The organism is Pseudomonas sp. GW823-FHT06B06 (assembly GCF_058795195.1).
Map to the genome: position 1 here is coordinate 111265 of NZ_JBXAHO010000008.1, position 57368 is coordinate 168632.

Sequence of the window (57368 nt, forward strand, 5' to 3'; positions counted from 1 at the left end):
TGCGTGCAGTAGCACCGAAACTGGCTGCACTGAAAGAGCAACATGGCGATGACCGGCAGAAAATGTCGCAAGCCATGATGGAGCTGTACAAGAAAGAGAAGATCAATCCGCTGGGTGGTTGCTTGCCAATCCTCGTGCAGATGCCGGTATTCCTTTCGCTGTACTGGGTTCTGCTGGAAAGCGTTGAAATGCGCCAGGCGCCGTTCATGCTGTGGATTACCGACCTGTCGATCAAGGATCCGTTCTTCATTCTGCCGATCATCATGGGTGCAACCATGTTCATCCAGCAGCAGTTGAACCCGACTCCACCGGATCCGATGCAGGCCAAGGTGATGAAGCTGATGCCAATCATCTTCACCTTCTTCTTCCTGTGGTTCCCGGCCGGTCTGGTACTGTACTGGGTAGTGAACAACTGCCTGTCGATCGCCCAACAGTGGTACATCACTCGTAAGATCGAAGCAGCTGCCAAAGCGACTGCCTGACTTACACTGTGGGTAACCACTCAAAACGCCCCCTAGTGGGGCGTTTTGCTATCTGTCACTTTTGTCTGGATACCGGTTTATGAGCGCTCCTCGTGAAACCATTGCCGCCGTCGCCACCGCTCAAGGTCGGGGTGGTGTAGGCATCGTTCGTATTTCCGGGCCGTTGGCCAGCGTTGCGGCCGTGGCCTTTAGCGGTCGTGTACTCAAACCGCGATTCGCTCACTATGGACCGTTTCTTGGTGAAAACGACGAAGTGCTCGATCAGGGCATCGCGTTGTATTTTCCAGGACCGAACTCTTTCACTGGCGAAGATGTATTGGAGTTACAGGGGCACGGAGGCCCGGTTGTCCTGGATATGCTGCTTCAACGCTGTCTTGAACTCGGCTGTCGTCTGGCCCGACCGGGAGAATTCAGCGAACGTGCGTTCCTGAACGATAAGCTCGACTTGGCCCAGGCCGAAGCCATCGCCGACCTGATCGAAGCCAGTTCTGCACAGGCGGCTCGCAACGCATTGCGCTCCCTGCAAGGCGCCTTTTCGGCTCGTGTGCATAACCTCACGGAACAACTCATCGGGTTGCGTATTTATGTCGAAGCGGCGATCGATTTTCCGGAAGAGGAAATCGACTTCCTGGCCGACGGCCACGTACTGGGCATGCTCGACAAAGTGCGCGATGAGTTATCCACCGTGATGCGGGAGGCCGGACAGGGCGCCTTGCTGCGCGACGGCATGACCGTGGTCATCGCCGGTCGTCCGAATGCGGGTAAGTCCAGCCTGCTCAATGCGCTGGCCGGCCGTGAAGCGGCCATCGTCACCGAGATCGCCGGCACCACGCGGGACGTCCTTCGCGAACATATCCACATCGATGGCATGCCGCTGCACGTGGTGGATACTGCCGGGTTGCGCGATACCGATGACCATGTGGAAAAAATTGGGGTGGAGCGGGCATTGAAAGCCATCGGCGAGGCCGATCGGGTGCTGCTCGTTGTCGATGCAACCGCGCCGGAAGCGCTCGATCCTTTCGCACTATGGCCTGAGTTCCTTGAAACCCGCCCCGATCCGGCGAAAGTAACGTTGATCCGCAACAAAGCCGACCTTACAGGCGAGGCCATGGCCCTGGAAGTCAGCGATGACGGACACGTCACCATTAGCCTCAGCGCCAAGTCTGCAGGTGTTGGCCTGGAGTTGCTGCGCGACCACCTGAAGGCTTGCATGGGCTACGAACAGACCTCGGAAAGCAGTTTCAGTGCTCGCAGGCGCCACCTGGAAGCATTGCGTCATGCCAGTGCATCCCTTGAGCACGGCCGCGCGCAATTGACCCTGGCGGGTGCCGGCGAATTACTTGCCGAGGATTTGCGCCAGGCTCAGCAGTCGCTGGGAGAAATCACCGGTGCATTCAGCTCCGATGACCTGTTGGGACGAATTTTTTCCAGCTTCTGCATCGGTAAATAGTCTTTCTGTTATCTACAGGCAGGCCGTCCTGGCCTGTCTGCCCCCTCCATTTTCAAAACCATCCCCTCCAGTGCCGAGCAGATTTTTCTGCTTGAGCGGTTTTTCCTTGCCCGAATTTCCTTCGATCGACGCTTTTCTGTGGATTAAGCCCTGTTAATAACCGCGGCTAAGGGCAGTTGATAACAGGGCCTCAAAACTGAAGATAACCGCCCCTGTGGATAAGCGCCACATTCATCCACAGGCTTTAACCGGTTATCCAAGGGCCTCATTGGCACATGACCACAGGGTTTTGAAACTCTGTACACAACGTATTTATTGGGCTGTAGAAATCTATCCACAGAAAGGTCGGTCAGTAGAAATAAACATAAAAACAAAGATTTAATAAATTTCTCTCTTTTTAATTTCTATAACCGCCACTTTTCCACAGCTGGTTAAATTTTGTGCAAAGGGTTCTTTAGGAAGGGCGAAGTCCCTATACTTGTCGACCAGGTCCGAAAACCTGAGCTCAAACTATTCCTGAATTACCTACTTAAGCAGGCACGAGGTGCGTGGTGGATTTCCCTTCCCGTTTTGAAGTGATCGTCATCGGCGGCGGTCATGCCGGTACCGAGGCAGCACTGGCCTCAGCACGTATGGGGGTCAAGACCCTATTGCTGACGCATAACGTGGAAACCCTCGGTGCCATGAGTTGCAACCCGGCCATTGGCGGGATAGGCAAAAGCCATCTGGTCAAGGAAATCGACGCCCTCGGCGGTGCGATGGCCATTGCTACCGATAAGGGCGGCATCCAGTTTCGCGTGTTGAATAGCCGCAAAGGCCCAGCCGTACGTGCAACCCGCGCTCAGGCGGATCGGGTTCTGTACAAGGCGGCCGTACGCGAAATCCTGGAAAACCAGCCGAACCTGTGGATATTTCAACAGGCAGCTGATGACTTGATCGTCGAGCAAGAACAAGTCCGTGGTGTTGTCACCCAAATGGGCCTGCGTTTCCTCGCCGATTCGGTCGTCTTGACCACAGGTACCTTCCTTGGCGGACTTATCCACATCGGTTTGCAGAATTTCTCCGGCGGTCGCGCTGGTGATCCGCCATCGATTGCGCTAGCTCAGCGTCTTCGAGAATTGCCACTGCGTGTTGGTCGCCTGAAAACCGGAACACCGCCGCGTATCGACGCACGGTCCGTGGATTTTTCCGTGATGACCGAGCAAGCAGGCGATACGCCGATTCCGGTGATGTCGTTCATGGGGTCCAAAGAGCAGCATCCGCGACAGGTCAGTTGCTGGATTACCCACACCAATGCACGCACTCACGAAATCATTGCCGCGAACCTCGACCGTTCGCCGATGTATTCCGCTGCTGGTGAGATCGAAGGTATCGGCCCGCGTTATTGCCCGTCGATCGAAGACAAGATCCATCGGTTTGCTGACAAGCAGAGCCATCAGGTCTTCATCGAACCGGAAGGCTTGACGACAAACGAGCTGTACCCAAACGGAATTTCCACTTCCTTGCCGTTCGATGTGCAATTGCAGATCGTGCAATCGATCCGCGGCATGGAAAACGCACACATCGTGCGTCCGGGCTACGCGATCGAATACGACTATTTCGACCCGCGTGACCTGAAGTACAGCCTGGAAACCAAAGTCATCGGTGGTCTGTTTTTTGCCGGGCAAATCAATGGCACCACCGGTTACGAAGAAGCCGGCGCCCAGGGTTTGCTGGCCGGGACCAACGCCGCACTGCGTGCCCAAGGAAAAGATGCCTGGTGCCCGCGTCGGGACGAAGCCTACATCGGCGTATTGGTCGACGACCTGATTACGCTCGGGACCCAGGAGCCGTACCGGATGTTTACCTCCCGTGCCGAATATCGCCTGATCCTGCGTGAAGACAACGCTGACCTGCGCTTGACCGAAAAAGGCCGCGAATTGGGTCTTGTCGATGACGCGCGTTGGGCGGCGTTCTGCAAAAAACGCGAAAGCATCGAGCTGGAAGAGCAGCGTCTGAAAAGCACCTGGGTACGGCCGGGCACCGAACAGGGCGATGCGATTGCCGAAAAATTCGGTACGCCACTGACCCATGAATACAACTTGCTCAATCTGCTGAGCCGTCCGGAAATCGACTACGCTGGTCTGATCGCCGTGACCGGTGAGGGCGCAGAAGATCCACAGGTTGCCGAGCAGGTCGAAATCAAGACCAAGTACGCGGGTTACATCGACCGCCAGCAGGATGAAATCGCGCGTTTGCGGGCCAGCGAAGACACCAAACTGCCTGTGGATATCGATTACACGAACATTTCCGGTCTGTCCAAAGAGATCCAGAGCAAGCTCGGCGCGACCCGTCCAGAGACATTGGGTCAGGCGTCACGCATCCCGGGCGTGACACCAGCAGCCATTTCCCTGTTGATGATTCATCTGAAAAAACGCGGCGCGGGCCGTCAGTTGGAGCAAAGCGCTTGAGTTCGTTGGTCACCCCGCAACACGCAGAAGAGTTATCCACAGGCGCTCGTCAGCTCGGTGTCGCCCTGACCGAAACCCAGCATGCACAGCTGCTGGGTTATCTGGCCCTGTTGATAAAATGGAACAAGGCCTACAACCTCACCGCGGTCCGCGATCCTGACGAAATGGTGTCCCGTCATTTGCTCGATAGTCTGAGCGTGATGTCGTTCGTCGAAAACGGTCGCTGGCTCGACGTTGGAAGCGGTGGCGGTATGCCGGGCATTCCCCTGGCCATCCTCTTTCCCGAGTCACAAGTGACCTGCCTGGACAGCAACGGCAAGAAAACCCGCTTCCTGACCCAGGTCAAACTCGAGCTGAAACTGGATAACCTGCAAGTTATCCACAGTCGCGTCGAAGCGTTCCAGCCTGCACAACCCTTCAACGGGATCATCTCCCGGGCCTTCAGCAGCATGGAAAACTTCAGCAACTGGACGCGCCACCTCGGTGACACCGATACACGCTGGCTGGCAATGAAGGGCGTTCATCCCGCCGATGAGCTGGTAGCATTGCCGACAGACTTCCACCTCGATAGCGAACACGCCCTGGCCGTTCCTGGTTGCCAAGGCCAACGCCATCTGCTGATACTGCGCCGCACGGCATGATTGGGAACACAAGCAAGAATGGCTAAGGTATTCGCGATAGCGAACCAAAAGGGTGGTGTGGGCAAGACCACCACCTGTATCAACCTCGCAGCATCCCTGGTCGCAACCAAGCGTCGGGTATTGCTGATCGATCTCGATCCACAGGGCAACGCCACCATGGGTAGCGGTGTGGATAAACACGGCCTGGAAAACTCGGTCTATGACCTGTTGATCGGGGAATGCGACCTGGCCCAGGCCATGCATTTCTCCGAGCACGGCGGTTACCAGCTGTTGCCGGCCAACCGGGACCTGACCGCGGCCGAAGTGGTTCTGCTGGAAATGCAGATGAAGGAGAGCCGCCTGCGCAGTGCGTTGGCGCCGATCCGCGAAAACTACGATTACATTTTGATCGACTGCCCGCCGTCACTCTCGATGCTGACCTTGAACGCACTGGTAGCCGCCGACGGGGTGATTATCCCCATGCAGTGTGAGTATTTCGCACTTGAAGGCTTGAGCGACCTTGTGGATAACATCAAGCGCATCGCCGAGCTGCTCAATCCGAACCTCAAGGTTGAAGGCCTGTTGCGTACGATGTACGACCCGCGCCTGAGCCTGATGAACGATGTATCGGCCCAGCTCAAGGAACACTTCGGCGATCAGCTGTACGACACGGTCATTCCGCGCAACATTCGCCTGGCGGAAGCGCCGAGCTACGGCATGCCGGCCCTGGCGTACGACAAATCATCGCGCGGTGCCGTGGCCTATTTGGCCCTGGCGGGCGAAATGGTCCGTCGCCAACGCAAAAACTCACGCATCGCCGCTGCTCAGGCAACTTAAGGAATCCCCATGGCCGTCAAGAAACGAGGTCTCGGACGTGGACTGGATGCACTGCTGAGTGGTCCGAGTGTCAGCGCGCTGGAAGAACAGGCGGTGCAGGCCGATCAGCGAGAGCTGCAGCACCTGCCGCTGGATCTGCTGCAGCGCGGCAAGTACCAGCCGCGTCGCGATATGGATCCCCAGGCGCTCGAAGAGCTGGCGCAATCGATCAAGGCACAAGGCGTGATGCAGCCGATCGTTGTGCGGCCGATCGGTAGTGGTCGCTACGAAATCATTGCCGGGGAACGCCGCTGGCGTGCCAGCCAGCAAGCTGGCCAGGAAACCATCCCGGCGATGGTGCGTGATGTACCGGATGAAACCGCGATCGCCATTGCGCTGATCGAGAACATCCAGCGCGAAGATCTCAATCCGATCGAAGAAGCGGTGGCCTTGCAGCGCCTGCAGACCGAATTCCAGCTGACCCAGCAACAAGTCGCCGAAGCCGTGGGCAAGTCCCGGGTAACCGTGGCCAACCTGCTACGCTTGATTTCGCTGCCGGAAGTCATCAAGACCATGCTGTCCCACGGTGACCTGGAAATGGGTCATGCGCGTGCATTGCTCGGTTTGCCGGATAATCAGCAGGTTGAAGGGGCGCGACATGTTGTCGCACGCGGACTGACCGTGCGCCAGACTGAAGCACTGGTTCGCCAGTGGTTGAGTGGCAAACCGGAGCCCGTGGAACCCTCGAAACCGGACCCGGATATTGCTCGCCTGGAACAGCGCCTGGCCGAGCGCCTAGGCTCTGCGGTGCAGATCCGCCACGGGAAGAAGGGTAAAGGACAACTGGTTATCGGCTACAACTCTTTGGATGAACTTCAGGGTGTGCTCGCACACATTCGCTGAAACAATTCCTTATGTAGCGCGCAGTCGGAAATCACTACCTGACAGTTGAATAGGGGCAGAACCGCCCCTATACTCTGCGCGCATTTTGTCGGCACAAATTATGCCAAGTTATTGAATTCTGGCAGCCGACCATTGGAGAGCAATAGTGATGGAAACCCGCACGCCAAACCGCTTGCCCTTCCATCGCCTGGCAGTTTTTCCGGTGTTAATGGCTCAATTTGTCGTTTTGCTGATTGCTGCTTTGGCGCTCTGGCAATGGCATGGAGTCGTTGCCGGGTACTCGGGACTTTGCGGAGGCCTGATAGCCTTGCTGCCCAATGTTTATTTTGCTCACAGGGCATTTCGGTTTTCCGGCGCCCGAGCAGCCCAGTCCATCGTCCGGTCTTTTTATGCCGGCGAGGCAGGCAAACTGATTTTGACGGCAGTGCTGTTTGCACTGGTGTTCGCAGGTGTGAAGCCACTGGCACCGATTGCAGTATTCGGTGTCTTCGTGCTGACTCAGTCAGTCAGCTGGTTCGCTCCCCTGCTGATGAGAACAAGACTTTCGAGACCTTAGGGCGTTTGAGGCAACCATGGCAGAAACAACCGCTTCGGGCTATATCCAGCACCACTTGCAGAACCTGACCTTCGGTCAGCACCCTACCGGCGGCTGGGGCTTTGCCCACACCGCAGCAGAAGCCAAGGAAATGGGCTTCTGGGCTTTCCACGTCGATACCCTCGGCTGGTCGGTCGCATTGGGTCTGATCTTCGTTCTTCTTTTCCGCATGGCGGCAAAGAAAGCGACTTCCGGGCAACCAGGTGCTTTGCAGAACTTCGTTGAAGTATTGGTCGAATTCGTCGATGGCAGCGTGAAAGACAGCTTCCATGGCCGTAGCCCGGTGATTGCACCGCTGGCACTGACCATCTTCGTCTGGGTGTTCCTGATGAACGCCGTCGACCTGGTACCGGTCGACTGGATTCCTCAGCTGGCCATCCTGATCTCCGGCGACTCCCACATCCCGTTCCGCGCCGTGTCGACGACCGACCCGAACGCGACCCTGGGCATGGCGTTCTCGGTTTTCGCACTGATCATTTTCTATAGCATCAAGGTCAAGGGCCTCGGCGGTTTCATCGGCGAGCTGACCCTGCACCCGTTCGGCAGCAAGAACATCTTCGTTCAGGCCCTGCTGATCCCGGTGAACTTCCTGCTGGAATTCGTGACCCTGATCGCCAAGCCGATCTCCCTGGCCCTGCGTCTGTTCGGCAACATGTATGCCGGCGAACTGGTGTTCATTCTGATCGCTGTGATGTTCGGCAGCGGCCTGCTCTGGCTTAGTGGCCTGGGCGTTGTTCTGCAGTGGGCGTGGGCTGTGTTCCACATCCTGATCATTACCCTGCAGGCGTTCATCTTCATGATGCTGACCATTGTTTACCTGTCGATGGCGCACGAAGAAAACCATTAAGACCAGTCTCGACTAGTCTGATGTCCCTCCTGGTCAAACGGGAGGGTGCTCCTCACGGGGCATCTGAAACGATTTGTTTTACCGCTTTAAATTAAAAAAACCTAAACCATACGACGTAAAAGTCGGGAGGAAAGATGGAAACTGTAGTTGGTCTAACCGCTATCGCTGTTGCACTGTTGATCGGCCTGGGCGCACTGGGTACCGCAATTGGTTTCGGCCTGTTGGGTGGCAAGTTCCTGGAAGGCGCAGCGCGTCAGCCAGAAATGGTTCCAATGCTGCAAGTTAAAATGTTCATCGTTGCCGGTCTGCTCGACGCCGTAACCATGATCGGTGTTGGTATCGCTCTGTTCTTCACCTTTGCGAACCCGTTCGTTGGTCAAATCGCTGGCTGATTACTCGGATCTTCCGGGTAATTTGGTGTGATGGACAACGTAACTGCGAGGTGTTGGCGTGAACATTAATGCGACCCTGATTGGCCAGTCCGTTGCGTTCCTGATTTTTGTACTGTTCTGCATGAAGTTCGTATGGCCTCCGGTCATTGCGGCATTGCACGAACGTCAAAAGAAGATCGCTGATGGTCTGGACGCTGCCAGCCGTGCAGCTCGCGACCTGGAGTTGGCCCAAGAGAAAGCGGGTCAGCAACTGCGCGAAGCGAAAGCTCAGGCAGCTGAAATCATCGAGCAAGCCAAGAAACGCGGTAATCAGATTGTTGAAGAGGCTGTTGAAAAAGCCCGTATCGACGCTGACCGTGTGAAGGTTCAGGCTCAGGCCGAGATCGAACAGGAACTGAACAGTGTCAAAGACGCGCTGCGTGCCCAAGTGGGCTTGCTGGCAGTCGGCGGCGCCGAGAAGATCCTGGGTGCCACAATCGATCAAAACGCGCACGCAGAGCTGGTTAACCAACTGGCTGCTGAAATCTAAGCGAGGGCGATCATGGCAGAACTGACCACGTTGGCCCGACCTTACGCTAAGGCGGCCTTCGAGCACGCTCAGGCCCACCAGCAACTGGCCAATTGGTCAGCCATGCTCGGCCTGGCAGCAGCGGTATCGCAAGACGATACCCTGCAGCGCGTGCTCAAGGCCCCGCGACTGACGAGCGCAGAAAAGGCCGCCACGTTCATTGACGTGTGCGGCGACAAGTTCGATGCCAAGGCACAGAATTTCATCAACGTCGTTGCCGAAAACGACCGTCTCCCGCTGTTGCCGGAGATTTCCGCTCTGTTCGACCTGTACAAGGCCGAGCAAGAGAAGTCGGTAGACGTTGAAGTGACCAGTGCATTTGCATTGAACCAAGAACAGCAAGACAAACTCGCCAAGGTTCTCAGTGCACGACTCAACCGGGAAGTGCGCCTGCAAGTTGCGGAGGATGCCGCCCTGATAGGTGGTGTCGTAATCCGCGCCGGCGACCTGGTTATCGATGGCTCGATTCGCGGCAAAATCGCGAAACTTGCCGAAGCATTGAAATCTTGAGTTTGAAGGGGCAGCAGAGCAATGCAGCAACTCAATCCTTCCGAAATAAGTGAAATTATCAAGGGCCGCATCGACAAGCTCGATGTGACCTCCCAAGCCCGTAACGAAGGCACTGTCGTCAGCGTATCTGACGGCATCGTGCGGATTCACGGTCTGGCCGACGTCATGTACGGCGAGATGATCGAGTTTCCGGGCGGCGTCTACGGTATGGCCCTCAACCTGGAGCAAGACTCCGTAGGTGCCGTTGTTTTGGGCGCATACCAGTCTCTGGCTGAAGGCATGAGCGCCAAGTGCACCGGCCGCATCCTCGAAGTTCCAGTTGGTAAGGAACTGCTGGGTCGCGTAGTCGACGCACTGGGTAACCCTGTTGACGGCAAAGGTCCACTGGGCAACACCGAGACCGACGCGGTCGAGAAAGTTGCTCCAGGCGTGATCTGGCGTAAGTCGGTAGACCAGCCTGTACAGACTGGCTACAAGGCTGTCGATGCCATGATCCCTGTCGGCCGTGGCCAGCGTGAGCTGATCATCGGTGACCGTCAGATCGGTAAAACCGCTCTGGCGATCGACGCGATCATCAACCAGAAGAACAGCGGCATTTTCTGCGTATACGTAGCCATTGGTCAGAAGCAATCGACCATCGCCAACGTGGTTCGCAAGCTGGAAGAAAACGGCGCCCTGGCCAACACGATCATCGTGGCTGCCAGTGCTTCGGAATCTCCTGCGCTGCAATTCCTGGCACCGTACTCCGGTTGCACCATGGGTGAATTCTTCCGCGACCGCGGTGAAGACGCGCTGATCGTTTATGACGATCTGTCCAAGCAAGCAGTGGCTTACCGCCAGATTTCCCTGCTGCTGCGCCGTCCACCAGGCCGTGAAGCTTACCCAGGCGACGTGTTCTATCTCCACTCCCGTCTGCTGGAGCGCGCATCCCGCGTTTCGGAAGAGTACGTAGAGAAGTTCACCAACGGCGCAGTGACCGGCAAAACCGGTTCCCTGACCGCACTGCCGATCATCGAAACCCAGGCTGGCGACGTTTCCGCGTTCGTTCCGACCAACGTGATTTCCATCACCGACGGTCAGATCTTCCTGGAATCGGCCATGTTCAACTCGGGCATCCGTCCTGCAGTGAACGCCGGTGTTTCGGTATCCCGTGTGGGTGGTGCCGCTCAGACCAAGATCATCAAGAAGCTGTCCGGTGGTATCCGTACCGCTCTGGCTCAGTACCGTGAACTGGCGGCATTCGCCCAGTTCGCTTCTGACCTGGACGAAGCGACCCGTAAGCAACTTGAGCATGGTCAGCGCGTTACCGAGCTGATGAAGCAGAAGCAATACGCCCCAATGTCGATCGCTGACATGGCGTTGTCGCTGTATGCCGCTGAGCGTGGGTTCCTGACTGACGTCGAAATCGCCAAGGTCGGCAGCTTTGAACAAGCGCTGATTGCTTACTTCAACCGCGATCACGCCGAATTGATGGCGAAGATCAACGTGAAGGGTGACTTCAATGACGATATCGACGCTGGCATGAAAGCCGGTATCGAGAAGTTCAAGGCCACCCAAACCTGGTAAGCCGCAGCGGGAGCCGCAAGGCTCCCGCTTGCTAACCTGATAGGTGTTACATGGCAGGCGCAAAAGAGATTCGCAGTAAGATTGCGAGCATCAAAAGCACGCAAAAAATTACCAGCGCCATGGAAAAAGTGGCGGTCAGCAAAATGCGCAAGGCACAAATGCGCATGGCTGCTAGCCGTCCTTATGCGGAGCGCATCCGCCAGGTTATTGGGCATCTGGCCAACGCCAACCCGGAATACCGCCACCCGTTCATGATCGACCGCGAAATCAAGCGTGTTGGTTATGTCGTAGTGAGCAGTGACCGTGGTCTGTGCGGTGGCTTGAACACCAACCTGTTCAAGGCCCTGGTCAAGGACATGGCGGTAAACCGCGAGAAAGGCGTCGAGATTGATCTGTGTGTAGTGGGTAGCAAGGGTGCGGCCTTTTTCCGCAACTTCGGCGGCAACGTCGTAGCAGCTATCAGCCACCTGGGTGAAGAGCCGTCGATCAACGACTTGATCGGTAGCGTCAAAGTGATGCTGGATGCCTACCTGGACGGCCGTATTGACCGCCTGTCCGTGGTTTCCAACAAGTTCATCAACACCATGACGCAACAGCCTACCGTGGAGCAATTGATTCCACTGGTGGCAACCCCGGATCAGGACCTCAAGCACCACTGGGACTATCTCTACGAACCGGATGCCAAAGAGCTGCTTGACGGCTTGATGGTCCGCTACGTTGAGTCGCAAGTCTACCAGGCGGTGGTCGAGAACAACGCGGCTGAACAAGCTGCGCGGATGATCGCGATGAAGAACGCTACCGACAACGCCGGTGATTTGATCAGCGATTTGCAGCTGGTCTACAACAAGGCGCGTCAGGCTGCGATCACCCAAGAGATCTCGGAAATCGTCGGCGGCGCTGCCGCGGTTTAACGGTTCAAATATTCAGAGGATCCAGCTATGAGTAGCGGACGTATCGTTCAAATCATCGGCGCCGTTATCGACGTGGAATTTCCACGCGACAGCGTACCGAGCATCTACAACGCGCTGAAAGTAGTGAGCGCGGCTGAAACCACCCTGGAAGTTCAGCAGCAGCTGGGCGACGGCGTGGTTCGTACCATTGCGATGGGTTCCACCGAGGGCTTGAAGCGCGGTCTGGAAGTGACCGACTCTGGCGCAGCCATCTCCGTACCGGTCGGTAAAGCGACCCTGGGCCGGATCATGGACGTACTGGGCAACCCGATCGACGAAGCTGGCCCAATCGCCACCGACGAGCGTTGGGGTATCCACCGTGCAGCGCCTTCGTTCGCTGAACAAGCAGGCGGCAACGACCTGCTGGAAACCGGCATCAAGGTTATCGACCTGGTTTGCCCGTTCGCCAAGGGTGGTAAAGTTGGTCTGTTCGGTGGTGCCGGTGTAGGCAAAACCGTAAACATGATGGAACTGATCCGTAACATCGCCATCGAGCACAGCGGTTATTCCGTGTTCGCCGGTGTGGGTGAGCGTACTCGTGAGGGTAACGACTTCTACCACGAGATGAAGGACTCCAACGTTCTGGACAAAGTGGCACTGGTTTACGGTCAGATGAACGAGCCGCCGGGTAACCGTCTGCGCGTAGCACTGACCGGCCTGACCATGGCCGAGAAGTTCCGTGACGAAGGTAACGACGTTCTGCTGTTCGTCGACAACATCTATCGTTACACCCTGGCCGGTACTGAAGTATCCGCACTGCTGGGCCGTATGCCTTCGGCAGTAGGTTACCAGCCGACCCTGGCTGAAGAGATGGGCGTTCTGCAAGAACGTATCACTTCGACCAAGGAAGGTTCGATCACTTCGATCCAAGCGGTATACGTACCTGCGGACGACTTGACCGACCCGTCGCCAGCGACCACCTTCGCCCACTTGGACGCCACCGTCGTTCTGTCCCGTGACATCGCTTCCCTGGGTATCTACCCAGCGGTAGACCCACTGGACTCGACTTCGCGCCAGCTGGACCCGAACGTTATCGGCCAGGACCACTACGACACCGCTCGCGGCGTCCAGTACGTTCTGCAGCGTTACAAAGAACTGAAGGACATCATTGCGATCCTGGGTATGGACGAGCTGTCGGAAGCCGACAAGCAGTTGGTAAACCGTGCTCGTAAGATCCAGCGTTTCTTGTCGCAGCCGTTCTTCGTGGCTGAAGTCTTCACCGGTGCATCGGGTAAATACGTTTCCCTGAAAGACACCATTGCTGGCTTCAAAGGCATCCTCAACGGTGACTACGACCACCTGCCAGAACAAGCGTTCTACATGGTTGGCGGCATCGAAGAAGCGATCGAGAAAGCCAAGAAACTGTAATCCCGGCGCCCGGAAACGGGCGCTAATTTAGGTTGAGGCAATCAGATGGCTATGACAGTCCATTGCGATATCGTCAGCGCGGAAGGGGAAATCTTTTCCGGTCTGGTCGAGATGGTGATTGCGCACGGTGCACTGGGTGATCTTGGTATCGCCCTGGGTCACGCGCCGCTGATCACTAATCTGAAGCCAGGTCCGATCCGCCTGGTCAAGCAGGGCGGGGAAGAGGAGGTGTACTACATCTCCGGTGGTTTCCTCGAGGTTCAGCCGAACATGGTCAAGGTTCTTGCCGACACCGTGCAACGTGCTGCCGACCTGGACGAAGCTTCCGCTCAGGAAGCCGTCAAGGCTGCCGAAAAGGCCTTGCATGAGCGGGGCGCGGAGTTCGATTACGGTTCCGCTGCCGCACGTCTGGCCGAGGCCGCAGCCCAGCTGCGTACCGTCCAGCAGATCCGCAAGAAGTTCGGCCACTAAGGCAGCGCTTGTTGTGTGATTGATTAAAAAGGGTAGCCTCGGCTACCCTTTTTTATTTTCCCGATATTCATCACGTTGGTCGCAGCCGCTGACCACCCAGGATTGGTAGCCAGTCATGTCTCTTGAAATCGTTATCCTCGCTGCTGGGCAGGGCACCCGCATGCGTTCGGCCCTGCCAAAGGTCTTGCACCCGATTGCCGGCAATTCCATGCTCGGCCATGTTATCCACAGCGCCCGACAACTTGATCCACAGCGCATTCACGTGGTGATTGGCCATGGTGCCGATGTGGTACGCGAGCGCTTGGCCGCTGACGATCTGAACTTCGTCCTCCAGGACAAACAATTGGGTACCGGTCATGCCGTGGCCCAGGCCGTTCCTTTCATCAAGTCCGACACCGTGCTGGTGCTTTACGGTGATGTGCCCTTGATTGAAATCGAAACCCTGCAGCGTTTGCTCAAGCTGGTAATGCCTGGGCAGATGGGCCTGCTTACCGTCGAACTGGATGACGCAACCGGTTACGGCCGCATCGTTCGCGGCAATGATGGAAAGGTCTCTGCCATCGTCGAGCACAAGGACGCCAACGAAGCCCAGCGCGCCATCAAGGAAGGCAATACCGGGATCCTCGCGGTTCCGGCCGATCGCCTGGCCGACTGGACGGGTCGCCTGTCGAACAACAACGCGCAGGGCGAGTACTACTTGACCGACGTGATTGAAATGGCAGTCCGCGACGGTCTGGTGGTGGCCACCGAACAGCCCCACGACGCCATGGAAGTGCAGGGCGCCAACGACCGCAAGCAGCTTTCCGATCTTGAGCGTCATTATCAGCTGCGCGCCGGCCGTCGCTTGATGGCTCAAGGCGTGACCCTGCGCGACCCGGCCCGTTTCGATGTCCGGGGTGATATCAGTGTGGGTCGCGACGTGCTGATCGATATCAATGTGATCCTCGAAGGTAACGTCGTCATTGAAGACGACGTGGTCATTGGCCCGAACTGCGTGATCAAGGACAGCACCTTGCGTAAAGGCGTCGTGATCAAGGCCAACAGCCATATCGAAGGGGCGATTCTCGGTGAAGGCAGCGATGCCGGTCCGTTCGCGCGTTTGCGTCCAGGCACTGTGCTCGAAGCGCGGGCGCATGTGGGTAACTTTGTCGAGTTGAAAAATGCTCACCTGGGCGAAGGTGCCAAGGCTGGCCATTTGACCTACCTTGGCGATGCCGAAGTGGGCGCACGCACCAACATCGGTGCGGGCACCATTACCTGTAACTACGATGGCGCCAACAAGTGGAAAACGGTGCTGGGCGAAGACGTGTTCATCGGTTCCAACAACTCGTTGGTGGCACCTGTGGATATCTTGTCTGGTGCGACTACGGCTGCCGGTTCGACTATTACCTCTACTGTGGATAAAGCGCAGTTGGCAGTAGCCCGTGCTCGCCAGAAGAACATCGACGGTTGGAAGCGACCAGAGAAGCTCAAGAAGAGCTAAGTTATCCACACCTCGGTGTTTTTTGGAAGTTATTCACAGCAAAATGGCTGTTAATAATATTAACCGGCTGGCCTCGCTTACTTCAGGGGGCTTGCTGTTAATTATTTTATCCACAGAGTCTTTTGATCGATCCGCGCTTGACGAAATTTCCTCGATAGGTTTTGATTGCTTCCGTTATCTTTCGAATCGAAACTTATCAAGTCATGTCGAAGCGCAACACACCTCAACGGCGCCACAACATCCTGGCCTTGCTCAACGAGCAGGGCGAAGTCAGTGTGGATGAATTGGCAAAGCGCTTCGAAACCTCTGAAGTTACGATTCGCAAGGATCTGGCCGCACTTGAAAGCAACGGTCTGCTGCTACGTCGTTATGGCGGCGCCATCACCTTGCCTCAGGAATTAGTGGCCGACCTGAGTCAACCGGTCTCCAGGTACAAGCAGGCCATTGCCCGCGCAGCTGTTGCACGGATTCGCGAACACGCACGCATCATCATCGACAGCGGCAGCACCACCGCATCGATGATTCCGGAACTGGGGCAGCAACCGGGCCTCGTGGTGATGACCAACTCCCTTCACGTCGCCAATGCCTTGAGCGAACTCGAGCATGAGCCGGTGCTGTTGATGACCGGCGGCACCTGGGACCCGCATTCCGAGTCCTTTCAGGGGCAGGTCGCCGAGCAGGTACTACGCTCCTACGACTTCGATCAATTGTTCATCGGCGCCGATGGTATTGATCTGGTCCGCGGTACAACCACCTTCAACGAACTGCTGGGACTTAGCCGAGTGATGGCCGAAGTCGCCCGTGAAGTGGTCGTGATGGTGGAGGCCGACAAGATCGGCCGCAAGATTCCCAACCTGGAACTGCCCTGGAGCAGCATCCATACCCTCATTACCGATGATCGCCTGTCGCTCGAAGCGCGGGATCAGATTCAAGCCCGCGGTATCACTTTGATTTGCGCGGCTGTCAGTCAGGAGAAATAACATGTGTGGAATTGTCGGCGCAGTTGCAGAACGTAACATCACCGCCATCCTGGTCGAGGGCCTCAAGCGCCTGGAATACCGTGGGTATGACAGCGCCGGCGTGGCGGTGTACACCAACGATCAGAAGCTCGAGCGCGCGCGTCGCCCGGGCAAGGTCAGCGAACTCGAGCAGGCCTTGGCCGAAGAAGCACTGGTTGGTCGTCTGGGTATTGCCCACACTCGCTGGGCTACTCACGGTGCACCGTGCGAACGCAACGCGCATCCGCACTTCTCTGGCGATCTGGCCGTGGTGCACAACGGCATTATCGAAAACCATGAAGCCCTGCGTGAACAACTCAAGTCTCTGGGTTACGTTTTCACTTCAGACACTGACACCGAAGTCATCGCCCACCTGCTGAACCACAAACTCAAGGACCTTCCTGACCTGGCCGAGGCCCTCAAGGCAACAGTAAAGGAACTGCACGGTGCTTATGGCCTGGCAGTCATCAGCGCGAAGCAACCTGATCGCCTGGTGGCAGCCCGCAGTGGCAGCCCGCTGGTGATCGGCCTGGGCCTGGGTGAGAACTTCCTGGCGTCCGACCAATTGGCACTGCGTCAGGTGACTGACCGTTTCATGTACCTGGAAGAGGGTGATATCGCCGAAATTCGCCGCGACAGCGTGCAGATCTGGGATGTCAGCGGCAAGGCTGTCGAGCGTGAAACCGTGCAGTATCGAGATGGCGCCGAAGCGGCTGAAAAAGGTGAGTTCCGCCATTTCATGCTCAAGGAAATCCACGAGCAACCGTCCGTGGTGCAGCGCACCCTGGAAGGTCGTTTGAGCCCGAACGGCGTGCTGGTACAGGCTTTCGGTCCACAGGCCGCTGAACTGTTCGCCAAAGTGCGCAATGTGCAGATCGTTGCCTGCGGCACCAGCTATCACGCCGGCATGGTTGCGCGTTACTGGCTCGAAGAACTGGCCGGCATCCCCTGCCAAGTCGAAGTTGCCAGCGAGTTCCGCTACCGTAAAGTCGTGGTGCAACCCGACACCCTGTTCGTGACCATCTCTCAGTCCGGCGAAACCGCCGACACCCTGGCTGCGTTGCGCAATGCCAAGGAACTGGGTTTCCTCGCCAGCCTGGCGATCTGCAACGTCGGCATCAGCTCTCTGGTGCGTGAATCCGACCTGACCCTGCTGACCCAGGCAGGCCGCGAAATCGGCGTGGCGTCTACCAAAGCCTTCACTACGCAATTGGTGGGTCTGCTGTTACTGACCCTGTCCCTGGGCCAGGTTCACGGATCGTTGGCCAAAGGCGTTGAAGCGACACTGGTCGAAGAACTGCGTCGCTTGCCAACCCGCCTGGGTGAAGCGCTGGCGATGGACAGCACCGTGGAGAAAATTGCTGAACTGTTCGCCGAGAAGAACCACACCCTGTTCCTGGGGCGTGGCGCACAGTTCCCGGTCGCGATGGAAGGGGCCCTCAAGCTCAAGGAAATTTCCTACATCCACGCCGAAGCCTACCCGGCTGGCGAGCTGAAGCACGGCCCGCTGGCGCTTGTGGATAACGACATGCCAGTGGTGACCGTAGCGCCAAACAACGAGCTGCTGGAGAAACTGAAGTCCAACCTCCAGGAAGTCCGCGCCCGGGGTGGCCAACTGATCGTTTTCGCAGATGAGAAGGCTGGCATGACCAATGGTGAAGGCACGCACGTTGTGCACATGCCGCACATCCACGACATCCTGTCGCCAATCCTCTACACCATCCCGCTGCAGTTGCTGTCGTACTACGTGGCTGTGCTCAAAGGCACTGACGTCGATCAACCACGCAACCTGGCGAAATCGGTGACTGTGGAATAAGTTATCCACAGCTGATCGAACCTTAAAAAATCGCAGCCACTTGGTTGCGATTTTTTTTATCTGAATCGAGGACTCACCCATGGACCGCTTCCAGGAAATGCAGGTCTTCGCCGCCGTCGCCCAGGACCAGGGCTTTTCCGCAGCAGCGCGGCGTTTGGGTTTGTCCGCCGCCAGCGTTACCCGGGCGGTGGCGGCGTTGGAGAAGCGCATTGGCACGCAGTTGCTCACGCGCACTACGCGCAGTGTTTATTTGAGCGAGGCGGGGCAGCGATATCTGGAAGACTGTCGAAGAATTCTGGCTGAAGTGCAGGAAGCTGAGGATTCCGCGGCAGGCAGTCACGTCCAGCCCCGTGGGCATCTGACGATTACGGCGCCAGTTTTGTTCGGTGAGTTGTTCATCACTCCGCTGATGGTGAGTTTTCTCACGCAGTTTCCTGACGTGACGATCAATGCGCTGCTGGTGGATCGGGTGGTGAGTATCGTCGAGGAAGGGGTCGATGTGGCCATCCGCATCGGTGAGTTGCCTGACAGCAACCAGCATGCGATTCGGGTGGGCGAAGTGCGGCGAGTGATCTGTGCATCGCCGCAATTTCTGGGTATCCATGGTCGGCCAAAACATCCACAAGAACTGGCTCAGGCGCCGATTATTGCGACGTCCGCGATTGGACAGTTGAAGCACTGGCCCTTTCTCGAGCGAGGCGAGCCACTGAGTGTCCGGGTAGAACCGCGTCTGACAGTAACGGCGAATCAAGCAGCGATCACCGCGGCCGGGCTTGGACTGGGTTTTACCCGGGTTCTGTCCTATCAGTCGGCGAGCAAAGTGGCGGCAGGTGAGCTTGAAATTGTACTCGCGGATTTCGAAATGCCGCCTTTGCCCATCCATGTGCTTTATCAAGGCGGGCACAAGGCTGCGACGCGCGTTCGTAGTTTTGTCGACTTTACGGTGAAGGCACTCCGCGAGCATCTCGCTTTGCGGGACTGATGCTTTATTTCTCTGGGTGAAATAATTGATTGCGTTTGCTGGGTATTCTGTTGTTTTCGTGACTGGTAGAAGATGGCTGCCATCGGTGCTGATCTCTCCCCTGACAGCGCCACTGCCCAGCGGAGTCGACCATGCAAGCCATCAAACTCTACAACTTTCCACGTTCCGGCCACGCGCATCGTGTGGAACTGATGCTTTCGCTGCTGCAACTGCCGACCGAGCTGGTCCTCGTCGACCTGGCAAAGGGCGAGCATAAAAAGCCGGAGTTCCTGGCCATCAACGCTTTTGGCCAAGTGCCGGTGCTCGACGATCAAGGTGTGGTACTGGCGGATTCCAATGCGATTCTGGTCTACCTGGCGAAAAAATACGGTAAAGGTCGCTGGCTGCCAGACGATCCGGTCGGTGCCGCCAAAGTGCAGCGCTGGTTGTCGGTTGCTGCCGGGCCAATCGCCTTCGGGCCCGCCCGGGCACGGCTGATCACGGTATTTGGTGCACCGTACAATCCTGATGAAGTGATTCCTTACGCTCATAGCGTGCTCAAGGTGATCGATCAGGAACTGGCCAACACAGCTTTCCTGACCGGCAGCGAACCGACCATCGCCGATGTGTCTGCCTACAGTTACATCGCCCATGCACCGGAAGGCAACGTCTCGCTAGACGACTACGCCAACATCCGCGGCTGGTTGGCGAGGGTCGAAGCTTTGCCCGGTTTTATCGGCATGCCGCGCACTGTCGCCGGCCTGCAAAAAACTGCCTGATATTTTCGCCCGACTTCTGTCGGGCCCTTCACGCTGTGCCGATGGCGCAGGGGAGAAGCCGCAATGGATAATTCACCGTGGCATGCTGGCGAGAAAGAGTTGCAGGCTCATATCGGTGTCAGTGAAAGAATGGACGTACTCGGGCGCCGGGTGATTCGCGACCAGATGCCAGATCAACATCGCACCTTCTATCAGCAACTTCCGTTCATGTTGTACGGCGCGGTTGATGCTGATGGTCGTCCCTGGGCCAGTGTGCTTGAAGGTCAACCGGGTTTCTCACATTCCCCCGATCCAGGTTTATTGCAATTTAGCAGCTTGCCGGCTGCTGATGATCCTGCGCAACTGGGCGCGGGTTCGGCGATCGGTCTGTTGGGCATTGAACTGCACACCAGGCGTCGCAATCGCATTAATGGCCATATTGGCGCAATGACCACCAGCGGGTTTGCTGTGACGGTGGATCAGTCCTATGGTAATTGCCCGCAGTACATCCAATTGAGGCAGTTCCGCTCGGTGCCCCTGGCGGATCCGGCAACACGTCCCGCGCAGCAATTCAATGAATTGGATGACGCGGCCAAAGCCATGATTGCTGAGGCGGACACCTTTTTCGTCGCCAGTTACGTCGATGTCGATGGCGTACGGTCGGTGGATGTTTCACACCGTGGTGGACAGTCTGGTTTTGTCCGGGTGGAAGGGAACTGCCTGACCATCCCGGACTTTGCCGGCAACCTGTTTTTCAATACCTTGGGTAATCTGCGGGTCAATCCAAAAGCCGGTTTGCTGTTCATTGATTTCAATTCCGGTGATCTGCTACAGCTAAGTGGGCGCACCGAAATCATCCTTGAAGGCCCGCAGGTAGAGGCATTTCAAGGTGCTGAACGTTTGTGGATGTTCCACGTGGAACACGTTGTTCGTCGTCCCGCTGCCCTCGGTTTGCGCTGGCGCTTTGACGGTGTTTCGCCGACCAGTTTGCTCACGGGGACATGGGAGCAGGCCAAGGCGCGCTTGCAAGCCAAGACCTTGGGTGATCAATGGCGGCCGCTGCGGGTGGTGCGGATCGAAGCGGAAAGCCAACACATCCGTTCGATATATATGGAGCCAGCCGACGACGTCGGGTTGCCGTTGTTTCAAGCCGGGCAACATCTACCGCTGCGCTTCAACATTGATGGTGAAACCCATATCCGCACCTACAGCCTGTCGAGTGCGCCATCGGATGACTTTTTCCGTATCAGTGTGAAACGTGACGGTCGGGTGTCTTCGCACCTGCATGACCAGGTTCGCGTCGGTGACTTGTTGGAGGCAAGGGCACCCCAGGGGCATTTCACCGTTGCGCCCCATGAACGGCGGCCGCTGGTGTTATTGGCCGCTGGTGTGGGTATTACGCCACTGCTGTCGATGCTGCGTGAGGTGGTTTATCAAGGCTTGCGCACTCGACACATCCGGCCGACCTGGTTCTTCCAGAGTTCGCGCACCCTGGCCGATCAGCCATTTCGTCCCGAGGTGGATCGCTTGCTCGATCATGCCGGTGACGCGATCAGGGTGGTGCGTCTGCTCAGTCAACCGGAGCCGGAGGCACGGGAGGGCGAGGACTTCGATGTGACTGGGCGAATCGATGTCGCTCGGCTCTCGGAACTGCTCGAAGTCGAGGACTACGATCAGCTGGATTTTGTGCTTTGCGGCCCCGGCAGTTTTACCCAGGCGTTGTACGACGCCTTGCGCGAACTGGATATTCGCGATGCGCGGATTCACGCTGAAACCTTCGGTCCATCGACGTTGCGTCGTCGGCCTGACCCCGATGCCATCGTCATTGAGCAACCGCCAGCGGCTACCACCTCGGTGCCGGTGGTGTTCCAGCGCTCAGCCAAGGAAGCTCGCTGGCAACCGGATGGCGGCAGTCTGTTGGAGCTGGCGGAAAGTCGCGGATTGCACCCGGAATTCAGTTGCCGCGGCGGCTCCTGCGGCACCTGTAAGACACGGCTGATCAGCGGCCAGGTCAATTATCCACAGCTGCCAGCGGAGATACCGGATGAAGGTCAGGTGCTGATTTGTTGCGCAGTTCCGGCTCAAGGCACGCAGCCTTTGGTCCTGGATCTTTAACGGGTCAACTCGCGGGAGCCATTGCCCGACGGTCGTTGGCTGGGTAGGGTAGGTAGTACGAAAAAGGGCCGAAAAAAGGCCCTTTGTGCATTTCAGGGACAGGCGTTTTTTCATGGGTTTTCTCACTCGCGTGATCGTCTCGCTGACGGCGCTCGCGCTGCTTGGTGGTTGCGAGCAGCACGACGCACCGCCACTCGATCAGCAACTCTATGTGTGGCAACGCCAATGGACCCCGGCGCATGACGCTGCATTGCGGGAGAGTCGCGCCGACTTTTCCACCTTGCGGGTGCTGGCATTACAGGCCTTCCCTCAGGCGGGCTGGAGTCGCGCGCGGATTGATCCGGCGCTGCTCAAGCGCGATGGTCGGCGGCTGATTGCGGTGATTCGCCTTGATGGCCAGCTACAGTCGCTGGATCAGGATGAGGTCATGGAGCAGATCCAGCGCCTGATTAGCGATTGGCAGGGCAAGGGGCTGACACTCGCCGGGGTGGAAATCGACCACGATGCGGGCAACGCTCGGTTACCCGCCTATCGCGCGTTTCTGGCGCACCTGCGTTCTGCAATGCCAGCGCCCATGGCCTTAAGTATCACTGCATTGCCGGCATGGCTCGACAGTCCAGAGTTACCAGTGTTGTTATCCACCGTCGATAGCAGCGTGTTACAGGTTCATGCCGTGAGCGATCCCCGGCGCGGATTGTTCGATTCAGATCTCGCTAGCCAATGGGCAATGGCCTGGAGTCGTATCACCTCGAAACCCTTTTTCCTGGCCTTGCCGGCCTATGGCGTCGCGTTGTTGCCGAGTGTCGGTGGCGCTCCCATCGTGGAAAGCGAAGTAGCCATTGAGCGTAACGGCAAGCGCCGGGAGTTGTTGGCTGATCCACTGCAATTGAGCAAGCTTGCTGCGCGGTTGCGCGCAGACCCGCCGGCTCATATGGCCGGTTTGATCTGGTTTCGGCTGCCTTTGGCCAACGACCGTCGAGCCTGGAGCCTGGCGACCTTGCGCGCCGTGTCGCGTGGAGATGTCCTTGAGAGTCATCTGGCACTGAATCTTTCGGAGCACGAAGGCCTCTATGACATTGGTATCAGCAATGAGGGCAACCTCGACAATGCCTGGCCCGAGCGCGTGACGCTGGCGGTACAGGGTTGTGAGGGGGCCGATGCGCTGGCCGGTTATACGTTGCAACAAGAACCGAACCTGCTTACCTTCACCCGCCTGCGCGACGGCCGGATAGCGGCTGGCGGACAGCGCGCCATCGGTTGGGCACGCTGCGCAATCATTGATCAAGGAGCTTCGAATGTTCACCCGTAACTGGCCTCGTCACTTGCTTTGTCTGAGCCTTGGCCTGCCGTTGGCAGCCATGGCATGCGGGCCGGATTTCCCCATGCGGTTGCTGGACAATCGAGGTCAATCCCTTGCGGAATTACCGGAGGGCAATTTCAGTTTCGAGGTGAGCCGCCTCGGTCATGCGATTGCCGGTCTCAAGCCTGTTACGGCAGCCACCCTTGTCCCTGGCGCAGCCTATGGAGAAGCCTCCGCTCATGTTGAACAGCGGGATCAAGCCGAGCAGGTTGGTTTGACCCATGAACAGCAGGCACAGGTGAAACAGTTGCGTGGGCTCGCCGATGCCCGGCAGGTTGAAGTACAGGGTACGAACCTTCCCGCCGAGCTCAAGTTGTATCTGGCGGGCGCGGTAGCGTTCAATGCCGGCGATCAAACGCTGGCCGCCGAATACTTCCGCAAGGTGCTGGCGCTGCCCGCCGATCAACGGGCATTGCGCAGTACCTGGGCTGCCTACTCGCTGGGGCGGGCGTTGTTCGCCATGAGTTCGCAGGCCGACGCCGCCCCCAACCTGCTGGAACAATCGCGCAAGGCCTACGAACAAACCCGCCAACTGAGCATCGACGGCTTCAGTGATCCACTGGAACTGGGCGTCGCCAGTCTCGGTGAAGAGGCTCGCGTGGCCCGGGCGGCAGGTGACTGGAACGGGGCGATCGAACTTTATGCGACGCAGAACCTTCAGGGTTCGGCAGTGGGTTACACCTCGTTGAAGCTGTTGATGGCTGAACTGGCTTCGATGCCCGAGGATCAGTTGGCCGGGTTGCTCAAGGGCAAGCCTGTGCAGCAGCTGGTGACCGCCGCCTTGATCAGCCGACTGGGTTGGTCATTCGGTGATCAACCACCTAACGAGCAAAAACTGATCAAGCTGTTGCAGAGCAGTACGCGCGGCAGCCTCGACAATGCGGACCGCCTGGCCGCGTTGAATTATCAACAGGGCGATTTCAACAGCGCCAAGGCCTTTCTCGAGCGCGCTGGCGACGGCGGCCTGGCCTGGTGGCTTCGGGCCAAACTGGCGGTGCGCGATGGCGATAAAGCGGCGGCGGCTGCAGCGTATGCGAAGGCCGCCAAGGCTTTCCCGCAGAATGAATCTTGGGGTGATCGGAGAACGCCGGATTACGATTTCGAAACGCTGCAACCCAAATGCCGGGTCGAAGGCGAAAGCGCGATCCTGGCCCTGCAACGCGGGGATTATCTGCAGGCGTTCGACCAGTTGTACCGCAGCCAAGGCATCTATTGGTTGGACGCGGCCACTGTTGCCGAGCGTGTACTGACGTTGGATGAGCTCAAGCAGTACGTCGATACTCAGGTACCGGCACCGCCACCACTCAGCCAGCACGATGTGGACAACTACGTGCCTCTGCCGGTGGCGGCGAGCCTGCGCAATCTGCTTGGGCGGCGTTTGTTGCGCGAAGGACACTACGAGCAAGCGCCGGCTTATTTCGATAACGATGGCTTGCGCCACAAAGCCAGGCTGTACGGCCAGCAACGTATGGCGGCGGATTCGGCATGGTGGCCGACGCGACGCGCCGCGGCTCTGTTCAATGCCGCCTGGACCGCACGTGAATGGGGGATGGATATTCTCGGTTATGAAATGGCGCCGGACTACGCCACGTTCGGGGGCAACTTCAGCCTTGAGAGTGCTGAACTCAAGGTCGGGCCGCTAGTAGCCGAGGACGAAGTGAAGCGTCAGCGAGCCAGCGCCGCCCAACCCGATCAGCGCTACCACTATCGCTTCGTGGCGACGGCACTGGCCAGCCGTGCAGCCGACAATCTGCCGCACACCAGCCAGGCGTTCGCCGCTGTGCTGTGTGAAGCGGCCGGCTGGAACAGCAGCCTTGAAGAACAAAGTGCGCTCTACCAGCGATATGTCAAAGAGGGACCATTCGTGGAGTGGGCAGCGGATTTTGGCCATCAATGCCCGTATCCCGACTTTGAAAGTGCAGACAAGCGCTATGTCACACAGGCCACCGATGCTGCCCGCTCGGCCCTGCGACCGTACAAGACAGCTCTGCAGATGGGAGGCGTGTTGTTGGTCATGGCGGTGGCGCTGGTGCAGGTCAAGCGCCGTCGCCGCAAAGTGCAATAAGGTTCAAGCCTGTTGAACAAAGGTCAGTCGCACGGCGAAACCGATCAACAGGCTGCCGAACAGCCATTGTTGAACGCGCTGAAAGCTGGGGCTGCGTTGCAGCCAACGACCCAGCGCGGCTCCGGTCAACGCATAGGCGCTATCGAACAGCAAACCGATACCGACCAACACCAGGCCCAGGACCGCAAACTGCGCGAGTACCGGTCCATTGAGTGGATCGATGAACTGCGGCAGCAATACCGAGCAAAACAGCAGCGCCTTGGGGTTAAGCAGATTGGTCAGTAGACCGCGGCGAATCGCTTCGCCCCAGCGTGTTTTTTCGTCTGTTGTACCTGGGCCGTTCAGGGATGGCAGCATCGTCGTCCGCAGGCATTGAATACCGATCCACAGCAGATAAGCAGCCCCGACCAGGCGCACTGCGTCGAATGTCCAGGGAGCCGCCTTGAACAATGCCGCCAATCCCAACGCCGCCAGCACTACATGACAACCGCGGGCGATCGCCAGGCCGACGGCCGTGGCCAACGCTGCGCCTTTGCCCTGGCGGGCACCGGTTTGCAGCAGCAGGATCATATCGGGGCCGGGTAACAGATAGACCACCGCCAGCGCCATGAAAAATAGCCCGAGTCCCGCCATGTCGTACCCCTGTCCGTAGTCGATTCAGTGGTGCCAGTCTAGAGCCAGGGAGTAGGGCATGTGCTTGCGTAGTTTGCTTCTAAAGGTGGCTGTTTTGGCATAACCTGCCAACAAATAACGGTTCAACCAGCGGGATATGCCAAACGATGAAACTGGATGCCTACGACCGCAAGATTCTTGCCGCTCTGCAACGGGATGGTCGGCTGAGTAATGTGCAGTTAGCTGAAGAAATCGGTCTGTCCGCCTCGCCATGTTTGCGCCGGGTACGGATGCTTGAAGAGGCCGGAGTGATTCGTGGTTATCAGGCCAATCTGGATCGCGATGAAGTTGGACTAGGGCTGACCGTGTTCGTCGGAGTAAAAGTCGAGCGCCATAACGATGAACAGGCTGAATCTTTTCGCTTGGCCGTGACAGCATTGCCGGAGGTGATTTCGGCGTTTCTGGTATCTGGAGAATCGGACTTTCTGTTGCAAGTGGTGGTACCGGATCTACGCGCCTACGACCGGTTTCTCACGGGGTGTTTGTTGAAGCTGCCAGGGGTGAGCGATATCCGCAGCAACTTTGCGATCCACACGGTGAAGACACCGGGAGCGTTGCCGCTGGGGCATTTGCCGCTGTAGACCGAGGAGACTTTTTCACGAGCAGGCTCGCTCCCACATACGAATGCATTCCAATGTGGGAGCGAGCCTGCTCGCGAAGCGAAGGCCCAGCCATCAAAAATCTGGAGGCCTACATCTGCGTCGCCATCCCCTCCACATTCATCGCGGCCTGGCGCAAGGCTTCGGATCGGGTCGGGTGAGGATGGCAGGTCAGGGCAATGTCTTCGGCGGATGCGCTGAACTCCATGGCCACGCAATATTCGCCAATCATTTCACTGACGCTTGGCCCTACGAGATGCACACCGAGGATTTCGTCGGTACGCTCATCGGCCAGCACTTTGGCGAATCCTTCGGTTTCATGATTGATCTTCGCCCGGCTGTTGGCGGTAAACGGAAATTTGCCGACCTTGAATGCGCGACCTTCGGCCTTCAACTGTTCTTCGGTCTTGCCGACGCTGGCCAGCTCCGGCTTGGTGTAGATCACGTTGGGGATCAGGTCGTAATTGACCTCACCAGCCTTGCCGACGATCTGTTCGACGCAGGCCATGGCTTCGTCTTCAGCCTTGTGGGCAAGCATCGGTCCGGAGGTGACGTCGCCAATCACCCAGACGCCCGCCGCTTCGGTACGGTGCCCCTTGTTGGCGAGCATGCCGCGTTTATCGGTGGCGAGGCCGACGTTCTCCAACCCCAGACCTTGGGTATAAGGCCGACGTCCGATCGCCACCAGCACGTAATCGGCCTCCAGCGACTCGGCTGCTCCACCTGCGGCAGGTTCGACGCTGAGCTGCACGCCGGTTGCGGTCGTCGTGGCGCTGGTCACTTTTGAACTCAATTTGAAACTGATGCCCTGTTTGCTCAGTGAGCGTTGCAGGGTTTTTCCTGCTTCGCCATCCACACCCGGACAAATCCGGTCCAGGTACTCGACCACGGTCACTTGAGCCCCCAAGCGCCGCCAGACGGAACCAAGCTCCAGCCCAATCACCCCGGCGCCGATCACCACCAGATGCTTCGGCACTTCTGTGAGTGACAGTGCGCCGGTGGAATCGAGGATGCGTTGGTTATCGATGTCCACCCCAGGCAGGGGAGTGGGTTCGGAACCGGTGGCGATGATGATGTCTTTGCCAACCAGTTCGGTCTTGCCGCCGACGTTATCCGTCACGGTGACTTTGCCCGGCCCGTCGATGTGGCCCCAACCCTTGATCCAGTCGACCTTGTTTTTGCGGAAGAGAAATTCGATGCCCTTGGTCAGCCCGGTCACGCTTTCATCTTTCTGTTTCATCATCTGGGCAAGGTTGAGCGTGGGTTTGACCTCGATCCCAAGGTTGGCGAATTCCGCTCCCATGGCTGCATCGTACAGCTCCGAGGCGTGCAGCAATGCCTTGGACGGCATGCAACCGACGTTCAGGCAGGTACCGCCGAGCGTAGCGCGTCCTTCTACGCACGCCGCCTTCAATCCCAGTTGGCCTGCTCGAATCGCTGCGTTATAGCCACCGGGGCCACCACCGAGTATCACGACGTCATAGGTGCTCATGGAAGTACTCCTGGATTGAAAGCGGACGGGGAGGGGTAAAAGTAGTCTTTGAATAAAATTACGAGCGTAATATGTGCGCTCCGATGCTTTTCGGTCAAGGGTTCAGCTTCGCGACAGGTTGAGCATCTTTAGATAGGGCGATTGAGCACGAAAATTTCACCAGTACTGTTATATCGTTACGAAATGCCCCGCGGGGCAATTCTAAATACTGGAGTGGTATGCAAGTCGATCTCGAAGAGGGTGGTGATGGAGCGCAGGTAGCCGGGCTGCCGCGTTTTCAGCAGGCAGTTTTTCAGGGGCGACGATTGCGCCTGCTCGCCATCGGTCTCGGCGCGCTCGCGGCAATGGGCCTGGTGCTGGGTTTTTTTGTCGGGATGTTTGCTCCGCAATCCCTTTGGCCTGCGCTGTTGTTCAATCAGAGCGCCGCATTGCTGGTGCTGGTCGCCGGCTTGCAATCGGCCTGGTGGGTCACGCAATGGCGTGCGCAGGCGATGAATCCCTTGGAGTCGGTGGTCGATTCTGATGAAGCTGAAGTCCCGGCAGGCTGGTATGAGCGACTGCTTGAGAGAATCAGTCAGCACTGCCTGAAGCTACTCAGGCAAATCGGAGCCCCGACACTGTGGCTGGCCGGTTGGGCGCTGCTGGCGTTGTTGTGCGTCGAACAGGCATGGACCCTTGCTTTGCCTTCCGCAGCGCTGGGCATGTCGGCCACTGTCAGCGCGACCCTGGGGTTGTTGTTGGCCTTTGGTCTGTTGGTTCTCGAGCGTCAGCTTGCTCAGGAAAATACTGCTCAATGGCCCGAGGCAGGCGCCTTGGCGCAGCTGACCCGCGTGGCGATCATCAGCCTGATTCTTGGAGCGTTTTGCCTGCTGTTCGGCAGTGAGACTTCGGTTTGGCCGGTGCGTCTGGCGGTACTGATCGGCCTGCTGCCAGGCTTCGTTGCCTTCGAATTACTGCTGCGTGCCGTGCTGTCATTGTTCAGCCCGCGTCGCGAACAACTTGAACCTGCATTGCTGGCGCGTAGTTTTGTCGCCGACATGTTGCGCTGGCCGCCACGGCCATTGCAGGCGTTACAGCAAGAATTGCACAACCGCTTCGGCATCGACCTGCGGCAAATTTGGGCCTTCACTTACATGCGCCGGGCATTGTTGCCGGTGCTGGGGGTAGTAGGCATCGTCGGTTGGGTGCTGACCGGTGTTCACGAAATTCCGCTGCAAGGGCGGGGGATCTACGAGCGATTCGGTAAACCGGTGACGGTGTTTGGGCCTGGTCTGCATGCGGGTTTACCGTGGCCATTGGGGAGGGTGCTAAGTGTCGAAAATGGCGTGGTTCACGAATTGGCCACCAGTGTCGGCGAAACATCGGCCCCCGTGCAGGCAGACCCCGCCGAAGGCCCGGCGCCGATAACCGCCAACCGGTTGTGGGACGCCAGCCATGTGAATGACAAATCCCAGGTGATTGCCAGTAGCCGCGCAGACAAGCAGAGCTTTCAGATCGTCAACATGGACGTGCGTTTTGTTTATTGCATTGGTTTGAGCGATCAGGCGGCATTGGCTGCAACCTATAACAATGCGGATGTGCCGACGTTGATCCGCAGCACCGCGAGCCGAGTTCTGGTTCACGACTTCGCGTCACGCACCCTTGACGGTTTGCTCGGTGAGGACCGGGTGGGGCTTGCCGAGGAAATCGGCCGGGCCGTGCAGGCCGACCTGCAGAAACTCGACAGCGGCGTGGAAATTCTCGCTACGGTCGTTGAAGCGATCCATCCCCCGGCAGGGGCTGCCAATGCTTATCACGGGGTGCAAGCCGCACAGATCGGCGCGCAGGCGTTGATTGCCCGTGAACGCGGAGCCGCCGCCGAAGCCACCAACCAGGCGCAGTTGCAGGCGAGCATTGCCCGGGATCAGGCAACGGCTACCGCCCATGAAATCAACGCGACGGCCAAGGCTGGCGAGCTGAAATTCAGCGCCGAGAAAAAGGCTTACGCCAATGCCGGCCAGGCCTTTGTGCTGGAGCAATACCTCGGTCAACTTTCCCAGGGCCTGGCCAGCGCCAGCTTGCTGGTTCTCGATCATCGTCTGGGCGGCAGCAGCAATGCTCCGACCATCGATCTGCGTACATTCACGTTGCCGGCTGACCCTGCGTCGTCGCGTAAAACTGCTCAGCCAGGAGTCGCCAATTGAGCCAGCTACATACCCACGATCATGCCACCCACAGTGGCCACGATCACAGCCATGGCGGCCATCACCACGGCCATCACCACGGCCATCACCATCATGGTGATCCGCAAGAAGCCGGCCCGTTCCCCTGGCGACGCATGGGCTGGGCGGCGTTGTTGGTGGCGTTTGCCGTGGCGGCAGCAAGCCTGGTGCAAGTGCGTTCAGGCGAAGCCACGGTCATCACACGTTTTGGCAATCCATCGCGGGTGCTGGTAGAACCCGGGCTAGGCTGGCGCTGGCCGGCACCCTTCGAAGCAGCGATCCCGGTGGATCTGCGACTGCGCACCACGTCCAGCGGTCTGCAGGATGTGGGCACGCGGGACGGCTTGCGCATTATCGTTCAGGCTTACGTTGCCTGGCAGGTGCAGGGTGATCCGGACAACGTGCAGCGCTTTATGCGCGCTGTGCAAAACCAGCCGGACGAAGCGGCACGGCAGATTCGCACCTTCGTCGGCTCCGCGCTGGAAACCACGGCCAGTAGTTTCGATTTGGCTAACCTGGTGAACACCGATGCCAATCAGGTGCGCATCGCCGATTTCGAAGCACAGTTGCGCAAGCAAATCGATCAGCAGTTGCTGAACACCTATGGCGTGCGAGTGCTACAAGTTGGCATCGAGCGCCTGACCTTACCGTCGGTCACGCTCACTGCGACGGTCGATCGCATGCGCGCCGAGCGTGAAACAATCGCGACTGAACGCACCGCCATTGGCAAGCGCGAAGCGGCGCAAATTCGCTCCGCGGCGGAACGCGATGCACGAATCGTCCAGGCCGATGCCACGGTGAAAGCGGCGGACATTGAGGCGCAATCCAGGGTCGAAGCCGCGCAGATTTACGCGCGTGCCTACGCTGGTTCACCGCAGCTTTACAATTTGCTGCGCTCACTCGATACCTTGGGCACGGTGATTACCCCGGGCACAAAACTGATCCTGCGTACCGATGCCGCGCCTTTCCGGGCATTGGTTGATGGTCCGCCGACGCTGGAAAATAAACCCGGGTCGCAGCCATGAATTTGGTTCCACGTGGAACAAATGAGTTGAGTAGCCCGTGGATTCAGGCCGGACGCTTGGCGTTTTTCGCTCTGTATGCCGTGACAGTGTTGGCCGCTTTGGCTTGGGCGTTCTCCAATGTGCGACAAATCGACCCGCAAAATCGTGCGGTGGTTTTGCACTTCGGCGCTCTTGATCGCGTCCAGAATGCCGGTTTGCTATTGGCCTGGCCGCGTCCGTTTGAACAGGTGATTTTGCTGCCAGCGGCGGATAGGGTCATCGAGCGTCGAGTGGAGAACCTGCTGCGAACTGACGCCGCATTGCAGGCCGATCGCGCCGCCAGTTTTGCAACGCCGATCAGTGATGCGCTGGCAGGTTCCGGTTATTTGCTGACGGGGGATGCCGGTGTGGTGCAACTGGATGTGCGGGTGTTCTACAAGGTCACAGATCCGTATGCCTTCGTGCTTCAAGGCGAGCATGTGCTTGCGGCCTTGGATCGTCTGGTGACCCGTAGCGCATTGGCACTCACGGCTGCACGAGACCTGGACACAATTCTGGTCGCACGGCCGGAGTTGATCGGCGCTGATAATCAGGCGGCAGAAAGGCGCGAGCGTCTACGGGGTGATTTGGTGCAAGGCATCAATCAGCGTCTGGCGCAATTGGCCGCGACAGGGCAGGGGCTGGGGATCGAAGTGGCGCGGGTTGACGTGCAGTCGAGCCTGCCGGCGCCTGCGATCAACGCCTTCAACGCCGTACTGACCGCCAGCCAACAAGCCGACAAGGCCGTGGCCAACGCGCGCACTGAAGCAGAGAAAATGAACCAGAGCGCGAATGAACAAGCTGACCGTACGCTACAAGTCGCTCACGCTCAGGCGAGTGAGCGGCTGGCGAAAGCCTCGGCTGATACCGCCACGGTGATCAGTCTGGCCAATGCGCAACACGAAGCCGCCGACCCACAAATGTTGCTGCGAATCTACCGCGAGCGAATGCCGAAAATTCTTGGCCAGGCCGGCTCAGTCATTACGGTCGATCCGCAAGACGATTCCCGCCTGATCATTCAGGGAGCTGCACAATGACCGCTCAAACTGCCGCCGCACCGAGCATGTTGTCCTCGGCCGAACAACGCAGCGCTGCTCGCCAACTGACTTTGGCCATGCTTGCACTCGGCTTGCTCGCGTTGGGCCTTGTATGGCGCTGGTTGTCCCCGGAGCAAAGTGGGGTCAGCCAATTGTTGCTGGGTTTTGCTTCTGTACTGGTGGCCGTGCCAGTGATGCGTTCAGCCTGGTACAGCTTGCGGTATCCGAGCCTGCACGGCATCACCGATCAACTCATCGCCCTGGCGATGCTTGGCGCATGGGCGACAGGCGATCTGCTGACGGCTGCATTGCTGCCGATCATCATGATCTTCGGCCATGTGCTGGAAGAGCGCAGCGTGATCGGCTCGCAGGAAGCCATTCACGCCCTCGGCAAACTGACCCGCAGCCACGCGCGTAAGGTTCAGGCCGACGGCTCCATCGTCGAAGTCGACAATGGCACGCTCAGGGCCGGCGATCTGGTGGAAGTCCGTGCCGGTGGTCGGGTGCCGGCGGATGGCCAGGTGCTGTCCGGCCAGGCGAGTCTGGACACCGCATCCATTACCGGCGAGTCGGTGCCGATGGAGGCGGGTGTCGGAATGGCGGTGTTCGGTGGCGCGATCAATCTCGATGGCCTGTTGCGCATTGAAGTGACACGGACCGGCGACGAATCGACCCTCGGCAAAGTGATCGCGCTGATGCAAAACGCCGAGCGATCGAAGCCACCAATCACCCGGTTGCTGGAGCGATACGCCGGGAGCTACCTGGTGCTGGTGTTGTTGCTGGCCGCAGTCACCTGGTTCATCACCAACGATGCCCAGGCCATGCTCGCGGTGCTGGTCGCTGCTTGCCCTTGTGCGCTGGTACTGTCGGCACCCGCTACGGCGATTGCCGGGGTAGCAGTAGCCGCTCGGCACGGCATTCTGATTCGCAGCTCGGCGTTTCTCGAAGAGCTGGCAGACCTGACATCGCTGGTGGTCGACAAGACCGGAACCCTCACCTTCGGCACCTTGCGCCTGCAATCCATCGAGAGCTCGCTAGCGGATCGCAACCCCGTCTTGAGGCTCGCCGCCAGCCTCGGTTCCGCCAGCAGTCACCCGGTCAGCCGGGCGCTCGCCGGGCTCGTCCCACCAGAGCATTTTCAGTTGCTGTCGGACATTCGCGAGCGTCAGGGTCTGGGCGTGGTGGCCATGACAGAGCAGGGCGAGGCTGCGCTTGGGCGGCCGGAGTTGTTCGCTCAATTGGGTATAGCTACCCCAAATGTTCCCGACCACGATGGCCCCATTGCCGGGCTGGCACTCAACGGTGAGTTTCTCGCTTGGCTGTTGTTGGCCGACAGTGTTAAACCGGAAGCGAAGGTTGCCTTGAGTGAGCTGAAGGACCTTGGATTGGGCCGACAGCTTTTACTCACCGGCGACCGGTACAGCGTCGCTCACACACTCGCTCGGGATGTCGGCATCAGTGAGGTTGAGGCGCAGGCCTTGCCCGAGGACAAATTGAATCGCGTGTTGAAAGAAATCGGTAACGGCTTTCGGCCTATGGTGGTCGGCGATGGCATCAACGATTCCCTGGCGCTTAAGGCTGGCGTTGTCGGTGTGGCAATGGGTGCAGGCGGGGCGGATATCGCGTTGGCTTCAGCGGATATTGTGTTGATCGGTAGCGACCTGCGGCGCCTTGGCACCTGCGTGCGCTTGAGTCGGCAATGCCGTCAGACTTTGCAAGTCAACGTGATTATCGGTTTGGGCTGGACTTTGGCGATCGTTGCTTTCGCGGCGTTCGGCTGGCTCGGGGCAGCAGGGGCGATGATCGCTGCGTTGCTGCATAACCTCAGTACGTTGCTGGTGTTGGGCAATGCTGGGCGTTTGTTGCGATTTCAGGAGCCGCTGTTCAAGCTCAATGAAGAGCGGTTTTAACAATACAGAACTGTGGGCCGGATTTGCAGTCATTTAGCTAAGAGCGGTCATTTCTGCGAATTCGCAACCGTTGTATATTCGTAGAGTGCCGCTATGAAATCGATAGCCAGTTGTTTTTCCAGGATGGTCTAACCTCTCAGCAGACGTCTGAAACAAGGGGGATTTTCCATGCTCGCGCAACTTCCACCGGCCTTACAGAATCTGCAGTTACCGCTACGCCTGCGACTCTGGGACGGTCATGAATTCAATCTGGGGCCGACGCCCAGTGTCACAATTGTGGTCAAGGACCCACAAATGGTCACCCAGTTCACCCACCCTAGCCTGGACGCGCTCGGGGCTGCGTTTGTCGAGGGCAAACTGGAACTCGAAGGTTCCATCAGCGATGTGATCCGCGTGTGCGATGAATGGAGTCAGGCGTTGCTGGATGAGGACGACGGCAATCAGCCGGTCCGCACCATGCATGACAAGGAGACTGACGCCAAGGCAATCTCCTACCATTACGACCTCTCGAACGCCTTTTACCAACTGTGGCTCGACAGCGACATGGCGTATTCCTGCGCTTACTTCGAGACAGGCAGTGAATCCCTTGAACAGGCCCAACAGGCAAAATTCCGTCATCTGTGCCGCAAGTTGCGCCTGCAACCTGGCGAATATCTGCTGGATGTCGGCTGCGGCTGGGGTGGGCTGGCCCGGTACGCTGCTCGTGAGTTTGGTGCGAAGGTGTTCGGTATTACCCTCAGCAAGGAACAACTGGCCCTGGCCCGGGAGCGGGTAAAAGAGGAAGGGTTGGAGGACCTGATCGAGTTGCAGTTACTCGACTACCGCGACCTGCCTCAAGACGGACGCTTCGACAAGGTGGTCAGTGTCGGTATGTTCGAACATGTCGGGCACGCGAACCTGGCCGAGTATTGCAAAACCTTGTTCGGCGCAGTGAAAGAGGGCGGGTTGGTGATGAACCACGGGATCACCGCCAAGCACACCGATGGGCGTCCTGTGGGACGCGGTGCGGGTGAGTTCATTGAGAAATACGTGTTCCCCAATGGAGAACTGCCGCACCTGTCGATGATCTCTGCCGAGATCAGTGAGGCAGGCCTGGAGATCGTCGATGTCGAGAGCCTGCGCCTGCATTACGCACGGACCCTGGATCACTGGAGCGAACGTCTGGAAGACAATCTGGAGGCCGCCTCGAAACTGGTGCCGGATCAAGCCCTGCGCATCTGGCGCCTGTACCTGGCCGGTTGTGCCTACGCGTTCGCCCGCGGCTGGATCAACCTGCACCAGATTCTCGCGGTGAAGGCCCACGCCGATGGCAGCCATGAGCTGCCCTGGACGCGAGACGACATCTACAATCCCTGATCCCTAGAGAATGGGCGAAATAAGCCGGGCGACCCTCATGCCGACTTGCTGCAGGCGATGGGTCTCCCGGCCTTCTTCCTTGGCGATTTCGTGAGCCTGGTCGAAGTCGTCGTTTAGCATTTGCTCCACTTGGGCAGCAAACGCTTTGTCGACTGTCAGTAGCATCACTTCGAAATTCAATCGAAACGATCGGTTGTCCATGTTGGCGCTGCCAATGGCGCTGATTTCACTGTCGATCAACACCACTTTCTGATGCAGGAACCCGGGTTGGTAGCGGAACACTCGCACACCGGCGCGCACGGCTTCAAAGGCATAGAGGCTGGAAGCGGCGTAGACGATTCGGTGGTCGGGCCGCGACGGCAGCAGGATTCGCACATCCACCCCGCGCAAGACCGCCAGGCGCAACGCAGCCAGTACCGCTTCGTCGGGGATGAAGTAAGGGCTGGTGATCCATACCCGTTCGGTCGATGCGTGAATCGCTTCGACGAAGAACAGTGAACAGGTTTCGTAGGCGTCCGCCGGGCCGCTGGCGAGTACCTGGCACAGCACTCCGTCGTCCGGGTAAACCTGCGGCAGGATCAGCGGCGGTAATTCTCGAGCCGCCCAGAACCAGTCTTCGGCGAAGGACTCTTGCATGCAGGCCACCACCGGTCCCCGTACTTGCACATGGGTATCGCGCCACGGTGCCAGCGGTGGTTTCTCGCCCATGTATTCATCGCCAACGTTGTGGCCACCGACGAAGCCGAGCATGCCGTCGACGACCACGATCTTGCGGTGGTTGCGAAAGTTGACCTGGAAACGATTGAGCCAGCCGCTGCGGGTGGCGAAGGCTTTGACCTTGACGCCGCCATCGCGCAGTGACTGGACGTAACCGTGGGGCAGGGAGTGGCTGCCAATTCGGTCGTAGAGCAGGTAAATCGCCACCCCTTCGCTGGCTTTGCGCAGGAGCAAGTCACGCAGGCGACGACCCAGCCGGTCATCGTGGATGATGAAGAACTGGACCAGTACGGCTTCCCTGGCCTGGTCGATGGCGTGGAAAATCGCTTCGAAGGTCGCCTGTCCATTCACTAGCAAGCGCACTTCGTTGTTTGCCAGGCACGGCATGCGTCCCAGTTTCGGCATGGCCCTCAGCGATGCGTAGGCGCTGGATGCGCGAGCGGTGAGGGCTTCCTCCACCCATGGCCGCCAGTTCAGCTCGGAGACCGCCTTGCGCATCTCCTCGTTGGCTTGGCGCCGAGCCTTGATGTAGCCGTCGAAGGAGCTGCGCCCGAATACCAGGTAGGGGATGAGAGTCAGGTAAGGCATGAACAACAATGACAAGGCCCAGGCAATCGAGCCTTGCGCGGTGCGGACGGTCAACACGGCATGGATTGCTGCAATCAGGCCCAATGAGTGCAGCAGCGCGATGACATAACCAAAGACATGGGGTCCAAAATAATCCATGGGGGCAACCTTGCTCCTGAAGATTCAATGCTTAACAGACCATGTTCCGTGCAGAATGTCGCTATTTAATTGGCCCATGAACCGAAGCCCGCTGGCGACGTCTAACGGCCACTACTGATCAGGAGTTACTCGATGAACGTTCGTCTGCTGGGTTTGGCCATGGCATTTGGTTTGGCACTTCCTGTGGCTGCTCAGGCGCAGATGCTTCAGCCAGGTTTGTGGGAATTGACTTCGAGCAACATGAAAGTCGATGACCAGAACCTGCCGGATCTGCAACTGATCCTGGGTCAAATACAAAGCCAGATGACTCCTGAACAGCGCGCGCAGCTGGAAAAACAGGGCATCACCATGGGTGGCAAAGGGATTCGGGCGTGCTTGACGCCAGAGCAGGTCAAGAGCGACAACATTCCGCTGACCGACCCACAATCGGGCTGCAAACAGGAAATCACCGAGCGCACCGGTAATCAGTGGAAGTTCCGTTTCAGCTGCCCGAAAGCACAGGGCGCGGGTGTAGCCACCTTCCTCAGTGATCGTGAGTTCACCACCAAGGTCAACGGTACGTTCAACGCCACCGGCATCCAGCAGAAGGGTAGCCTCGATACCCGCGCGGTCTGGTTGGGACAGGACTGCGGCACCGTAAAACCAAGAGCCTAAACCTCATCGGGGCGAGCCTTGCTTTTTTGTAGGAGCGAGGCTTGCCCGCGAAGACGTCCGTTCAGCCACCTCCAATCCCCGGCTGACCTAACCACTCGCACACCGCCTCAACCTTCATCCTGCCAAAATCCTCTCCATTGCGATTGCGCACGCTGACATACCCGCCAGCTCTTTCCTGTTCACCAACCACCACCAGGTACGGCACCGTCTGACTGTGATGTCGAATCTTGTGGCGAACTTTTTCGTTACGCAGGTCCGCCAGGGCACGCACACCACTGCGGCGCAAGTGTTCGGTAACTGCGTGTGCGTAACTTGCCTGCCGGTCATCCATGCTGACCACCACCACATGGGCTGGCAGGCGCCAATGCTGCAGCTCGTGGTGGTTGGACCAGCAGGTACCATAGATCCTTTGCTGCAAGGTTCCGTTGATGTGATCGAGGGCGAAAGCTTGTAAGACCCTGGTGGTGGGCACATGAGGGCCGCTCGTCACATAGTCGGTATCCCCCAGGCGATACAGCGACAGATCGGCGCAAGAGGGCGAGTGGTTGCGATTGCGACGGATCGAGTGGTTGGCCGCCGCCAATGATTGCATACGCGCTTCGATCAGCGGCAGGTCAGCGGTCCTCATTGGACGTTCGACAGCGAACTCACAATAGAACCCGTCACCCAACGCCGAGCCGGTTCGCAATTGAGCATGGGAATGCAATTGCTTGACTGCCATCGCCAGCATCAGCGAACAGGAGCGCCGGAGGATCTCCAGGCCGTCGGGTTCCTGGGGCGTAACGATGCTGACCCTGGCATTGGCCCGGATCACGAACTCACAGTCGACCAACAGGCCGTCCACCCGACCCGCTACTGCAGCGTTGGCCAGCCCGGGGCCAATACTCGCGGCAATCTCATGTACGGACAGCGGTTGATCGTATTCACGCAATGAACCATCGGGCAGAGTGATCTGGATCATAGTTTTTGTTCTCGAATGCTTCGATCACATGCGTCAGCGGCTTAACCTTAGATCCAAAACCCGGCCGCTGTCATGTAGACGTTTGTCGTGCCCACTCAAAACTCTTTCTAGAAAGCCCTGTAGGCGCGCAGCAGATTGATTGTTGATGCGCGCCATAACTTCGGTACAGAGCCTGGCGCAATGCCTGTAAATGGATTATGCGGCCTCCCAGTTCCACCGACTCTCGGCAACGGCATCGTGGGCATGCAGGCTTTCAGCATGGATGACGCGTATCTGGAACCCACTGACGCCGGGTGAGCGTTTCAGGGCCAGGTTCAAGCGTCGAGCAGCGTCTTCGCAAAACATCAGGTTCTGACCATTAGCCAAGGCGAACGCCTGTTCATCAGCCCGTTTGACAGCGGTTTGTACGGCGGTGCCGAGGGCTGCCTCGGCGTCGTTGATGATTGCGACCAGCGGCAATTCATCCAGGCTCTCGTGCAATCGCAGACTCAGTTGCGCCGTACTGCGTTGACTATGGGGCGTCGCAACAATGCCTTCAGGGGAACCGAGCCAAGCGAGTACTTCGTCGTGATGCAAAGTCCGGTTGGCAAAATCATCGACGAATTGCTGTTGGATCAGTTGTCGGGACAGCGCGGCTGAACAAGGACAGGTTGAGGAATAAGGCAGTGCCATTTTTAGTTCCACGTGGAACATCTGGTTTTTCAAACGTGCTTCGATGCTGACGGGATAGCTTTTCCAGCCAGACAGAGGACTGACCAATGCCGGTCTTTTCAGCAGCAAATCGGTGTGAATAGTCAGGTAGGCGTTGTTTGATAGCCCTTCGTGACTGATCAGGAAACTATGCAAAACCCGTCGTAGCAGACCGGGCGAGAGCGTTTCTTGCTCAAGCGTTTCCAACCCCAGATACAGACGCGACATATGAATCCCACGCGCCTCGCCGTTATCGAGGCTCACACCCGCGTCGGCCGTCGCAGGCAATTTTTTGCCGTCGAGTAAAACAGGAAGAGCAATGCCACACATGCCCACCCATTCCAATGGGTGGGCTTGGCGTAAAGCCTGCGCGGCGATATCCGGCAGAGTCAGCGCATTCATGAGCAGGTCCATAGTGGAGTTTGTTGTGTAATGTTATATGATAACATTAAGACAAGCCCGATAATTTCACCGGGTACCCTGTGAGGAGCTTCTGATGCCAAATCGCCTTCCCGTGACAGTCCTCTCGGGCTTTCTTGGAGCCGGAAAAAGTACACTTCTTAATTACATACTACGTAATAGAAATGGTCTGCGCGTTGCTGTCATCGTCAATGACATGAGTGAAATCAATATCGACGGCAGTGAAGTCCAGCGCGATGTCAGTCTCAATCGTGCGCAAGAGAAACTTGTGGAGATGAGCAACGGCTGCATCTGCTGCACGTTGCGGGAAGACTTGCTGAAGGAGGTTAGCTCGCTCGCCGGGGAGGGTCGTTTTGATTACTTGTTGATCGAATCAACTGGCATTTCAGAGCCGCTGCCAGTAGCGGAGACCTTTACCTTCCGCGATGAAAACGGCCAGAGCCTCACCGACATCGCCCGGCTCGACACGATGGTTACCGTGGTCGATGGCATGAATTTCCTGCTCGACTTCCAGGCTGCCGAAAGCCTGGCGTCACGTGGCGAAACGCTGGGCGAGGGTGATGAACGCGCGATCACCGATCTGTTGATCGAGCAGATCGAATTCGCCGACGTCATCCTGATCAGCAAGATTGACTTGATCAGTAGCCGAGAGCGCGAGGAGCTGACGGCGATTCTTGAACGCCTCAATGCGCAGGCGCTAATCATCCCGATGGTCATGGGCGAAGTGCCGTTGGAGAAGATCCTCGATACCGGTCGTTTCAACTTCGAGAAAGCGGCGCAGGCACCGGGCTGGTTGCAGGAAATGCGCGGTGAACACGTGCCGGAAACCGATGAATATGGCATCGCGTCCTACGCCTATCGCGCGCGTCGTCCCTTTCATCCGCAACGCTTCTTCAATTTCATCGATGGCCCGTGGCTCAATGGCAAGTTGTTGCGCTCCAAGGGCTTCTTCTGGTTGGCGAGCAAACACACGGATGCTGGCAGTTGGTCCCAGGCCGGCGGAATGATGCGTTATGGTTTTGCCGGGCGCTGGTGGCGTTTCGTGCCGAAGGATCAGTGGCCGCAGGATCAGGAAAGCACCGCCGCCATCCTGCAGAACTGGGACGCTGATAGTGGGGATTGCCGACAGGAACTGGTGTTCATCGGACAGAACGTCGATTTCGCGCAACTTGCCGCCGAGCTGGACGATTGTCTGTTGAGCGATGAAGAGATGGCGCCAGGCGCAGAGAGCTGGTGCTCGTTGCCTGATCCGTTTGGCCCTTGGTATGAAGAGGCCGCTTGATTCTCAAGGCTCGAGCCAGGTTCCCTGGCTCTGGGCTTCGCAAAACGGCTTCAAATACGCCGCATCCGTGGCAACGCCATAATAGTGAATATCCTGCCGGTAAGGCATATTGGCGACTTGGGCGTTGCTGCACACGCCGAAAGACCCACCAGGGCATTGGTCGACGTACTGCACTTCGACTTTCTGCCCTGCAAGGCTTGGCTGGCAGAATCCATCGGCAAAGAGTTTTTGCGGAATGTTGCGGTTTTGCTGGCAGACTTTCACGTCAAGCCGTTCCGCCTGGCTGTGGACCACGCAAGCCTGGGCCAGCGCCTCGCCACTATTGAGCGCCAGCAGCAACGACATGCCTATCCACCGCATTCTTACCTCCCAAGACACCTTCGATCATGTTGCAGAACATACCCACCCATGTCATCGCCGGGCCACTGGGGGCCGGTAAGACCAGCCTGATCAGCCACCTGCTGGCGCAACGTCCCGCTGGCGAGCGCTGGGCGGTGCTGATCAACGAATTCGGACAGATCGGTATCGATGCCGCGTTGTTGACCCGTGATGCCGATGGTATCGCACTGGGTGAAGTGGCCGGGGGCTGTTTGTGTTGCGTCAACGGTGCGCCGTTTCAGGTCGGTCTCGGCCGTTTATTACGCAAGGCGCGACCGGATCGACTGTTCATCGAGCCGTCCGGGTTGGGGCATCCGGCGCAGTTGCTCCGGCAGTTGCGTGAAGCGCCGTGGCAAGGTGTCCTGAGTGTCCAGCCCTGCGTTCTGGTACTGGACGCCAAGGCGCTGGCTGCTGGCAAGCCGCTCCCGCCGGCGCAACAGGAGGCTTTGGAGAGTGCCGGCCTGTTGCTGATGAACAAGGCGGAACACCTTGATGAAATCGCTCGGCAACGCCTTGTCGCGCAGTTGCCGGAACGCCCATTGTATTGGGCGCACCATGCAGCCTTGCCATTGAGCCAATTGCCTGGCCTGGCCGCGCAGGCTGTGGCGGGTGTGGATAACTTCGTGGCGCCCAAGGGGTTGGCGCAGTTGCCGGCGATCTGGACCGATCCGGCGCTACCGATTTGCTTGAGCCAGGCGCAGGAGGACAGCTGGAGCATTGGTTGGCGCTGGCATCCGAGCCAGACCTTTGACACTAACAGGATCGCTCGGTGGCTCGCAGGCCTTGATTGGCGGCGGGCCAAGCTGGTTATCCACAGCGTCGAGGGGTGGATGTCGGCGAATGCGCTGGATAATGCGGCGCTGGAATGGCGGTCCAGCGAATGGCGCCAGGACTCGCGGATTGAGCTTATTTTCAGTCAGATGCAGGATGTTGAGGTGCTGCAACGAGGACTGGATGGCTGTCGGTTGGGGTGAGGAACAAAAGATTGTCCGAACGCGGCCCGAACCTGCGGCAGCTTCTACAGGGATCGCCAGTTGCGTTAGTTCAAGGCCGCCACTTGGTATGTTCCTGCCGCCACTGGCTCAACTCGATCACCTCGGCACGCGGCTTGACCACGTCGACCACCGTGGCGGTGTCGTCGAATGGCACAGGATAAGGTGCCAGTTCGATCTGTGCGCTGTGTGGGCCGAATTGGGTGATGGTACCGTTGTGGCGAGTTTCGCCGGTTACGGTGAATTCGAAGTTATACACACGGGCCAATCGTCGCCGACCATTGGCATCCTTGATGAACGCGATTTTTTTCAATGCTACGTTGCCATCCAGCAACTCGATCCCGAGCTTGGCGCAATGCTGCTTGACCCGCTCAAGTGCGTGTTCGCGCAAGCCGTGGTTGTGCCATAGCCAGGCAGCCGCGGTAGCGAAAAGCATCAGCACTAGAATATTTCCAAGGGTCAGCATCTACAGGGCGCTCCAACAAGATAGTGTCAGCTTAACTGTGTCGTTGGTCTGTCGTACAGGCTGCGTTTAGTCGCATACTGCGCGGCACGAATTTCAATCGTTTTACGGATAACTCACCGCATGAAACGTACACCCCATCTGCTTGCTATCCAGTCCCACGTGGTGTTCGGTCACGCAGGCAACAGTGCCGCGGTTTTCCCGATGCAGCGGGTCGGGGTGAATGTCTGGCCGCTTAACACCGTGCAGTTTTCCAATCACACCCAATACGGCCAGTGGTCGGGTGACGTATTGGCACCGCACCAGATTCCCGATCTGGTCGACGGTATCGCGGCCATTGGCGAGCTGGGCAACTGCGATGCGGTGCTGTCCGGTTACCTCGGCAGTGCAGCCCAGGGCAGGGCGATCCTGACGGGTGTGGCGAAGATCAAATCGATCAATCCCAAGGCGTTGTACCTGTGTGACCCGGTGATGGGCCATCCGGAGAAGGGCTGCAGCGTACCGGCGGAAGTCAGCGATTTCCTGCTGGAGGAGGCCGCCAGCGTGGCCGATTTCATGTGCCCCAATCAACTGGAGCTCGACAGCTTCTCGGGGCGCAAGCCGCAGTCGCTGTTTGATTGCCTGGCGATGGCGCGGGCGCTGCTGGCACGCGGGCCGAAGGCGGTGTTGGTCAAGCACCTGGATTATCCCGGGAAAAAAACCGATGTCTTTGAGATGTTGTTGGTGACGGCCGAAGGCAGTTGGCACCTGCAGCGTCCGCTGCTGGCGTTTCCGCGTCAGCCGGTGGGTGTTGGCGACCTGACGTCCGGGTTGTTCCTGGCCCGCGTCCTGCTGGGCGACAGCCTGGTGGCGGCTTTCGAATTCGCCGCGTCGGCGGTGCATGAAGTGTTGCTGGAGACGCAAGCCTGCGCCAGTTACGAAATGGAACTGGTTCGGGCTCAGGACCGGATCACCCATCCGCGCGTGCGGTTCGAGGCCACGCCGATCAGTTTGTAATCCGGTTACGGCGAAAAAAATCGCAGCCTGCGGTAGCTTCTACAGAGGCTGCGATCTTTTGCTTCAAGCGTCGCCCTTGATTTCCTGATAACGCTTTTCCAGCTCCTGACGAATCTGACGACGTTGCTGGGCCTGCATATAACGGCGCTTGTCTTCACTGTTTTGAGGTTGCAGTGGCGGCACCGGGGCGGGCTTGCGCTGGTCATCCACGGCGACCATGGTGAAGAAGCAGCTGTTGGTATGGCGTACCGAGCGCTCACGGATATTCTCGGTCACCACCTTGATGCCCACCTCCATGGAGGTGTTGCCGGTGTAATTGACCGACGCCAGGAAGGTCACCAGTTCACCGACATGGATCGGCTCGCGGAAAATCACCTGGTCTACCGACAAGGTCACCACATAGCGGCCGGCATAGCGGCTGGCGCAGGCGTAGGCCACTTCGTCGAGGTATTTGAGCAGGGTGCCACCATGAACATTGCCAGAGAAATTGGCCATGTCGGGGGTCATCAATACTGTCATCGACAGCTGGGCGTTTCCGGGTTCCATAGCGTTCTCACGGGTCAAGGCAAGGTTTGAGGGACGCACCTCTGCGGGCGCTTCAGCGGTTTTTTCAAACCAACAGATATCGGGACGCCGCGCGGGCGGCCGCCGTCACGCCTGATCGATCTGTTTCCATATATTGCACCGCCTTTTCGCCGGAAGTCGCGGTGTTACCCTGCAAAAGCCCGGACCAAGGGAAAAGTCCTACACGCAAAGCAGAATTTTACGCTGCTCGAATCGGACGCTTAGCCGCGTCCGATGATTAAGCCAATGCACCCAAGGAGCCCACGCGATGCATGCCATCAGTTTTATTCAGGATCTGGCAGTGATCATGTTGGTTGCGGGCGTGGTGACCGTACTGTTCCATCGGTTCAAGCAACCGGTGGTGCTGGGCTACATTGTGGCCGGCTTCATTATTGGCCCGCACACTCCACCGTTCGGCCTGATCCATGATGAAGAAACCATCAAGACCCTGGCGGAGCTGGGGGTGATTTTCCTGATGTTCTGCCTGGGCCTGGAGTTCAGCCTGCGCAAGCTGTTCAAGGTCGGTGCCACGGCGTTTATCGCGGCGTTCCTGGAAATCGTTCTGATGATCTGGATCGGCTACGAAATCGGCCGCTGGTTCGATTGGAACACAATGGACTCGCTATTTCTCGGGGCGATCCTGGCCATTTCCTCGACCACCATCATCGTCAAGGCACTCAATGACCTGAAGATGAAAAACCAGCGCTTTGCGCAGTTGATTTTCGGCGTACTGATCGTCGAAGACATCCTCGGTATCGGCATCATCGCCTTGCTGTCCAGTATCGCGGTCAGCGGCACGGTCAGTTCGGGCGAAGTGTTCTCCACTGTCGGCAAGCTTTCGCTGTTCATGATCGTCGCGCTAGTCATTGGCATTTTGCTGGTGCCGCGCTTGCTGGCGTACGTGGCCAAGTTCGAGAGCAACGAAATGCTGCTGATCACCGTGCTGGGCCTGTGTTTTGGCTTCTGCCTGCTGGTGGTCAAGCTTGAGTACAGCATGGTGCTCGGTGCGTTCCTGATTGGCGCGATCATGGCTGAGTCTCGTCAGTTGCTGAAAATTGAGCGCTTGATCGAACCGGTTCGCGATTTGTTCAGCGCGATCTTCTTCGTGGCGATCGGGTTGATGCTCGACCCGATGATTTTGCTGCAATACGCCTGGCCAATTGCGGTGATCACCGTGGCGGTGGTGCTCGGCAAGATGCTGTCCTGCGGCCTTGGCGCCTTCATCGCCGGCAATGACGGACGAACTTCGCTTCGCGTCGGGATGGGGCTGTCGCAGATTGGCGAATTCTCTTTCATCATTGCATCGCTGGGCATGACCCTGCAGGTCACCAGTAACTTCCTTTACCCGGTGGCCGTGGCGGTCTCGGTGCTCACCACGCTAATGACGCCCTATCTGATCCGCGCGGCCGACCCGCTGTCGATCAAGCTGGCCGCGGTGATGCCGCAACGGCTGGCTCGGGTGTTGGGGATGTATGGCGAATGGCTGCGCAGTATTCAACCGCAGGGCGAGGGTGCGTTGCTGGCTTCGATGATTCGGCGGATTTTGCTGCAGGTGGGGGTCAATCTGGCATTGGTGATTGCGATCTTCTTCGCCGGTGCTTACTTTGCCGAAGGCATGTCTACCTATCTGCAAGACTGGATCAGCGACTCGAGCTGGCAGAAAGCTCTGATCTGGGGTGGGGCGCTGCTGCTGTCGCTGCCTTTCCTGATTGCCGCGTATCGCAAGCTCAAGGCGTTGTCGATGTTGCTGGCGGAAATGGGTGTCAAACCGGAGATGGCGGGTCGTCACACGCAGCGAGTGCGCCGGGTGATATCCGAAGTGATCCCGATCCTCTCGCTGCTGGTGATTTTCCTGCTGCTGGCAGCCTTGTCGGCCAGTATTCTGCCGACCAACAAGTTACTGGTCCTGATCGCCGTGGTCGCGGCCGCCGTAGCGGCGTTGCTCTGGCGCTGGTTCATCCGAGTGCACACACGGATGCAGGTAGCCTTGCTCGATACCCTGGAAAACCACAAGGATTCGCCGGGGCATTGATCATGTGAGGGGCGTCGAACGGCTCAGCTTTCCAGCCAGACGTCCCGCGCCCAGTGCCATACCGATTCCCAGGTTTCTTCGGCGATCAGCTCTTCTTCGGCCTGCCAAAGCACTACGGTGCCGTCTTCTTCGACGCAGTAGTAGTTGTCGCCGTCCTGGCAGATCGGGATCAGGCTGCGATCGACGCCTGCATCCCAGGCGTTGGCGGCAACGTCCGGCAGGTAAGTGTGGGATTGCGGGTCCGTGACGGTGACGGGCTCCAGGCTGCCATAGACCACGTCGCTGACGGTCAGCAGGAACTCCCTGAAGACGAACGGAATGTCGATGAACAGTTGTTCTTCGATTTCCACCAGCAGATCTTCGTCGGGCAACTCCAAGGGGACCGGTACCGGTTCGTTGGCTTCACGCAGTTGTTCGATGATTTCTTCCACGTCCGGGATCCTCTTGCTTGTATGGCGCGGTTTATATGGGGCGGTTTATACAGTAGCTCGCTATAGATGCAACCGCGAAATAGAAAACCCCAGCCGAGGCTGGGGTTTTTATTACAACAAGTGAAGCGCGGAGGGGAATCAGCCGTTCTGACGGATACCAGCCACCAGCCAAGGCTGGTTTTCGCCTTGTGCACGTTCCATGTTCCAGCTTTCGCTGAACACTTCGCCCTGGTCGAACCGCGAGGTCTTCGACACGCCGCTGAAGGTCAGGGTGGCGATGGTCTTGTCGGCACGATCTTCTACGCCGTCCAATTGCACATTCAGGTTATCAATGTAGGTGGACTGGAAGCCGTCACCCAGGTCAGCACGTTCGCGCTTGAGGAACTCCAGCATTTGCGGGGTCACGAACTCGGCGATCTTGTCCATTTCGTTCGCGTCCCAGTGTTGCTGCAGGGACTGGAAGTGATTGCGCGCAGCTTCGATGAAGTTGTGTTCGTTGAACCAGGCCGGAGCGTTGATTACCGGACGAGCGGCAACCGGTGCTGCCGCGCCACCGAAGATCGAACCGCCAGCAGGCTTCTGCTCGAACGCCTCACGCTGCATCGGCGCGTAGCCTGCCGGAGCCATTTGCGGCTGCTGCTTGCGACGACGAGCGGCAATGAAGCGGAAGACCAGGAACGCGATGACCGCCATGATCAGGATGTCGAGGATCTGCATGCCCTGGAAACCGTCGCCCATGAACATGGATGCCAGCAGGCCACCAGCGGCGATGCCGGCCAGAGGGCCGAGCCAGCGCGAAGCGCCACCGGCCTTGGCTGCGGCGCCAGCGGCACCGGCTGCACCAGCGGTCGCTGCAGCGCCGCCCATGCCTGGAGAAGAAGGAGCCATCTGGCTGGTCTGGTGTGTCGGCGCAGCGCCTGCGCTTTTGCCACCACCAAAGCGCTTGGCGGCATTGGCGTCGAGGCTCATCGTCAAGCCGATGCACAACGCCATGGCGATGCTAAGAAAACGTTTCATAAAGGGAATTCCCATTTGTGGAAGGCACGCGCGCCATGTTGCACAGCTGAAGTGTTACTGGCTAGCGGCAGAGTGTTTCGAGCTTTTGCCTGACAGGTTGCATTCAGCTTCAGTCAGTGCAATAGGGCTTGTTAACTTTGGTCTGTAGGAAAAGTGGATAAGTTCTGTAAGAAGGATGTCTATCGTCGCAGCGCGAGCATGATGACGCCCGCCGTGATCAGGCCGACCCCACTCCATTGTTGGCGCAGATCAAGCTTCTCGCCCAGCAGGACCACACCGAGCACGGCTACCGGGCCGACCTTGAGTGCACGGAAACAGCAAATCCACGACGCACCGGTGGCAAGGCCAGACAACAACAGGAACGCGTAGCTCCTGGTAGAGATCGTTCCTAAAGACTGATATTGGCCCGTGGCGTATAAAATCAAGGCCAGGCTGACCAGTACCACCACGGTTCGCAATAGGGTGGCGAAGTCTGGATTGACGTTTTCGAGCCGATCTTCGCGAAAATGGCGGTCATTGCCGCGATTGTTGCCTATAGCGGGGCCCAAAATGTCCAGGAAGAAAAGAAGCCTGAGCCCATGACTTTTTCCTTTGGGGCTAATCAACCTTTGGGAGCGAGCCTTGTGGCGAGGGGATTTATCCCCGCTGGACTGCGCAGCAGTCCCATTATTAGGGGCCGCTTCGCGACCCGACGGGGATAAATCCCCTCGCCACAAGGCTCTCTCCCACAGAAAAACAGTCAGTGTGACCTTAAATAGCTTCCAGCTTGGCATACCCCAGCATCAGCCACTTGCTGCCTTCGCTGAAGTTAACCTGTACCCGAGCCGCCGCTCCGGCGCCTTCGAAGTTGAGGATCACGCCGTCACCGAAGATCGAGTGGCGTACAGTCTGGCCCAGGCTGAAGCCGGTCTGCGGAATCTCGCTGCCGCTGAACAGATTGCTGCCACTCATCGACTGATTGCCGCCGTACGGCCGGCTGACGCTGTTGGAAAGCCGTACTTCCTGAATCAGGCCCTTGGGCACTTCGCGTACGAACCGCGAAACCTTGTTGTAGGTCTCGCTGCCGTAGAGGCGTCGGGTTTCGGCATAGGTCATCACCAGGTTCTGCATGGCCCGAGTGATGCCGACATAGGCCAGGCGACGTTCTTCCTCAAGACGGCCGGGCTCTTCCAGGCTCATCTTGTGCGGGAACAGGCCTTCTTCCATGCCCACCAGGAACACATAGGGAAATTCCAGGCCCTTGGCGCTGTGCAGGGTCATCAATTGAATGCTGTCTTCGTGTTCGTCGGCCTGGGTATCGCCGGCTTCCAGCGAGGCGTGACCGAGGAAGGCTGCCAGTGGCGTCAGGTCCTCGTCCTCTTCGCTGTTTTCGAAGTTGCGCGCCGCGCTGACCAATTCCTCAAGGTTTTCTACCCTGGCCTGGCCCTTCTCGCCTTTTTCCGCTTCGTGATAGGCGATCAGCCCCGACTGTTCGATGACGGTCTGGGTCATCAGGTGCAACGGCATTTCCATGCACTTGGCGGCAAGGTTCTCGATCAACTCGACAAACGCGCTCAGCGCGCCGGCTGCGCGGCCGGTAACGCCTTTATTGGCCACCAGCTGGCGCATCGCTTCCCACATCGACACATCACTGTGGCGGGCGTGGTCGCGGATCGCTTCGACGGTTTTCTCGCCGATGCCCCGGGCTGGCACGTTGATCACCCGTTCCAGCGCGGCATCGTTGCCACGGCCTTCGAGCAATCGCAGGTAGGCCATGGCGTTCTTGATTTCAGCACGTTCGAAGAAGCGCTGGCCGCCGTAGATGCGGTAGGGAATGCGCTCGCGCAGCAAGGCTTCTTCCAACACGCGCGATTGGGCGTTGGAACGGTACAGAATCGCGATATCGCTGCGAGCCAAGCCGGTTTTCAGCGCACTTTCGATGGTTTCGACAACGTAGCGAGCTTCGTCGTGTTCGTTGAACGCGGCGTACAGGTTGATCGCTTCGCCGTCGCCGCCGTCGGTCCACAACTCTTTGCCCAAGCGCCCGGTATTGTTGGCGATCAAGGCGTTGGCGGCCTTGAGGATGCCTGCGGTGGAACGGTAATTCTGCTCCAGGCGAATGGTTTCGGCGTCCGGGAAGTCTTCGGAGTACTGGTAGATGTTCTCGATTTTCGCGCCACGCCAGCCATAGATCGACTGGTCGTCGTCGCCGACCACCATCAGACTGTCGCCACCTTTGGCCAGCAGGCGCAACCAGGCGTACTGCACGGCGTTGGTGTCCTGGAACTCGTCCACCAGAATGTGCCGGAAGCGCTTCTGATAGTGCGCCAGCAAGCCAGGGTGATCGCGCCACAGGTCGAGGGCGCGCAGCAGCAATTCGGAGAAGTCGATGACACCGGCGCGCAGGCACGCGGCCTCGTAGGCCTCATAAATGCTGCGCATGGTCGCCAGGAACAGGTCGCCGCTGGCTTGAATGTGTTGCGGGCGCAGACCTTCGTCTTTCTGCCCGTTGATGAACCATTGGGCCTGACGGGCGGGCCAGCGCTGTTCGTCCAGGCCGAGCTCGCGGATCACCCGCTTGACCAGGCGTTGCTGGTCGTCGCTGTCGAGAATCTGGAAGGTCTGGCTCAGGCCGGCTTCCTGCCAGTGCGCCCGCAGCAAGCGGTGCGCCAGGCCGTGGAAGGTGCCGACCCACATGCCGGCCGGGTTGATACCCATCAGCTGCTCGATGCGATGGCGCATCTCGGCAGCAGCCTTGTTGGTGAAGGTCACCGACAGGATGGAGTGGGGCGAGGCGTTTTCGACCTGGATCAACCAGGCGATACGGTGCACCAGCACTCGGGTTTTACCGGAACCAGCACCGGCCAGGACCAACTGACGACCCACGGAGGCAGCTACGGCCTGGCGTTGGGCATCGTTGAGAGAGTTCAGCAGAAGGGAGAGATCATCGCGCATCGGGCCATTCTAGGGGGCCGCGTCACCCCGGGCAAACCCCGCTTCGTTTTAGCCGATGAAAGTTACGCAAGGGACGACCGGTCAGTCATCGGCTGCAATCGTTTGCCGTGCCTGTTTGGCGGCATTTTGCCACCGCTGGCGGCTGATACTTTGGTCTGTTTTTTGATCGGGAGCAGTTTGGTCCGGGCATTGGCTTGTGTATGCTCCGTCGACGTTTCGGGCACATGCTCATCATTATAAGAACAAGAACACTGCCTATGACCCTCAGCTTCGACCTGTCGGGCCCTACTGTGGAGCCCAGGGTTATTCGTAAACAATACGCCATGGAAATGGCGGTCGAACGCACGCGTCTGTTGTATCAGGGGTCCTTGCTGCCCACGCTGTTCATGTTGATCAATGGCCTGGTCTGCGCCGGATTGCTCTGGAGTCCGCAGCGCTACTTCCTGGTCAGTGTCTGGCTGGTGTGGTTGCTGTCGCTGGTGGCATTGCGGGTGATCCAGGTGGCGGCCTTCGATTCGGCGATTCCCAACCGCCAGGCTCATCCGATCTGGCGGCGCATGTTTTTACTGGGCTCGGGTCTCACGGGCCTGACCCTGGCTGGCGCCGGTATTGCTCTGGTTCCTGCCGATAACTTCATTCAACAAGCCTGGGTCTTTGGCCTGATCGGCGCCGCGGCGCTGTCGGCCAGCGTGGCCTATGCGGTGAGTTTGCCGGCGTTCCTGTCCTTCACCTTACCCTGCCTGTTGCCGGCCATTGCCTATATGTTCTGGGGTGGGGATGAGCACGGTTGGGGCTGGTTCGGCTTGATTTTGCTGGGTGCGCTGAGTGTGGTTGCCTGGCAAGTGAACCGGCTGATCGATCGGGGCCTGTTGCGACGCTTCCAGAATCAGGCGCTGATCGAGAATCTGCAGCAGGCGCAGAACTGCAGCGATCAGCTCAATCAAAAGCTGGCCAGGGAAATCGATCAGCGTCGGCGTGCCGAAGACGAATTACGCGAAATCCAGGTCGACCTGGAAAACCGTGTCGCCCAGCGCAGTCTGGAGCTGGACGCGGCCAACCAGGCGCTGAGCAAGAGTGAGGCGCGCCTGGCACTGGCACTGAAGGCCAGCGAACTGGGGTTGTGGGACTGGAACCTGCAAACCGATGAAGTCCATCACACGCAGATCCAGGAATTGTTCGGCCTGGAGCCGGACCAGGTGACGGCATTATTGCGCCACCTCAAACCGCGCTTGCATCCCGACGACCTTCCTGCACTGAAAAAGGCGTTGGTCGAGCATTTGAAGGGGCGCACCGAGGATTACCAGATCGAGTACCGCGTGCGGCATGGCGATGGCCATTGGGTGTGGATCGAGGACCGCGGACGGGCGGTGGAACGTGCCGCCAACGGCCGGGTGATTCGCATGGTGGGCACGCGGCGCGATATCAGTGTCAGCAAGGTCCAGGAAGAGCAACTGCAACTGGCGGCGACCGTGTTCGAGGCCGCCAGCGAAGGCATTGTGATTTTCGATCCGAATTATGCCGTGATCGCGGTCAACCAAGCCTTCAGCCGGGTCACTGGCTATGAAATCGAGGAGGTTCTTGGACGCAACGTGGTCGAGTTGCCCTGCAGTCGCGATGCGCGCCGGCATTACGGTGCGATCCATCTAACCCTGGAGCAGCACGGCAATTGGCAGGGTGAGCTGGTGGAAACCCGCAAGAGTGGCGAGATGTATCCGCAATGGCTGCAATTGACCGCCGTACGCGATGCTCGGGGAAATGTCAGTCATATCGTGGGCTTCTTCGCGGATCTCTCGGCAAGGCGAGAATCCGAGGAGCGCATGCGCTACCTGACCCATCACGACGAACTCACGGGGCTGGCCAATCGCTCGATGTTCCGCGAACGACTCAGCGAAGCACATCAGCGGGTACGCCAGGGCGGTTATCGCAGCCTGGCTTTGTTGCACATCAATCTGGATCGCTTCAAGCAGCTCAACGACAGCCTGGGTCATGAGGTGGCCGATCAGCTATTGCAGAAAATGGCCCGGCGCATGGTCAACGCATTGCCCGAGGCAGACACCATCGCACGCTTGTCCGGCGATGAATTCGCTGTCCTGTTCAATGCCTACGGCAACCTCTCCAGTCTGGCGCGAGTGGCGACTCGCTTGTCGGCCAAATTGCGTGTGCCGGTGACCGTCGACGGTCATGAGCTGGTGGTCAGCGCATCCATGGGTATCAGCCTGTTGCCAGACAACGCTCGGGAAGTATCCGCATTGGTCAGTCAGTCGAACATGGCTATGCAGCACGCCAAGCATTTGGGGGGTAACAATTTCCAGTTCTACACCGATAGCTTGCAAGCCAGCACCCTTGAGCGCCTGCAGCTGGAAAATCATCTGCGCAAAGCGGTCGAAGATAAGCAACTGAAGGTGTTTTACCAACCGAAGCTGTGCCTCGCCACGGGCAAGCTCAATGCTGCCGAGGCCTTGGTGCGTTGGGACCACCCGACCATGGGACGTGTGCCGCCGGGGGATTTCATTGGCTTGGCGGAGGAGACCGGTTTGATCGGCCCAATCGGCGAGTTCGTCTTGCGCCAGGCCTGCTGGCAAGCCTGCGAGTGGCAGCGCCTGGGGCTTGAGGGAATTCGGGTGTCGGTCAATCTGTCGGTGCACCAATTGCGTCAGGGCAAACTGGTAAGCCTGGTGCGTCAGGTCCTGGAAGAAACCGGGTTGGCGCCGCATTACCTGGAGCTAGAACTGACCGAGAGCCAGTTACTCGACAGCGTCGAGCACATTATCGCGACGTTCCAGCAACTGCGTGATTTGGGCGTTACGCTGGCGATCGACGATTTCGGCACCGGGTATTCGTCGCTGAGCTACCTCAAGCGCATCCCGGTGGATTACGTGAAGATCGATCAGGCGTTTATCCGGGGCCTGGGAGAGGGTACGGCAGACGCGGCGATCACTCGGGCAATCATTGCGATGGCGCACGGCTTGAAATTGAAAGTGGTGGCTGAAGGCGTGGAACGGCTGGAGCAGCTTGAATTTTTGAAAGCCGAACATTGTGATGAAGTGCAAGGCTATCTGATCAGCCGGCCGGTTGAGGCCGAGGCCCTGGCACGGTTGCTTCAAGTACAAGGTGTAAGTTGATCGACGAGGTTTTCCGCCAGACACCTGATGTGTCTGGCGGAAAGTTTTAAAGCGTGGGAAACAGGCTGATGGGTAAGCTTCGATGTATCAGGCCAGCTCCCCACACAAGTCCAGTTCAATTAGCCGCCGGACCTCCGCAGGTTCAAGTCCTGCCCCCAGCAAGCCATGCAGCTTGCCGAACGCCGCTTCACGGGTCATGCCGCCACCTGAAAGCACACCGGCCACCCGCAAACGACTGCCCGCCTCATACACGTCCAGTTCTACGCCACCTTCGTGGCACTGCGTGACTGCCACCACCACGACGCCCGCGTCCCGCGCCCGTTCCAGGCTGGCGAGGAACCCGGGATTGTCGCTCGGCCCGGTACCGCTGCCGTAGCATTCCAGCACCAGGCCCTGAATACCGCTGTCGATCAGGCCATCGAGTATTTCGGCGCCGATGCCGGGAAACAGCGGTAACACTGCAACGTTCGCCTGTTGCCGGGCTTGGTTGTAATGCAGTTGCGCCGGAATCGAAGACGCTTTCGCACCACCACCCTGACGTTCCAGTCGCTTGAACGGATGACGGCCGAAACTGCGCACTTTCGCGCAATGGGTTGGGTCCAGCAATTCACCGTGGAAGTACAAGTGCACACCCGGAGCCAGGCCCTGGCCCAATGCAACCAGGGCGCCGCCGAGGTTTTCCCAGGCATCGCTGTCGGTCACGCCGGCCGGCAACATCGAGCCGGTAAAGCAAACGCGTGCGTGCAGGCCGAGCAATTGAAAGCTCATGGCGGCGGCGCTGTAGGCGAGGGTGTCGGTGCCGTGCAGGATCAGCACGCTGTCGCAACCTTGCACGTCCACGGCATCGACCACTGCTTCACGCAATTGCTGCCAATACGCCGGGGTCATGTTGGCGCTGTCGATCAGCGGCGACATTTCGCGAAAGCGCCATTGCGGTACCACGAGATCAGGCTGGCTGTGCAGGTACTCACGCATCCGCGCTTCGAAACCGGACGCCGGCGCCAGGCCGTGGGCACTGGCTTGCATGCCGATGGTGCCGCCCGTGTAGAGCACCATGACGTGCTGGGCGGCAGGGTAGGTCGAGGAATTCATGGAGCTGCTCCGAGAACGATGATGTCCTGTGGGAGCGGGCTTGCTCGCGAAGAGGGAGTGTCAGGCGACATTAGTGTTGTCTGATACACCGCTTTCGCGAGCAAGCCCGCTCTCACAAGGGATTTCGCACTTTAACCGATCAGCGTTGCGCTGCGGGCACGCCTTGCGGCACGGCTTCGGCCTTGGTGGTGACTGTAGGCGGATTGGCTGGCCAGGCCTGGCGATCCAGATCCAGGTCCGGGAACTTGCTCGAATCGAACACCGGCGTCTTGATCCCGGCTGCACGCTGGTCATCGTAGTCGCGCAGGATGCGCATGCCGACCTTGAACAGCAGGAACAGCGCGATCAGGTTGACGAACGCGAGCATCGTCATGGTGATGTCGGCAAAGGCGAACACGGTCCCGAGGTTTTCGATGGCGCCCCAGAAGATCAGCACCAGAACCAGCGCACGGTAGCCCATCAGTGCCTTGCGGTTTTCACCGATCAAAAAGCGCAGGTTGCTCTCACCCAGATAGTAGTTGTAGAGGATCGAGGTGAACACGAACAACGCCAGCGCCACGGAAATGAACATCCGGCCCCAGTCACCGACCACGGCAGCCAGGGAGTTCTGGGTCAGGGCAATACCGTCGCCTTCGAAGCCCGGGGTGTAGAAGCCCGAGAGCAGGATCAGCAGGGCCGTGCAGGTGCAGATCACGAAGGTGTCGAGGAACACACTGAACGCTTGAACCACGCCTTGGGCGACGGGGTGCTCGACCGAGGCCACCGCGGCCACGTTCGGCGCACTGCCCAGGCCCGCTTCGTTGGCGAATACGCCACGTTTAACGCCCATGATAATCGCGCTGCCGATCAGGCCGCCAAATGCCTGGTCAAGGCCGAAGGCGCTTTTAACGATGGTCATCAGCATGCCCGGTACCTGATCGAACTGCAGCACGATCACGTAGATGGTCACGCCGATGTACACCAGGGTTTTCACTGGCACCAGCAGGTCGGCGACCTTGGCGATGCGCTTGATCCCGCCGATGAACACCAGGCCCAGCAGTACGGCAAGGCCAAGGCCGGTCCAGGTGGTATCGAGGCCGAAAGCGTTGTTCAGCGAGTGGGTCACGGCATGGGATTGCAAACCGTTGAAGGCGAAGCCGAAGGTAATCAGCAGCAGGAACGCCATGATCATTCCCAACCAGCGCTTCTGCAGGCCGTGCTGGATGTAATAGGACGGACCGCCACGGAAGGTGCCGTCGGCATCGGTGCGTTTGTAGAGTTGGCCGAGGGAGCATTCAAAGAAGCTGCTGGACATGCCGACCAGTGCGGTCACCCACATCCAGAACACGGCACCGGGGCCGCCCAGTGTCACGGCAATACCGACACCGGCGATGTTGCCTGCGCCGACACGACCGGCAAGGCTGAGCATCAGGGCCTGGAACGAGCTGAGTTGCCCAGCGCTGCTTTTGAGGCTGTCCCGGAACACCGCGAACATGTGGAAGAAGTGACGCAATTGAACGAAACGCGAGCGGATCGTGAAGTAGCTACCGAGCCCGACAATGAGCACGATCAGTACTTTCCCTGAGAGGAAGTCGTTAATGACTTCGAGCATGGTTATTCCTCGCTGTTTTTTGTGTAGGCAGATGCTGGCCAGGAAGAAACATCGTGTTACATCCGTTCGCGCACGGCATAACGGATCAGGCGAAGTTCGTCCCGGATTCATATCGCGGGTTTGTTGTTAGTTCGGGTTTCGCATGGGTTGTGGCCTCGCTACCGACGACCGCTCACGCGAAGAGGGGCGGCACTATACCGATGACAGTGCCGTCCGTCTGCACGGTTGTGGTGCAAGATCAAAAGATCGCAGCCTGCGGCAGCTCCTACAGGGACCGCATTCCCCCGTAGGAGCTGCCGAAGGCTGCGATCTTTTCGCTTGTAAAAAAAAGGGCTTGGAGAGAAATCTCCAAGCCCTCAAAAGGTGAGAGGTGTCTAGTCCCTCGACCTGGTGAGCGGTGCTACAGCGTTGGTTAAGCCTTCAGAGGCACCAGACGCGGGGCAATCATGTTT

At 58.5% G+C, this 57368-nt stretch carries 49 protein-coding genes and 1 pseudogene (2 of these 50 only partly in view); 35 read left to right on the plus strand and 15 right to left on the minus strand.

The genetic code is table 11. The features are described from left to right. From yidC to AC1Q8Q_RS09680, 23 genes are all read left to right on the plus strand, one after another. A protein-coding gene (gene yidC, locus AC1Q8Q_RS09570) for a membrane protein insertase YidC (protein ID WP_492614994.1) crosses the window boundary here: on the plus strand, positions 1 to 482 show its end. The gene continues 1198 nt to the left of window position 1, outside the view; only the last 482 of its 1680 coding nucleotides appear in the window; its start codon lies beyond the left edge, outside the window; the stop codon is at positions 480 to 482. A 79-nt stretch (positions 483 to 561) separates the two neighbouring features. After that, positions 562 to 1932 carry a tRNA uridine-5-carboxymethylaminomethyl(34) synthesis GTPase MnmE gene (gene mnmE / locus AC1Q8Q_RS09575; RefSeq protein WP_020797989.1) on the plus strand — a complete coding sequence of 457 codons (1371 nt, stop codon included), beginning with the start codon at positions 562 to 564 and terminating at the stop codon, positions 1930 to 1932. A 551-nt stretch (positions 1933 to 2483) separates the two neighbouring features. Continuing rightward, positions 2484 to 4382, plus strand: a complete 1899-nt coding sequence (gene mnmG / locus AC1Q8Q_RS09580) for a tRNA uridine-5-carboxymethylaminomethyl(34) synthesis enzyme MnmG (RefSeq protein ID WP_168757024.1) — start codon at positions 2484 to 2486, stop codon at positions 4380 to 4382. Continuing rightward, positions 4379 to 5023, plus strand: coding sequence for a 16S rRNA (guanine(527)-N(7))-methyltransferase RsmG (gene rsmG, locus AC1Q8Q_RS09585; protein WP_008064612.1), 645 nt, complete (start codon positions 4379 to 4381; stop codon positions 5021 to 5023). The genes mnmG and rsmG overlap by 4 nt, the downstream gene beginning before the upstream one ends. Before the next feature lie 18 nt (positions 5024 to 5041). Continuing rightward, positions 5042 to 5839 (plus strand): ParA family protein, encoded by a 798-nt coding sequence (locus tag AC1Q8Q_RS09590; protein WP_008064610.1) that lies wholly within the window; start codon positions 5042 to 5044, stop codon positions 5837 to 5839. Between the two features lie 9 nt (positions 5840 to 5848). Then, positions 5849 to 6721, plus strand: coding sequence for a ParB/RepB/Spo0J family partition protein (locus tag AC1Q8Q_RS09595; RefSeq protein ID WP_008064607.1), 873 nt, complete (start codon positions 5849 to 5851; stop codon positions 6719 to 6721). 148 nt (positions 6722 to 6869) lie between these two features. Next, positions 6870 to 7277, plus strand: coding sequence for a F0F1 ATP synthase subunit I (locus tag AC1Q8Q_RS09600; RefSeq protein ID WP_008064605.1), 408 nt, complete (start codon positions 6870 to 6872; stop codon positions 7275 to 7277). 16 nt (positions 7278 to 7293) lie between these two features. After that, positions 7294 to 8163 carry a F0F1 ATP synthase subunit A gene (gene atpB / locus AC1Q8Q_RS09605; protein ID WP_020797986.1) on the plus strand — a complete coding sequence of 290 codons (870 nt, stop codon included), beginning with the start codon at positions 7294 to 7296 and terminating at the stop codon, positions 8161 to 8163. A gap of 134 nt (positions 8164 to 8297) precedes the next feature. Beyond that, entirely contained in the window at positions 8298 to 8555 is a 258-nt protein-coding gene (atpE, locus tag AC1Q8Q_RS09610; RefSeq protein WP_003097235.1) for a F0F1 ATP synthase subunit C, read from the plus strand. A gap of 58 nt (positions 8556 to 8613) precedes the next feature. Next, positions 8614 to 9084, plus strand: coding sequence for a F0F1 ATP synthase subunit B (locus tag AC1Q8Q_RS09615; protein ID WP_008064601.1), 471 nt, complete (start codon positions 8614 to 8616; stop codon positions 9082 to 9084). Between the two features lie 12 nt (positions 9085 to 9096). Then, on the plus strand, positions 9097 to 9633 hold the full coding sequence (locus AC1Q8Q_RS09620) for a F0F1 ATP synthase subunit delta (protein WP_008064599.1): 537 nt from the start codon (positions 9097 to 9099) through the stop codon (positions 9631 to 9633). A 21-nt stretch (positions 9634 to 9654) separates the two neighbouring features. Then, a complete protein-coding gene (gene atpA / locus AC1Q8Q_RS09625) occupies positions 9655 to 11199 on the plus strand; it encodes a F0F1 ATP synthase subunit alpha (protein ID WP_020797985.1) in 1545 nt (514 codons plus the stop codon). Positions 11200 to 11249: 50 nt separating this feature from the next. Continuing rightward, entirely contained in the window at positions 11250 to 12110 is an 861-nt protein-coding gene (gene atpG / locus AC1Q8Q_RS09630; protein ID WP_008064595.1) for a F0F1 ATP synthase subunit gamma, read from the plus strand. Positions 12111 to 12137: 27 nt separating this feature from the next. Beyond that, complete coding sequence (gene atpD, locus AC1Q8Q_RS09635) at positions 12138 to 13517, plus strand: F0F1 ATP synthase subunit beta (RefSeq protein WP_020797984.1); 1380 nt, start codon at positions 12138 to 12140, stop codon at positions 13515 to 13517. 45 nt (positions 13518 to 13562) lie between these two features. Continuing rightward, positions 13563 to 13988 carry a F0F1 ATP synthase subunit epsilon gene (locus AC1Q8Q_RS09640; RefSeq protein WP_007969909.1) on the plus strand — a complete coding sequence of 142 codons (426 nt, stop codon included), beginning with the start codon at positions 13563 to 13565 and terminating at the stop codon, positions 13986 to 13988. Positions 13989 to 14103: 115 nt separating this feature from the next. Next, positions 14104 to 15471 carry a bifunctional UDP-N-acetylglucosamine diphosphorylase/glucosamine-1-phosphate N-acetyltransferase GlmU gene (glmU, locus tag AC1Q8Q_RS09645; protein ID WP_168757023.1) on the plus strand — a complete coding sequence of 456 codons (1368 nt, stop codon included), beginning with the start codon at positions 14104 to 14106 and terminating at the stop codon, positions 15469 to 15471. Positions 15472 to 15674: 203 nt separating this feature from the next. Beyond that, positions 15675 to 16451 (plus strand): DeoR family transcriptional regulator, encoded by a 777-nt coding sequence (locus AC1Q8Q_RS09650; RefSeq protein ID WP_020797982.1) that lies wholly within the window; start codon positions 15675 to 15677, stop codon positions 16449 to 16451. Between the two features lies 1 nt (position 16452). After that, positions 16453 to 18285, plus strand: a complete 1833-nt coding sequence (gene glmS, locus AC1Q8Q_RS09655) for a glutamine--fructose-6-phosphate transaminase (isomerizing) (protein ID WP_020797981.1) — start codon at positions 16453 to 16455, stop codon at positions 18283 to 18285. Between the two features lie 79 nt (positions 18286 to 18364). After that, entirely contained in the window at positions 18365 to 19267 is a 903-nt protein-coding gene (locus AC1Q8Q_RS09660; protein ID WP_020797972.1) for a LysR family transcriptional regulator, read from the plus strand. 131 nt (positions 19268 to 19398) lie between these two features. Beyond that, positions 19399 to 20025, plus strand: coding sequence for a glutathione S-transferase family protein (locus AC1Q8Q_RS09665; protein WP_168757022.1), 627 nt, complete (start codon positions 19399 to 19401; stop codon positions 20023 to 20025). 63 nt (positions 20026 to 20088) lie between these two features. Beyond that, entirely contained in the window at positions 20089 to 22119 is a 2031-nt protein-coding gene (locus AC1Q8Q_RS09670) for a 2Fe-2S iron-sulfur cluster-binding protein (RefSeq protein ID WP_492614995.1), read from the plus strand. 112 nt (positions 22120 to 22231) lie between these two features. After that, complete coding sequence (locus AC1Q8Q_RS09675; RefSeq protein WP_492614996.1) at positions 22232 to 23428, plus strand: DUF3142 domain-containing protein; 1197 nt, start codon at positions 22232 to 22234, stop codon at positions 23426 to 23428. After that, a complete protein-coding gene (locus AC1Q8Q_RS09680; RefSeq protein WP_492614997.1) occupies positions 23415 to 25544 on the plus strand; it encodes a hypothetical protein in 2130 nt (709 codons plus the stop codon). Before AC1Q8Q_RS09675 ends, AC1Q8Q_RS09680 begins: the two co-directional genes overlap by 14 nt. A gap of 3 nt (positions 25545 to 25547) precedes the next feature. On the opposite strand, the gene AC1Q8Q_RS09685 is transcribed toward AC1Q8Q_RS09680, so the two are convergent. After that, positions 25548 to 26177: a LysE family translocator gene (locus tag AC1Q8Q_RS09685; protein WP_168757018.1), complete on the minus strand. Its 630-nt coding sequence runs from the start codon at positions 26175 to 26177 to the stop codon at positions 25548 to 25550. A 146-nt stretch (positions 26178 to 26323) separates the two neighbouring features. On the opposite strand from AC1Q8Q_RS09685, the gene AC1Q8Q_RS09690 reads away from it, so the two are divergent. Further along, entirely contained in the window at positions 26324 to 26797 is a 474-nt protein-coding gene (locus AC1Q8Q_RS09690; RefSeq protein ID WP_008064568.1) for an Lrp/AsnC family transcriptional regulator, read from the plus strand. Between the two features lie 109 nt (positions 26798 to 26906). Here the strand turns inward: AC1Q8Q_RS09690 and lpdA are convergent, their stop codons facing one another. Further along, positions 26907 to 28307: a dihydrolipoyl dehydrogenase gene (gene lpdA, locus AC1Q8Q_RS09695; protein ID WP_020797965.1), complete on the minus strand. Its 1401-nt coding sequence runs from the start codon at positions 28305 to 28307 to the stop codon at positions 26907 to 26909. Between the two features lie 218 nt (positions 28308 to 28525). On the opposite strand from lpdA, the gene hflK (AC1Q8Q_RS09700) reads away from it, so the two are divergent. The 5 genes from hflK (AC1Q8Q_RS09700) (at position 28526) to cfaB (ending at position 35854) form a co-directional block, all read left to right on the plus strand. After that, a complete protein-coding gene (gene hflK, locus AC1Q8Q_RS09700) occupies positions 28526 to 30490 on the plus strand; it encodes a protease modulator HflK (RefSeq protein ID WP_492614998.1) in 1965 nt (654 codons plus the stop codon). Beyond that, positions 30487 to 31533, plus strand: a complete 1047-nt coding sequence (gene hflC / locus AC1Q8Q_RS09705) for a protease modulator HflC (protein WP_492614999.1) — start codon at positions 30487 to 30489, stop codon at positions 31531 to 31533. The genes hflK (AC1Q8Q_RS09700) and hflC overlap by 4 nt, the downstream gene beginning before the upstream one ends. Beyond that, positions 31530 to 32588 (plus strand): protease modulator HflK, encoded by a 1059-nt coding sequence (gene hflK, locus AC1Q8Q_RS09710; RefSeq protein WP_492615000.1) that lies wholly within the window; start codon positions 31530 to 31532, stop codon positions 32586 to 32588. Before hflC ends, hflK (AC1Q8Q_RS09710) begins: the two co-directional genes overlap by 4 nt. Further along, on the plus strand, positions 32585 to 34498 hold the full coding sequence (locus AC1Q8Q_RS09715; protein ID WP_168757013.1) for a heavy metal translocating P-type ATPase: 1914 nt from the start codon (positions 32585 to 32587) through the stop codon (positions 34496 to 34498). The genes hflK (AC1Q8Q_RS09710) and AC1Q8Q_RS09715 overlap by 4 nt, the downstream gene beginning before the upstream one ends. A 168-nt stretch (positions 34499 to 34666) precedes the next feature. Next, on the plus strand, positions 34667 to 35854 hold the full coding sequence (gene cfaB, locus AC1Q8Q_RS09720) for a C17 cyclopropane fatty acid synthase CfaB (protein WP_020797960.1): 1188 nt from the start codon (positions 34667 to 34669) through the stop codon (positions 35852 to 35854). A 3-nt stretch (positions 35855 to 35857) separates the two neighbouring features. On the opposite strand, the gene cls is transcribed toward cfaB, so the two are convergent. Beyond that, positions 35858 to 37297: a cardiolipin synthase gene (gene cls / locus AC1Q8Q_RS09725; RefSeq protein ID WP_151143759.1), complete on the minus strand. Its 1440-nt coding sequence runs from the start codon at positions 37295 to 37297 to the stop codon at positions 35858 to 35860. Positions 37298 to 37429: 132 nt separating this feature from the next. On the opposite strand from cls, the gene AC1Q8Q_RS09730 reads away from it, so the two are divergent. Further along, entirely contained in the window at positions 37430 to 37951 is a 522-nt protein-coding gene (locus AC1Q8Q_RS09730) for a DUF3617 domain-containing protein (protein ID WP_020797958.1), read from the plus strand. Between the two features lie 61 nt (positions 37952 to 38012). Here the strand turns inward: AC1Q8Q_RS09730 and AC1Q8Q_RS09735 are convergent, their stop codons facing one another. Together AC1Q8Q_RS09735 and folE2 are read right to left on the minus strand one after the other, a co-directional pair. Further along, positions 38013 to 38912, minus strand: a complete 900-nt coding sequence (locus tag AC1Q8Q_RS09735) for a His/Gly/Thr/Pro-type tRNA ligase C-terminal domain-containing protein (protein WP_020797957.1) — start codon at positions 38910 to 38912, stop codon at positions 38013 to 38015. A 195-nt stretch (positions 38913 to 39107) separates the two neighbouring features. Continuing rightward, on the minus strand, positions 39108 to 40004 hold the full coding sequence (folE2, locus tag AC1Q8Q_RS09740) for a GTP cyclohydrolase FolE2 (protein WP_083349927.1): 897 nt from the start codon (positions 40002 to 40004) through the stop codon (positions 39108 to 39110). Positions 40005 to 40098: 94 nt separating this feature from the next. Between folE2 and zigA the strand changes: the two genes are divergently transcribed. Continuing rightward, positions 40099 to 41304, plus strand: coding sequence for a zinc metallochaperone GTPase ZigA (zigA, locus tag AC1Q8Q_RS09745; protein ID WP_083349926.1), 1206 nt, complete (start codon positions 40099 to 40101; stop codon positions 41302 to 41304). A gap of 3 nt (positions 41305 to 41307) precedes the next feature. Here zigA and AC1Q8Q_RS09750 read toward each other — a convergent pair whose 3' ends face one another. Continuing rightward, positions 41308 to 41664, minus strand: a complete 357-nt coding sequence (locus tag AC1Q8Q_RS09750; RefSeq protein WP_492615001.1) for an NADH:ubiquinone oxidoreductase — start codon at positions 41662 to 41664, stop codon at positions 41308 to 41310. Between the two features lie 26 nt (positions 41665 to 41690). Between AC1Q8Q_RS09750 and AC1Q8Q_RS09755 the strand changes: the two genes are divergently transcribed. Further along, a complete protein-coding gene (locus tag AC1Q8Q_RS09755) occupies positions 41691 to 42656 on the plus strand; it encodes a CobW family GTP-binding protein (protein ID WP_492615002.1) in 966 nt (321 codons plus the stop codon). Between the two features lie 70 nt (positions 42657 to 42726). Here AC1Q8Q_RS09755 and AC1Q8Q_RS09760 read toward each other — a convergent pair whose 3' ends face one another. Then, positions 42727 to 43140, minus strand: coding sequence for a DUF3301 domain-containing protein (locus tag AC1Q8Q_RS09760; protein ID WP_020797952.1), 414 nt, complete (start codon positions 43138 to 43140; stop codon positions 42727 to 42729). A gap of 120 nt (positions 43141 to 43260) precedes the next feature. Between AC1Q8Q_RS09760 and pdxY the strand changes: the two genes are divergently transcribed. Next, the gene (gene pdxY, locus AC1Q8Q_RS09765) at positions 43261 to 44133 is read left to right on the plus strand and encodes a pyridoxal kinase PdxY (protein ID WP_020797951.1); all 873 of its coding nucleotides are present in this window, start codon (positions 43261 to 43263) and stop codon (positions 44131 to 44133) included. Between the two features lie 63 nt (positions 44134 to 44196). Here the strand turns inward: pdxY and AC1Q8Q_RS09770 are convergent, their stop codons facing one another. Next, positions 44197 to 44679, minus strand: coding sequence for an acyl-CoA thioesterase (locus tag AC1Q8Q_RS09770; protein WP_041073853.1), 483 nt, complete (start codon positions 44677 to 44679; stop codon positions 44197 to 44199). A 286-nt stretch (positions 44680 to 44965) separates the two neighbouring features. On the opposite strand from AC1Q8Q_RS09770, the gene AC1Q8Q_RS09775 reads away from it, so the two are divergent. Further along, a complete protein-coding gene (locus tag AC1Q8Q_RS09775) occupies positions 44966 to 46729 on the plus strand; it encodes a cation:proton antiporter (protein ID WP_020797949.1) in 1764 nt (587 codons plus the stop codon). Between the two features lie 23 nt (positions 46730 to 46752). Here AC1Q8Q_RS09775 and AC1Q8Q_RS09780 read toward each other — a convergent pair whose 3' ends face one another. The 4 genes and pseudogenes from AC1Q8Q_RS09780 to uvrD form a co-directional block, all read right to left on the minus strand. Continuing rightward, positions 46753 to 47160 (minus strand): SMI1/KNR4 family protein, encoded by a 408-nt coding sequence (locus AC1Q8Q_RS09780; RefSeq protein WP_168757008.1) that lies wholly within the window; start codon positions 47158 to 47160, stop codon positions 46753 to 46755. Positions 47161 to 47298: 138 nt separating this feature from the next. Then, positions 47299 to 48177 carry a Tim44 domain-containing protein gene (locus tag AC1Q8Q_RS09785; protein WP_033038818.1) on the minus strand — a complete coding sequence of 293 codons (879 nt, stop codon included), beginning with the start codon at positions 48175 to 48177 and terminating at the stop codon, positions 47299 to 47301. A gap of 179 nt (positions 48178 to 48356) precedes the next feature. Further along, a pseudogene (locus AC1Q8Q_RS09790) lies at positions 48357 to 48694 on the minus strand (EamA family transporter). A 233-nt stretch (positions 48695 to 48927) separates the two neighbouring features. Beyond that, positions 48928 to 51111 (minus strand): DNA helicase II, encoded by a 2184-nt coding sequence (uvrD, locus tag AC1Q8Q_RS09795; RefSeq protein WP_168757005.1) that lies wholly within the window; start codon positions 51109 to 51111, stop codon positions 48928 to 48930. Positions 51112 to 51368: 257 nt separating this feature from the next. Between uvrD and AC1Q8Q_RS09800 the strand changes: the two genes are divergently transcribed. Continuing rightward, a complete protein-coding gene (locus AC1Q8Q_RS09800; protein WP_492615003.1) occupies positions 51369 to 54233 on the plus strand; it encodes an EAL domain-containing protein in 2865 nt (954 codons plus the stop codon). An 87-nt stretch (positions 54234 to 54320) separates the two neighbouring features. On the opposite strand, the gene AC1Q8Q_RS09805 is transcribed toward AC1Q8Q_RS09800, so the two are convergent. From AC1Q8Q_RS09805 to aspA, 3 genes are all read right to left on the minus strand, one after another. Then, complete coding sequence (locus AC1Q8Q_RS09805; protein WP_020797943.1) at positions 54321 to 55325, minus strand: asparaginase; 1005 nt, start codon at positions 55323 to 55325, stop codon at positions 54321 to 54323. A 139-nt stretch (positions 55326 to 55464) separates the two neighbouring features. After that, positions 55465 to 56916: an alanine/glycine:cation symporter family protein gene (locus AC1Q8Q_RS09810; RefSeq protein WP_020797942.1), complete on the minus strand. Its 1452-nt coding sequence runs from the start codon at positions 56914 to 56916 to the stop codon at positions 55465 to 55467. A 412-nt stretch (positions 56917 to 57328) separates the two neighbouring features. Then, positions 57329 to 57368 carry the end of an aspartate ammonia-lyase gene (gene aspA, locus AC1Q8Q_RS09815; protein ID WP_020797941.1) on the minus strand. 1385 nt of this gene lie beyond the right edge of the window, so the window shows 40 of its 1425 coding nt (coding positions 1386–1425); its start codon lies off the right edge, out of view — the gene reads right to left on this strand; its stop codon occupies positions 57329 to 57331.

What these genes read in the sequence shown, in the direction of transcription:
- mnmE (WP_020797989.1), top strand. Translation starts at nt 562, where the DNA reads ATGAGCGCTCCTCGTGAAACCATTGCCGCCGTCGCCACCGCTCAAGGT.
- AC1Q8Q_RS09775 (WP_020797949.1), top strand. Translation starts at nt 44,966, where the DNA reads ATGCATGCCATCAGTTTTATTCAGGATCTGGCAGTGATCATGTTGGTT.
- glmU (WP_168757023.1), top strand. Translation starts at nt 14,104, where the DNA reads ATGTCTCTTGAAATCGTTATCCTCGCTGCTGGGCAGGGCACCCGCATG.
- AC1Q8Q_RS09760 (WP_020797952.1), bottom strand. Translation starts at nt 43,140, where the DNA reads ATGCTGACCCTTGGAAATATTCTAGTGCTGATGCTTTTCGCTACCGCG.
- uvrD (WP_168757005.1), bottom strand. Translation starts at nt 51,111, where the DNA reads ATGCGCGATGATCTCTCCCTTCTGCTGAACTCTCTCAACGATGCCCAA.
- folE2 (WP_083349927.1), bottom strand. Translation starts at nt 40,004, where the DNA reads ATGAATGCGCTGACTCTGCCGGATATCGCCGCGCAGGCTTTACGCCAA.
- AC1Q8Q_RS09810 (WP_020797942.1), bottom strand. Translation starts at nt 56,916, where the DNA reads ATGCTCGAAGTCATTAACGACTTCCTCTCAGGGAAAGTACTGATCGTG.
- atpG (WP_008064595.1), top strand. Translation starts at nt 11,250, where the DNA reads ATGGCAGGCGCAAAAGAGATTCGCAGTAAGATTGCGAGCATCAAAAGC.
- AC1Q8Q_RS09665 (WP_168757022.1), top strand. Translation starts at nt 19,399, where the DNA reads ATGCAAGCCATCAAACTCTACAACTTTCCACGTTCCGGCCACGCGCAT.
- AC1Q8Q_RS09690 (WP_008064568.1), top strand. Translation starts at nt 26,324, where the DNA reads ATGAAACTGGATGCCTACGACCGCAAGATTCTTGCCGCTCTGCAACGG.
- lpdA (WP_020797965.1), bottom strand. Translation starts at nt 28,307, where the DNA reads ATGAGCACCTATGACGTCGTGATACTCGGTGGTGGCCCCGGTGGCTAT.
- pdxY (WP_020797951.1), top strand. Translation starts at nt 43,261, where the DNA reads ATGAAACGTACACCCCATCTGCTTGCTATCCAGTCCCACGTGGTGTTC.
- AC1Q8Q_RS09730 (WP_020797958.1), top strand. Translation starts at nt 37,430, where the DNA reads ATGAACGTTCGTCTGCTGGGTTTGGCCATGGCATTTGGTTTGGCACTT.
- atpA (WP_020797985.1), top strand. Translation starts at nt 9,655, where the DNA reads ATGCAGCAACTCAATCCTTCCGAAATAAGTGAAATTATCAAGGGCCGC.
- atpE (WP_003097235.1), top strand. Translation starts at nt 8,298, where the DNA reads ATGGAAACTGTAGTTGGTCTAACCGCTATCGCTGTTGCACTGTTGATC.
- cls (WP_151143759.1), bottom strand. Translation starts at nt 37,297, where the DNA reads ATGGATTATTTTGGACCCCATGTCTTTGGTTATGTCATCGCGCTGCTG.
- AC1Q8Q_RS09660 (WP_020797972.1), top strand. Translation starts at nt 18,365, where the DNA reads ATGGACCGCTTCCAGGAAATGCAGGTCTTCGCCGCCGTCGCCCAGGAC.
- AC1Q8Q_RS09685 (WP_168757018.1), bottom strand. Translation starts at nt 26,177, where the DNA reads ATGGCGGGACTCGGGCTATTTTTCATGGCGCTGGCGGTGGTCTATCTG.
- AC1Q8Q_RS09595 (WP_008064607.1), top strand. Translation starts at nt 5,849, where the DNA reads ATGGCCGTCAAGAAACGAGGTCTCGGACGTGGACTGGATGCACTGCTG.
- hflK (WP_492614998.1), top strand. Translation starts at nt 28,526, where the DNA reads ATGCAAGTCGATCTCGAAGAGGGTGGTGATGGAGCGCAGGTAGCCGGG.
- AC1Q8Q_RS09675 (WP_492614996.1), top strand. Translation starts at nt 22,232, where the DNA reads ATGGGTTTTCTCACTCGCGTGATCGTCTCGCTGACGGCGCTCGCGCTG.
- AC1Q8Q_RS09750 (WP_492615001.1), bottom strand. Translation starts at nt 41,664, where the DNA reads ATGCGGTGGATAGGCATGTCGTTGCTGCTGGCGCTCAATAGTGGCGAG.
- AC1Q8Q_RS09715 (WP_168757013.1), top strand. Translation starts at nt 32,585, where the DNA reads ATGACCGCTCAAACTGCCGCCGCACCGAGCATGTTGTCCTCGGCCGAA.
- AC1Q8Q_RS09755 (WP_492615002.1), top strand. Translation starts at nt 41,691, where the DNA reads ATGTTGCAGAACATACCCACCCATGTCATCGCCGGGCCACTGGGGGCC.
- AC1Q8Q_RS09800 (WP_492615003.1), top strand. Translation starts at nt 51,369, where the DNA reads ATGACCCTCAGCTTCGACCTGTCGGGCCCTACTGTGGAGCCCAGGGTT.
- AC1Q8Q_RS09650 (WP_020797982.1), top strand. Translation starts at nt 15,675, where the DNA reads ATGTCGAAGCGCAACACACCTCAACGGCGCCACAACATCCTGGCCTTG.
- AC1Q8Q_RS09600 (WP_008064605.1), top strand. Translation starts at nt 6,870, where the DNA reads ATGGAAACCCGCACGCCAAACCGCTTGCCCTTCCATCGCCTGGCAGTT.
- atpB (WP_020797986.1), top strand. Translation starts at nt 7,294, where the DNA reads ATGGCAGAAACAACCGCTTCGGGCTATATCCAGCACCACTTGCAGAAC.
- atpD (WP_020797984.1), top strand. Translation starts at nt 12,138, where the DNA reads ATGAGTAGCGGACGTATCGTTCAAATCATCGGCGCCGTTATCGACGTG.
- zigA (WP_083349926.1), top strand. Translation starts at nt 40,099, where the DNA reads ATGCCAAATCGCCTTCCCGTGACAGTCCTCTCGGGCTTTCTTGGAGCC.
- AC1Q8Q_RS09620 (WP_008064599.1), top strand. Translation starts at nt 9,097, where the DNA reads ATGGCAGAACTGACCACGTTGGCCCGACCTTACGCTAAGGCGGCCTTC.
- glmS (WP_020797981.1), top strand. Translation starts at nt 16,453, where the DNA reads ATGTGTGGAATTGTCGGCGCAGTTGCAGAACGTAACATCACCGCCATC.
- AC1Q8Q_RS09590 (WP_008064610.1), top strand. Translation starts at nt 5,042, where the DNA reads ATGGCTAAGGTATTCGCGATAGCGAACCAAAAGGGTGGTGTGGGCAAG.
- AC1Q8Q_RS09785 (WP_033038818.1), bottom strand. Translation starts at nt 48,177, where the DNA reads ATGAAACGTTTTCTTAGCATCGCCATGGCGTTGTGCATCGGCTTGACG.
- AC1Q8Q_RS09670 (WP_492614995.1), top strand. Translation starts at nt 20,089, where the DNA reads ATGGATAATTCACCGTGGCATGCTGGCGAGAAAGAGTTGCAGGCTCAT.
- AC1Q8Q_RS09770 (WP_041073853.1), bottom strand. Translation starts at nt 44,679, where the DNA reads ATGGAACCCGGAAACGCCCAGCTGTCGATGACAGTATTGATGACCCCC.
- cfaB (WP_020797960.1), top strand. Translation starts at nt 34,667, where the DNA reads ATGCTCGCGCAACTTCCACCGGCCTTACAGAATCTGCAGTTACCGCTA.
- AC1Q8Q_RS09640 (WP_007969909.1), top strand. Translation starts at nt 13,563, where the DNA reads ATGGCTATGACAGTCCATTGCGATATCGTCAGCGCGGAAGGGGAAATC.
- AC1Q8Q_RS09735 (WP_020797957.1), bottom strand. Translation starts at nt 38,912, where the DNA reads ATGATCCAGATCACTCTGCCCGATGGTTCATTGCGTGAATACGATCAA.
- hflK (WP_492615000.1), top strand. Translation starts at nt 31,530, where the DNA reads ATGAATTTGGTTCCACGTGGAACAAATGAGTTGAGTAGCCCGTGGATT.
- AC1Q8Q_RS09680 (WP_492614997.1), top strand. Translation starts at nt 23,415, where the DNA reads ATGTTCACCCGTAACTGGCCTCGTCACTTGCTTTGTCTGAGCCTTGGC.
- AC1Q8Q_RS09805 (WP_020797943.1), bottom strand. Translation starts at nt 55,325, where the DNA reads ATGAATTCCTCGACCTACCCTGCCGCCCAGCACGTCATGGTGCTCTAC.